Raw genomic sequence first — 57671 nt, 5'->3', positions numbered from 1 at the left:
TACGCCACAATCGCGGAAGGACAATTCGGCAGCATGATCGATACGCGATCCCCAGGCAGGACCCCCAGCTGCTTCAACGTATGCGCAAAGCGGTAAGAGGCATCCAACACCTCCACATAGCTCAGTTTTTTCCCCATGAAATATAAGGCTGGCCGCTTCGGGAACAGACTTGCGGAATCAACCAACAACCGTGCAAGATTGTGCTTTGGATACTCGAAAGTCGGCGCCACTTCTTCCGTGTAATGTTGCAGCCAAGGCTTTGCCCCACTCATACAACAACCATCCCCTTCAGGTTCTTGGCATCGATGACTTTATACGATGAATCTCTCACCCTGAATCACACGTGCGGCGATGTCGCGCTTCAAACCAACCGTATTGACCGTGCTGCGTCTGGACAGTTTCTTCAAGATCGACAGCTGAGTTCGGAGCACATCTCCTTCTTCCATCGTACTAAGCGCTTCCTTCGCATATGCCTCAATTTTGTCGAATGCTTCATGGATGAAAACAGTCGTCATTTGAATTGCATTTTTCGCTTTTTCTTCCCCTGACTTATCTATCCGTTTTTGCGTGCGCAGCAGCCCGCTTTCTGCCGCAAAGATTTGAATCATCATATCCGCTAGATTGCTTAACACTTCTTGATTTTTCTCAAGTGTCATACCGTATTTTTGAACGGCAAGACCTCCAACCATCAAGAAAACCTTTTTGGCCATGGAAAGCAAGTGAACCTCTTCTGCTAGTGTTCCTTCGAACGTTTGACCTGGGACGATAGAAAGGAGCTCCGCTTGCAGCGCTTGCGCTTTTTGCATTAAAGGCAGCTCGCCTTTCATTGCTTTTTTCACCAACGTGCCGGGGATAAGCAGACGGTTAATTTCATTCGTCCCTTCAAAAATCCGATTAATTCTTGAATCACGATAGATGCGCTCCACTTTATATTCTTGAATAAATCCATATCCGCCATGGATCTGAACACCTTCATCTGCTACAAAATCCAATACTTCTGAAGCGAAAACCTTGTTGATTGAACACTCCAGTGCGTACTCAGAAATCCCTTTGGATGAAATCTTGCCAGCATCAAGACTCGTATGATCAATATCTTTGAGAATATTGTCAAATAATCCAGTCGTTCTATATACCATGCTTTCCAGCACATAGGTCTGCACATTCATCTCTGCCAACTTTTTACCAATTAAAGGGAACTTGGAGATCGGCGTTTGGAACTGCTGCCGGGTATTCGCATACTTCACTGCCAATTCGATCGTTTCTTTGGAGGCCCCGACACAGCCTGTTGCCAGCTTATAACGACCGATGTTGAGAATATTAAACGCAATCAGATGCCCTTTGCCGATTTCGCCAAGCAAATTTTCGACCGGCACACGGACATCCTCGAAAAATAAAGGGCGCGTCGACGAGCCTTTGATCCCCATCTTCTTCTCTTCAGGCCCCATTGTGAAGCCAGGGTCACCTTTCTCCACAATGAATGCGGTGAAATCAGTGCCGTTAATTTTCGCGTACACGATGAAGATATCCGCAAAGCCCGCATTCGTAATATACAATTTGGACCCGTTCAAAAGGTAATGTTTCCCGTCTTCCGATAGGCGCGCCGTCGTTTTGGCTCCCAAAGCATCCGAGCCGGACGTTGGTTCTGTTAAACAATAAGCCGCGATTTTCACGCCTGTTGCTAAATCCGGCAAATATTTTTTCTTTTGCTCCGGTGTCCCAAAAAAGACAATCGGCAGCGTACCAATGCCAACATGAGCTCCAATCGACAAAGCAAAGGAAGAGGCGCGCGCCAAATTCTCGCTGATGATCGTTGAACTCACTTTATCGAGCCCTAAACCTCCGTAAATTTCTGGCACATCAGAGCCTAATAACCCAAGCTCACCGGCGCTGCGCATCAGTTTCACCGTTAAGTCATAGTCCAGCTTCTCCAAATGCTCGTCATTTGGCAGCACTTCCCCTGTGACAAAATCACGCGTTGTATCCGCAATCATGCGATGCTCTTCTGTAAAATCCTCTGGAGTTACCACGGAACGAAAATCCGTATCTGAAATCACAAAGCTCCCACCAATAACTTTCTCTGACATCGTTCATCTCTCCTCAGAATGAATTGTACAAGGGTCAATTGGTTAAGCAGGGTATACCTCAAAAACGCCAGCAGCCCCCATTCCTCCGCCGATGCACATTGAAACTACACCGAAGCCGCCGCCTCTGCGCTGCAATTCATAGATCAAGCTGGTAGTCAGCTTCGCTCCCGTGCACCCAAGCGGATGACCGAGGGCAATAGCGCCTCCGTTCACATTCACCAAATCTTCGTTCAGACCTAGCTCACGAATAATATGCACGCATTGCGAAGCGAACGCTTCGTTGATTTCAAACAGCTTCACTTGATCCAGCGTGATGCCCGCCATCTGCAAAGCCTTCGGAATCGCCTTCACAGGGCCAACCCCCATAATTTGCGGCTCCACGCCGGAAAGCGCAAAAGCCTTGAACGCCGCGAGCGGCTTCAGCCCAAGCGCTTCGGCGCGCTCCCGGCTCATCAGCACGGCTGCCGCTGCGCCGTCCGACGTCTGTGACGCGTTGCCCGCCGTCACCGAGCCCCCCAAGCTGAACGCAGGCTTCAGCTTGCTCAGCCCTTCCACGGATGTATCGGGGCGAACGCCCTCATCCGTGGCAAACACGAACTTCCGCTCGAACGCTTTGCCGCGTTCATCGACGCCCTTCACGCTCGTGCCGACGGGCACGATCTCATCCACGAACCTGCCGGCGGATATCGCCGCCGCCGCTTTCTCATGGCTGCGCGTGGCGAAGCCATCCTGCGCTGCGCGCGAAATGCCGAAGCGCTGCGCGACCTCTTCGGCCGTATGCCCCATGCCCATGTACACCTCGGGCATGCTCTCCACGAGCCCCGGATGCGGCGAGAGCTTGAAGCCCGTCATCGGGACGTGGCTCATGCTCTCTACGCCTCCGGCGACAATCACCTCCGCGTGGCCAAGCATAATGCGCTCCGCCGCATATGCGATGGCCTGCAGCCCGGAGGAGCAGAATCGATTGACCGTGATGGCCGGCACGGTCACCGGGAAGCCCGCATACAGCGACATCGTGCGTGCGAAGTTCAGCCCCTGCTCGCCTTCGGGCATCGCGCACCCGATGATGATGTCCTCGACGTCGGCTTTGGCGAGGCCCGGAGCTCTCCGCAGCGCTTCCTCTAGGACCGCTTTTCCCAGATCCTCTGCTCTCGTTTGAGCAAAGCTGCCTTTCTTCGCGCGACCGACAGCAGTGCGCGTAATCGATACAATAACTGCTTCCTTCATCGTTATCACCTCAGTATGAGTAGTAGCAATCTTCATGCTCTCATTACAATGAACAATAACTAGTTCCGCAGCGCTTTCCCTTTGGATAGCATATATTGCATACGCTGCTGCGTCTTGATTTCACCACAGAGACTAAGAAAAGCCTCGCGCTCTAGATCAAGCATATATTGCTCGGTAACCATCGTCCCCGCCGGCACATTGCCGCCTGCCAGCACATGAGCAAGCTTATTTGCAATCAATTGATCGTGCTCACTGATATATCCGCCCTGACGCATCGTATATGCGGCAATTTGCATAACGGCTTTGCCATTCTCGCCAACGACACGAATTTTCTCCTGAACCGGCGGCGTATAGCCCGACGCCTCCAAGCGAAGCACAGCCTGTTTCGCTTCATATATCCGGTGGTCTGGATTCACAACAACACGATCCAGCGCGCGCATATAGCCAAGTCTCTTCGTATCATGACCACTCGTCGACACCTTGGCCATCGCCACCGTTTCAAAAATCGCATTAATCCAAGGCTGAAGATCAACATCAGGATCCCGCACGGCTTGACTCGCGCGGAGTGCCAGCTCCTTGCAGCCCCCTCCTGCCGGAATCAAGCCAACGCCCACTTCAACAAGCCCGTAATACGTTTCTGCGGAGAAAATCGTTTGATCCGCCGGCATGCAAGCTTCCACACCGCCGCCAAGCGTCATCTTGTGGGGAGCAGCTACCACCGGTTTATCCAAGCTTTTGAGTTTCATCATCGAATTCTGGAACAGACGAATGATGCCATCCACCTCATCCCATTCGCCATCCTGCGCTTCCATCAGAAGCAGCATCACATTGGCTCCGACACAGAAGTTTTTGCCCTCGTTGGCCACCACCAGACCGCGATAATTACTGCGCACTTCATCTGCACTTTGTTGAATCATCGTAAGGATATCGGCGCCGATCGCATTGTTCGGCGAATGAAATTCCAGACAAGCGACACCGTCTCCAATATCTATTAAGCTCGCGCCGCTGTTCGAACGAATCACTTTGTTTTGCTGCTTAAGGGATTGCAAGGAGATTACCTCCGGCCTTGTTTCGATCCCTTTGAACTCATTTTTCAAATAGTAAAAATGCTGTCCCCCTCTGTTTTCATAGAAGCTGTCATGCCCTGAATCAATCCAAGCTTTGACCCATGCTGGCACAGTACTGCCTTCCGATTCCATCCGTTCCACAGATCGCTTTAATCCGATGGCATCCCAGGTCTCAAATGGACCTAACTCCCAGTTAAAGCCCCATTTGAGCGCATGATCAATTTCAATAATGGAATCTGCAATCTCATCTAATTTCTCCGCAGAGTAGAGCAGCACCGGCTTCAGAATGTTCCACGCCAGATCCGAGTAGCGGTCTTTGGCGCCCAGCAAAGCCTTTAATTTCCCTACAGTGCCTTTGGCCTGCTTAGCAGCCTCCAATGAGGCCGAACTTATTTTACGACTCACGGCATATTCCATTGTGGCTATATTCAGTGATTGAATTTCTTTGCCCGCGTCGGATGTCACCTTCTTGTAGAACCCTTGCCCTTGCTTCTCCCCGATCCAACCTTTCTCCACCATCGACTTCAAAAGCTCAGGCGATCTGAAAATGTCTTTTTCCTCGGGATCCGTCACCAAATCAAACACATTATTCGCCACGTGGACGAAAGTATCGAGACCTACCAAATCAAGCGTGCGAAACGTTGCACTTTTGGGACGACCCATGGCCGGACCCGTTACGGCATCCACTTCTTCCACCGAATAACCGCCCGCAATCATTTCTCGCAATGTTACCAAAAGCCCATAAGTACCAATCCGGTTCCCGATAAAGTTGGGCGTATCTTTGGCTTGCACAACACCTTTCCCCAGCTTTTTCTCGCAAAAATCTTTCATAAATGCCACAATCGCCGGATCTGTAGCCTCGTTAGGAATAACTTCAACTAATTTCATATAACGGGGCGGATTAAAAAAATGAGTGCCAAGGAAATGTCTTTTAAATTCATCGCTTGCGCTTTCAACCATCGCATGGATGGAAATCCCCGATGTATTGGATGAGACGATGGTTCCTCGCTTCCAAACCTTTTCAATTCGACTTATGAGCTGCTGCTTCGCTTGCAAATTCTCTACGATGACTTCAATAATCCAGTCAACGTCCGCCAGCTTCGATACATCATCCTCCAAATTACCTGCTGTTATCCGCGCTGCGAAATCTTCACTATACAGCGGAGCTGGATTCGTCTTCTTGAGCTTATCAATAGCCTGATCTGCGAAGCGGTTGCGTACTTTCGGGTGATCCAAAGTAAGACCTGCAGCCGATTCTTGCGCTAATAATTGTGAAGGTACAATATCAAGAAGCAACACGGGAATGCCTACATTAGCCAAATGAGCGGCGATACCGGAGCCCATTACCCCAGAGCCGATCACGGCCGCTTTACGAATGATTGTCATATGGACATATCCTCCTATTTGAGATTCGTCGTTCCAAACACAGATAAAGCAAGAATTTCAGCGATATCTCGCGCTTTCACCTGTTCCCAGGCCTCCTTAAGCTTCGTTCCATCCTCCACCATGGTCAAACAATAGGGGCAAGCTGAGCTAATCACCGTTGGGTTCACACTTAAAAGCTGTTCGGTTCGCGCCACATTCACACGAGTTCCCGCCGTCTCTTCCATCCACATCATGCCGCCTCCAGCTCCGCAGCACATACTGTTTTCGCGCGAACGCGGCTGCTCAACAAGCTCGACACCCGGAATAGCTTTTAGAACATTGCGCGGTTCCTCGTACACTTCGTTGTAGCGTCCCAAGTAACAGGAATCATGGTACGTAATTCGCTCTCGCACTTCGTGCTGCGGCTTCAGACGCCCCTCTTTCACCCACACATCCAACAGCTCCGTGTGATGGAAAATTTCGGCCTCAAGGCCAAATTCGGGGTATTCATTTTTGAATGTATGATACGTGTGCGGGCAGGTCGTTACGATTTTCTTCACCTTGTACTTTTGAAAAGTCGCAATATTGTCAGCACACAGCTGTTTGAACAAAAATTCATTGCCCATTCGCCGAGGCGTGTCGCCTGAGTTCTTCTCTTCATTGCCCAGAATGGCAAAAGAAACGCCGGCTTCCTTCATCATTTTGACAAAGGCATAGGTGATTTTACGGCTTCGATTATCATAAGCACCCATGGAGCCCAGGAAGAACAAATACTCAAATTGCGGATTCTCTTTGACCGTCCGTACCATAAGTTCGTCCTCCGGATCTACCTCCTTGACCCATTTTACCCGATCATTCCGGCTGATCCCCCAAGGATTCCCTTGTCTTTCAATGTTCTGCAAAGCACGCTGACCATCATGCGGCATACTACCTTGCGTTAAAACGAGATGCCTGCGCAGATCAATAATTTTGTCCACATGCTCATTGCCAACCGGGCATTGATCTTCACAATTGCGGCACGTTGTGCAAGCCCAAAGTTCATCTTCCGTTATGACACCGCCGATAAGCTCAACTTCCAGCGGGTTCTGACCGCTTTGAGCCGCAAATGCAAAGGCTGGTACCCACGGAGATTTTGATGTGATCGCTGCGCCTTTTTCCGTCAAATGATCCCTCAGCTTCGTAATCAAATGCATGGGCGAGAGCAGCTTGCCTGTCGTGTTCGCAGGACAAACATTCGTACACCGCCCGCACTCTACACAAGAGTAGAAATCGAGCATCTGCTTCTGCGTGAAATCCTCAATTTTGCCAACACCAAATGATTCCGCCTCTTCATCTTCCAAATCTAGAGAGGCAAGCTTCCCTGTCGGCTCAGTCCGGCGCAGCAAAATATTGAGAGGCGCAGTAATAATATGAAAATGCTTCGATTGCGGGACATAGATCAGAAAGGAAAGCAAAATGAACAAATGCATCCACCAGCTGACATAAAAACCAACGGTCGCACCCGTGTGTGTCAATCCTTGGAAAGCTGTGGCAAATAGGGATGAAATAGGTGCAAATCCAGAGGCTTGAAGCCCCTCGCGAACCCGTTCAAAACCTTCACTGACCACGACAGACAGCATCAGGAAAAAAATAAAGAAAATGACGATGCTCGGTTTCCATCCCCGCTTCAAGCGCTTCAGCTTCTCGACATATCTGCGATACGTGGCGTATCCCATCGCCAGCAGAATCAGCGCTACGGTCACTTCCTGCATCAACGTGAAGTAGTCATAGCCAGGAATAGGTAACCCATGGCCAATTAAACCTTTTAAAATGAGATCCAGCGCACCCAGCTGCAAAATAATGAATCCATAGAAGATAACCACATGCATGATTCCGCTCTTCTTATCCTTAAGAAGCTTAGTCTGGCCAAATACCTGAATAGCAAAAGCCTTCAGACGCGCTTTCGCTTCCTTTTTCAAATTCACAGACTTCCCAAGCCTAATGTACAAATAACGATGGTAAATCACCCGGCCAAACAAGTACACGGCACATCCTGTAACCGCTAAAAAGAATAGGAACTGAATGAGTGAACCGGTCATGGAGAACCCTCCTTGAAGTTTACTTTTGCAGATCAGCCGCCTAGAAGGCTTTAGGGACTCTTATTTCTCCCACTCCCTCGCATGATGCCACTTCACAAGTGTAATCGCTTACATTCAGGGATCACAAAAAAGCAAATCCCAATTCCCCTTATGAATAGAGTTGAAAGTTGCTTCGACGAGTGCGGTAAGCCGGTAAACTATCCTGCTTGCTTGTGTAAGCTGAAGAAGTCGTTGACAAGGCGTACTACGTATTTTATGATGACATTACGAAAATGAATGAGTATTCATTCACCAATAAATGTATCTTAACACCGAGGTGATCTCCTTGACAAGTGGCAAAAAACCAGACAAGTATTACGCGATTCTCGAAGGTGCGATGAAAGTATTTGCTGAGAATGGCTTCCACAAATCCCAAGTTTCCCGAATTGCCAAGGAAGCCGGCGTCGCTGATGGGACGATTTATCTATACTTCAAAAAGAAGGAGGATATTCTGACCAGCCTGTTTCAGGAAAAATTAGGCGAGCTTGTAGAAAAGTTTAACGATGGGCTCACAGAACAAATGACAGCCAGAGAAGCTTTAACGAAAATTTGCCAAATTCACTTCAGTGAGCTGGAAGGAAATATTCATCTCGCTTATGTCACGCAAATTGAACTGCGCCAAAGCGACATGGCTCTTCGCCAAGAAATCGGTCTTGCGCTTAAGAGATATATTATCCTCATCGAAAATATATTAGAAAGAGGCAAGCGCGATGGCAGCTTCCGTCCTGATTGCGATGTGAAGCTGGTACGGCTTCTCCTATTTGGCGGCATGGATGAAGTCGTAACTTCTTGGCTTATTTCCGGTCAAAAATATTCCTTAACCGCTCAAGTTGGCCCTACGATTGATTTTTTCATGAAAGGCATCGAGTCTTAAGGGTCCGTATCTCATGTATATTCAGGAAGGAGCTTGACTATGGACATTTTTGTATTCGTAAAGCAAACGTTTGATACAGAGGAGAAAATCGTCCTGCAGAACGGCATCGTTCAAGAGGATGGGGCTAAATTCGTGATCAATCCTTACGATGAATATGCCGTTGAACAAGCGATCCAAATTCGTGATGACGTTGGCGGCAAAGTCACTCTTCTTTCCGTTGGCCCTGAACGTACAGCTGAAGCTTTGCGAACCGCGTTAGCCATGGGGGCCGATGAAGCCGTTCTAATTTCGGATGAGCGCATTCAGGGAGACGAGTTCGAGGTGGCTGAAATTCTTGCCAGCTATTTGCGGGGGCAATCCTATGATCTCCTGCTTGGCGGAAATTTCTCGGTCGATAACGGTGCAGGCCAAGTTGCAATTCGCCTAGCTTCCTTGCTGGGGCTGCCTCATGCCGCTTCCATCACCAAATTGGAAATCACAGGAAGTCAGGCGCTCGCTCATCGAGATGCGGAAGGCGATATTGAAGTGCTCGAATTGCCGCTCCCTGCCCTGTTCACAGCGCAGCAGGGTCTCAACGAGCCGCGTTACCCTTCCCTGCCAGGCATTATGAAGGCTAAGAAAAAACCGTTCCAACATTTAACGTTGGACGATATTGAAGGAGCCGCTTCCGCAGTGGCCAAAACGGTTCGAACGGAGCTCACCCTTCCGCCGGAACGAAAAGCCGGACGCATTCTCAAAGGCGAACTCGCCGCGCAAGTTTCCGAGCTCGTGCATGTGCTGCGCACTGAATCCAAAGTGATTTAAGAAAGGTAGGCTGCCATCATGGCGAAAACATTTCTTGTTGTTGCTGAAGCACGAGGAGGCAAACTGCGTCAAGTATCCTTTGAAGCCTTGCGCGCAGCTCAGCTCTCGGCTGCTGAGGGTGATCACATTAACGCCGTTGTCATCGGCGGTTCGGGCATTAAAGCCCTTGCTGCTGAATTAGCCGCTTATGGCGCAGACAGCATCTATGTTGTTGAAGCTTCTGCGCTTGACAGCTACAGCTCCGAAGCTTACCTTAGTGCGCTGCTCGCTGTAACAGCTGTTGCTCAGCCAGGTGCGATCTACTTCGGCCATACAGCGATTGGCCGAGATCTAGCTCCGCTAGTCGCGGCCAAGCTCGCCGCCGGGCAAATCTCGGACGTCACCGCCATCGAACGCAGCGGCGACGCTGTGCAGTTCACACGACCGCTTTACGCAGGGAAGGCGGTCGAAAAGAAAGCGTTTACCAACCCGAACGACACCTGGGTCGTCACGATAAGACCAAACAACATCGCAGCCTCCGAGCCTGACGCTTCGCGTCAAGCTGCCGTTGCCGATGTGGCTTACCCCGCCCCCTCCCTGCGCAGCATCGTCCGGGAGGTCGTGAAGAAAACGTCCGGCACCATCGACTTGGCAGAAGCCAAGATCGTTGTCTCCGGCGGTCGGGGCGTGCGCAGCGCCGATGGCTTCCAGCCGCTCGAAGAGCTGGCTGCCGTCTTAGGCGGCGCTGTCGGGGCTTCCCGCGGAGCCTGCGACGCGGGTTACTGCGAGTACGCGATGCAAATCGGCCAGACCGGCAAGGTCGTAACGCCGGAGATCTACATCGCGTGCGGCATTAGCGGCGCCATTCAGCACCTTGCGGGGATGAGCTCGTCACGTGTGATCATCGCTATCAACAAGGACGCCGAGGCGCCGATCTTCAAAGTCGCCGACTATGGCATCGTCGGCGATCTGTTCGAGGTCGTGCCGCTGCTGACCGAGGAATTCCGCCAGCTGCTGAAGTAACAGCAACTCCCCCACCTTGATTGCAGGCAGAGCCTGCGGTCAGGGTGGGTTTTTATGTGTTTTAACGCGCATCTGAAACTTGAATTCCCTACTCCCATCCAGTAAACTCAATTTACACGCTAACGGATAGGAGCCGAATATGTCGAAATCACCTACAGCCATCATTCAACAGTTTTTCCAAGACGTTCGTTCCGGCTTGCAGCCAGACGCAGCACATCTTTATATGGCCGAGCAAGTGCTCGCCCATCAAATCACATCCGAAGAAGAAACAACGGTCCATCGCACTCCTGCGAATTATGCCGACCATGTCAGAGAAATGCTAGCTGTCTATGGCGCCTTCAAGCTCGAAATCCAGGAGTTGCTTGCGCAAGAAGACCGCGTTTATGTACGCTGGAAGCAAACGGGGACTCATATCGGCAATGTTGACGGCTTTGCGCCTACAGGCAAAACAATCATTGAAATTGCAAGCGCCGTTTATCGCCTCGAAAACGAACGCATCGTAGAATATTGGATTCAAATTGACCGCGAAGGCATTCGTTTGCAGCTGCAGAGGAATGTGTAGCCTTTCATCGCCATGTCATTGTCCAGAAATGAGATAATGGCTATTCCATAAGCCATGTTTAGTGTTTTAGCGCATGATTATTATCCGGTTGATTAGTGAAAATACCTGCAATTGTGCAGGTATTCTCATCTTTTCCAACCTCTCATCCAGAAATAGCCGCAAAAGCCTGCACAAACGCAGGAATTTCATAATTAAGGCTGTTCCAAGCGTAAAAAAGATGCACAATTGCATCATTCCACTTTACGTCCGAGTGCCGACCTGCTGATTAAGCCATTCAGCAATATCCGCCATAACTTCTTCACGATTCACTTCATTCAGCATTTCATGCCTGCCGCCTGGATACAGTTTACTGCTTACCTGTTGAAGCCCCAATGACTGATACATCGCCAATAGTCTGCGAACCCCTTTGCCTTGATCGCCAACCGGGTCATCATCGCCCGAGAACACATAAATTGGCAAATCTTTTCTAATTTTGCTCATATGATCGAATTGATGAATTGCCCTTAAACCTTTGAAGAAATCCCGGAAGTAACCTGAGGTAAACATCACTCCGCAAAAGGGATCATTCATATACTTATCGACTTCATCCCCGTCTTTACTTAACCAATCAAACTCCGTTCGATTCGGTGCAAATTTTTTATTAAAAGCTCCAAAGGAGAGATTCGTCAACAGCTTGCTCCTGTGATGATCACCCCGCAATGCCGCTTCTACTGTTGCGACAGCTATTCCGGCGTGCAGGACGGCTCCTTCTTTGCCATTTGAGCCCGATAAAATAATGCCTTGAACATTAGCGGGATGCTTCGGGAGATAAGAACCCATATAATACTGTGTCAAAAAAGAACCCATGCTGTGTCCCATTAGAAACAAAGGAACGGACGCTGGGTAACGAAGACGAATTTGATCCGTGATCTGTCCCATATTGGCAGCCATCCGGATGAAGCAGTCTTTGCCAAACTTGCCAACAGCATCAGGCGAACCCGCGGTACGACCATGTCCCAAATGATCATTCGCATAAACCGCATACCCTTGATTCGTTAATATTTCGGCCAATCTCTCATATCTTGCAGCCGTCTCGGACATGCCATGTGCGATTTGCACAATCGCTTTGATCGTTTCTGACTCCTCAGGCAGCCACTCATATACATAGTGATTGCTGTTCAATTCATCTTTCCATATAAAATGCTGCTTGCGCATCAACAACCAACCTCCATTTCAAAAGCTTGGCTCTAAGTTTCCAATACTTCCACTTCAGTATACCGTTTACCTTTTCATGAAAACAGCCCCCTTTCCGAAGAAAGAGAGCTGCTCGAATAATTGTAAATAATTGCTTGGCATTGCCTAGCCTTTGCTCGTTTGTTTAACTGACTTTACAGCTTGCAGCTGTGATTGCGGTTGAGATGAAGCATCAAAACGTTTTCTCTCTGTCTTATCAATTTGAGCGATCTTCCCATCATGAACAACGATTTGAACGGAACCATACTCTAGCCCATTTAACATTTGTTTAATTCTGTCCACCCAAACATCGTCTAACTCTAATGGTTTTGCCATCTCATTTCCTCCGCTTCGTTTAGATCGTCCAATCATTCCAATCATTTTTTTGTTTCTGCAGAAAAGTTAGCCAGTGCCCTGTTTTCTCCAATAATTCTTTCGTCGAACTGCTTGTGGAATACGTATGATCCGCTTGGAAAATCAGCTCAATATCGCATTGTCCTTCATTTCGCAGCCAAAACATCTTCTGATATAAAGGCGCATAATCGACTGGAACCGTCTCGTCCGCCGTTCCATGAACGACAAGAACGTCCCCGTTAAACTTGCGCAGCTGTTCAAACGGCTGATGCTGCGATAAAGAGTCAAAAAAACGACTCGTCAGTAAGTATCCATGATGATCAATCGCTCCGCCCAGCGGCAGCTTCTCGTATTCGCTTTTGCTTACGATTTTCACAATATCATTGTGCGGATGCGCAACCGCGGACCACAGTACAAGGGTTTTGACACGGCTATCTTTGGCAGCTGTCAATAAGGCTGTTGCCCCGCCCAAGCTATGCCCAACCAAGATCACACGGCTTAAATCAACACAATCAATCGTTAGCGCATAATCAATGACACTTCGCGTTTGATCTATCAGAGCATCCAGTCCGCCAGCGCCATAGTCGCCAGTACTCTCGCCACATCCGCCGTAATCGAAACGCAGAACCAGATATCCTTGCGAGCTAAATTCACGAGCTGCTTTCACAAACAGCCGATCCACACCTATCCGACTCCCTATAAAACCATGACAGATGATAATGAGCGGCCAACGTTGACAGTCTACTTTGGAAGTTCCTGTTTGATTCGTCGGGTAGTGCAGGGTTGCGGCTAATTCGACGTCGTCGCTTTTAATTGTGATTGCGTGCTCCATGATGTTAACTCCCTTTCATCTTACATATAATTCCGATAAGTTTAGTATGATTTAATTTATATTCCCATATTAGCACCACCCACTTGAGGTGTCAATCCTATTTTTAACATATTTTCAGCAAATAATTCCTGATGAGAAAAGACTCCCAACTTGCAACTGCACAAGTGAGAGCCTCTCCGTGTTGAACCTGCTGCTTCTTGAGAAATCAAGTTATCTAAGTCTAAACTGTTTGTACTGATAATAGATCGTACATCCAATACAATAGCCAAGAAGCGCTGCTCCGGCAGCTAATAATAAGAAGCCCGTGAAAATATAGCCAACAATCGTCCATCCAATGGCAAATGCTATAAGAGACAAAGAGAGGAACAATACAGCCAGTGCATTATTAAACTTCGTTAATTCTTCTGCCTGTGTCTCTTTCCCGTTCCGTGGCAAAAAGGGTTTAGCGACCGCTACGAACAAGTTCCACTTCCCGCCCCCGATAAGCCCCAGCACCTGAATGAGCCATAATAATACGACAAGCCAAGACCATTGCAACGCAAATGCCAACAGAACAAATACTACAATCCCCGTTTGATTCGCTTTCACATAGGCCATTGGGACTTCTTTCATCCGAATTCCTCCTTATTTCACTAACCACTCCTGGATGGCAAAATCTTTCTTCGCCAAGCCTTGCTCAACGAGAAACTTTTTGGTTTCATCAATCAGCTTCAAGCCTTCTGCCGGCACGGCTTCAATAGGCCATTGCTCGATTTTGAATGAAGCCCTGACCACATCTTCTGGATAACCGGAAGCTTCCGCGTAGAATTTCCAATAAGCATCTGGATTTTCGCGAATTTCTTTCACCGCTTTTGTCCGAAGGTCATTCCATAGTTTAGGGAACTGCGGATTTTTGGCCAAATAGTCCTCGGTCACGACCGTTAGGCTAGAGCCTTGCAGAATCGGATGTTTCGCGGCTTCATCGATAGCTACATATCCTTTTTTCAAAAGCAATGGACCAAACCCTGTCGGGTATGCATAGGCAGCAATATCACCACGGGCTAAAGCCGCTTCTCCATCAGCAGGCAATAGATGCAAGATTTTAACGCTTTTGTCCAATCCCTGCTCTTTGAGTAAGCTGGTTAAATACCGGCTCATGTACGAGCCTTGCGACGTTGCGACTTTTTTGTCCTTCAGATCCGTTAACGTTTTGGGGCCGTCTGCTTTGGCGACTAACCAGGCATTCATATTCACTTGCGATAAATTGATTAAGCGTGTTTTCAGCCCAGCTGCTTTCCCGTTAATCGCTGGCGTATCGCCATAGATGCCTACATCCAAGGTCCCAGCGGTTATCGCCTCATTTAAGTTGGGTCCGTTAGGAAAAGTGAAATATTTGAACTCTTTAACACCATATTTCTTTAGCTCGCTTTCCAAGTATCCTTTGGATTGCGCCCAACCTTCGGGTCCTGTAATCGTTTTGTTGTTATTCGCCGAAATAAAGCCAATCCGCAGTGTTTCAGGCAGTTTAATTTGAGCATCAGCCGAAGCCCCAGCAGCTGTAGGTGCTGTCGTAGCTGTCGCGGAAGTATTCGTCGTTTTAGCGCCGCAAGCGGCTATGAATGCGCTAAATAAAGTTAGTATAAGGGCAATACTGAGTAATTTCAATGATTTCTGTGTCATATGTCTGTGACCCCCTGCATGATGTTTAGATGGAATGAATGATTGTTAATTAATGGGATGCGTGCATCCGTTGGAAAATAATATAGGAGCCGTCCGACGATGCTGTAGATTTCCTGCCCCTGCCCCAGCCAAGATCCTCTTTGTAGCTGCCGAGCAGGCCATCTTCAACTAATTCGTTTTCGCTAACGGCAACCGACTGTTCAGCGACGGGCGAAACGTAAAGGGCATCCGTCGGGCAATAAAGTTCACACATAAAGCAGCTTTGGCAATCGGATTGTCTGGCAATGACGGGGATATCCCCCGCAACGGCTTCGAAAACATTCGTCGGGCACACCGATACGCACTGATTGCAGCTTATGCAGCGGTCTTTGCTTAGTAGTTCAATCATTACACAACAGCCTCCCTTAAGATGTTGGCTTCTTCCGATCGTTCCACCAATGGCTTTGCCCATCTCGTATCCAACCCACCGCTAATAATGCGATACTTCTGATTCAAATCGATTTTCGGAAAATCCTCCCGACGGTGCATGCCGCGGGTTTCTGTTCGTAACAAGCCGCTCGTAAACATCCATCTCGCTGTCGCTGTCATGGCTGCCGCTTCGCGAACACGGACGATATTCCCATCGCTTGCTTGAACCCCTTGCTTCAATTCGTTCCAAAGACGATCCAATCTCCCTAATGAGTCCTCCATGCCTTCCCCAGTGCGGAACCAATTCCGATCATAGGGGAATACTTCAGCCTGAACCGCCTTAATGACCTCATACGTATCCACAGCATCCGAGCTGGTCGTCGCTTGCTTCGGAACACCGGTTGCTTCTGATAATCCTTTGGCATTCCGATTTGCCGCTGCAACGCCTAGCTTCTGCGCATATTTTGCGGCAGCTTCGCCTGAGAAATACCCTGAGGACATGGCCCAAGCCGCATTATGACTGCCGCCTCCAGTGAAGCCTCCACAGATCAATTCCCTCGTCGCAGCATCTCCTGCAGCATAGAGACCCGCAACTTCCGTGGCACAAGTTTCGTCAATGATATGAATGCCGCCAGTCCCTCTTACCGTTCCTTCAAAACGCAAAGTTACCGGGAACTTTTGGGTAAATGGATCAATCCCAAGACGATCGAACGATAAGAAGAAATTAGGCTGCGCTTGACGCATCGCTTTTTTGACAACCTCATCCGCTTTGTCAATCTTTGCATATACAGGCTGTGTAAGCAGTGTCTTGGCAATCACAGAACGCCCTCTTTGCGATCCCGCCCCTTCAATAACGCTGCCATCTTCATAATAGAAAGTTGCCCATGTATAGAAAGCTGATTTCGTCACGGGCGAGAATGCCGGTGCTAAGGAATAAGCCGTAGAGAACTCCATCCCTGATAAATTCGCTCCCGCTTCAGCGGCTAACAAATAGCCGTCACCCGTCAACACATTGGTTCCAAGCGCTTTGCTAAGGAACGCACACCCTCCTGTAGCAATAACTACAGAGGCTGCATCAACTCGCCAAGCTCCTTTGGTTTGGTTGTTTATACCAGTGGCTCCGGCAACACCATGCTCGTCGGCAAGCAGCTCCAGTGCCGGGCTATGATCTAGAATTCGCACGCCCGCTTTTTGCACTTGCTTACGCATCAATTTCATATATTCAGGTCCTTGCAAGCTTTTCCGATGGGAAGTCCCTGTTTCATCCAAAGGGAACGGATAGCCCCAAGCTGCGATTTGATTCGTGTTCGCATACGTCCGATCCAAAACTCTCTTCATCCATCCACGATCTGCCAAATAGCCGCCAAGCGCCTCTCTGCTCTTCATGGCCTCCTCACGTTCATGCTCGGTTGGATTTACATACCATAAGCCGGTTCCCGATGGTGCTGTTGCCCCGCTTGTTCCACAATATCCTTTATCCACCAAAACAACTTTGGCGCCTTCTTTGGCAGCGGTGATTGCTGCCCATGCCCCGGAAGGCCCCCCGCCTATAACGAGTACATCAGCTTGTAATTGAACTTCGAATTGGGTCATCCTAACTTCCTCCTTAGTAACGTTAACGTTTCCTTTAAATAGAAAATGCGTCTACGGCAGAGATTCTAGCTTGTTCATATGGCTTCTTCACAAGCAAGCGGTCTAATATCGTCTTCTCGAAATAGGCAAACCCGCTGTCATGCTCTCTTGGACGAGAGAGTGAAATCTTCAAATCCAGCCCTATTTTCCCATCCTCGATCACGATAACCCGATCCGCTAGTGCAACAGCCTCGCTCACATCATGTGTAACTAACAGTACGGTGAATTGCTGTTCAAGCCACAGCTGCTCAATCAGCTGCTGCATTTCGATGCGGGTCAAAGCATCCAATGCGCCTAACGGTTCATCCAGAAGCAACAGCCTTGGATTGCCGGCCAGCGCTCTTGCTAATGCCACCCGCTGTCTTTGACCGCCGGAGAGCACGGACGGCCAATCATCCTTTTTGTGTTCCAAGCCAACTTGCTGCAGGGCACGGAAGGCAATTTCTTTATCTCCTGATTTAACGCCAATTCTGACGTTGTCAATATTCTTTTTCCACGGCAGCAGTCGATGCTCCTGAAACAATACTCTGGTATCTTCATGAATACCTTGAATCGACTGCGCATCCAACAAAATCGCTCCGCTTGAAGCTTCATCGAGCCCTGCTATCAAACGCAGCAGTGTACTTTTTCCGCAGCCGCTGCGCCCTACAATCGCCACGAACTCTCCTTGCTTAATGGTCAAATCAATACCTGACAATACATTTGTTGCACCAAATGCTTTATTGACGTTGCGTATATTCAGCTGGACGCCTCCCGATTTGTCGCTCATCTCTCATTCCCCCTTATTTCGCTTTCTGAATATAATTGTGATGCCACTTCAACCAACGATTTTCGAAATATTTTGCTGCTAAATCAGATAATTTCCCTAATAAGGCATATAAAATGACACAGAGGACAACGACATCCATTTGCATAAACTCCCTGGCATGTGTTGCCATATAGCCGATGCCTGAATCCGCTGCAATCGTTTCTGCCACAATTAAGCTGAGCCACATAATACCTAGCGAGAATCGGATGCCGAGCAAGATATTGGCTAATGCTCCTGGCAGAATGACTTTCGTAAACAATGAAAACCCTTTGAGTCCGTATACACGGCCCATTTCTACCAAGCCTGGGTCAACAGAACGAATTCCGTGAAACGTATTTAAATAGATCGGAAACGCCACGCCCAAGGAGACAAGAAATAATTTGGACGTCTCTCCGATACCGAACCACATGATCACAAGCGGTATCATCGCCAAGTGCGGAATGGTTCGAACCATTTGGACTGAAGAATCTATGTAACGCTCCGCTATCGGGAAAATTCCATTAAGTAGGCCGATGACAAAAGCAATGCTTCCTCCGATCAGAAAGCCCAGAAACGCACGCTTCGTACTTACCGCTACATATTCAAAAATCGTTCCATCTTGAATCACGCCATACAAGGCTTTCAAAACTTCCAATGGTGTTGGTAAGATTCGCTCCGACAACCAGCCGGATAATCCAAGAATCTGCCAAAGGAGCAGCACTAGAATCGGAATGACCCATGGCTCCCAAAACCTGGCGCTTAATGATGCTGTGCGATTTGCTAACATACAGATCCCTCTTTCTTCTCATAAAGTAAAGTGGCGTTAGAAAACGAAAAGACTCCCAGTTCTTACCCCTTTATAGGCCGTAAGAATGGGAGTCTCCAGTTGTCCGGTCGACTCTTTTATTTAATTTTATAATTCATACCCGTTTACTTGGATATAAGTTAAGTCTTATACTATCACCGCTTTTTCATAACGTCAACGGATAATTTTACCAAAAAGTACTTTCCATCATAAATCTAGGTTTCCGCCTACATCTCCTCGCAAGGATAAATGAATCGCTTCATCTATACATAGCCAATTTCAAAAAAATCAGGGCAGTCATGTATAAAAAACAAGATTACTGTATTGACAAATAAGACCATCGGCTGGTATAGTCAATTTATTATTCCGAGTAAAACGCTATGATTAATACTTTTAGGTGGTGTAATGTGGGAAATAAGGTGTTTAAAGCTACGGTTCGATCTGTGCTTATTGGCTATCTGATTGTACTGCTTCTCATTCCAATAGGTTCCATCTATGTCAAAGGATTTTCATTAGGATGGGATCCGTTTTGGAAAGAAGTTACTGGTCCGCTAGCCTGGAAGTCAATTTTACTAACGATTAAGCTGAGTGTTATCTCTACTGTTATTGAAGCAATTGTTGGTACCATCATCGCTTATGTCCTTGTCAGGTATACCTTTCGCGGCAAAAGCATTTTGAACAGTATGGTCGATCTCCCGTTCTCCTTGCCAACTTCAGTCGCTGGGTTGATGTTTCTTACCCTATTAGGACCATCAAGTCCGTTAGGCGTATGGCTCGATCATGTTGGCATCAAGCTGCTGTACAATCAAACAGCTATCATCATTGGTCTAGTCTTCGTAACATTCCCTTTCGTGATTCGAACCGTTCAGCCCTTGCTGGAACAGCTCGATCCTGCTGAAGAGCAAGCCAGCTTCACTCTTGGCGCAGGGAAGTTCTACACCTTCCTACGCATTGTATTCCCAGCTATTTTCCCCGGCATCATCGCAGGCAGTATGCTCGCATTCTCAAGATCTTTAGCCGAATTCGGCGCCATCTCCTTGATATCCGGGAATTTGCCCGGAAAAACAATGGTTGCATCGGTCTATATATACGGCGAGACACAGAATTTCAATCCTGAAGGCGCAGCAGCCATTTCAATCGTACTCCTTACATTGTCGGTCCTCATTCTATGGATCATTAATGTACTGACTCGCGGAAAGGGGCGCCTGGCATGAGAAAGCTCTTAATTACCATTTCATTTCTAGTCATCTTGCTTCTGATCATACTCCCTTTTCTTGGCATCACCTTTGGCGCGTTTGAGGAAGGCTTTCAACCCTTTTGGGATTCTCTTAAGCGGCCTGAAGCTCTGCATGCTCTGAAAATCTCGCTTATTATCGTTGTCATTGTCACCATTCTAAATACGATCGTTGGTGTCTATGTATCCTTAGCCATCGTTCGTGGAACTTGGATAGCACGCTGGTTAAAACCAATCATCAATGCCATCATCGATTTACCGTTTGCTGTATCTCCAATTATTGTTGGTTTAATGGTGATTTTAATATTTGGTCCCAATACAGCATTAGGCGCTTTCATGGAAGATCATAACATGAAAATCGTGTATGCCATCCCCGGTATGGTGCTGGCGACCATGTTTATCACTTTTCCATTAATGGTCCGAGAAGTCGTTCCTTTGCTGGAAGAGATCGGCACACAATCCGAAGAAGCTTCCGCAACATTAGGCGCTGGCGCATGGCGCACATTCATTCAGATTACATGGCCAGGCATTCGCTGGGGTGTTCTATACGGTCTCATTTTAACTGTCGCTAGATCGCTTGGTGAGTTTGGCTCCATCCTCGTTGTGTCCGGTAATATTATTAATCAAACACAAACGGCGACAACACTCGTCTATCAAGATGCCGAGCAGTTTCAGCTGGTTGCGGCCAATAGTTTAGCTTTCGTCTTGGGACTTATCTCCATCTCTATTTTATTAACCCTGGAATGGCTCAAAAGAAGAAGCGAGCATTTGCGGAATCATTAAGGAGGAGCATACCTATGCACATCGAGGTTAAAAACTTAAATAAACATTTCGGTCAATTCCATGCCATCAAAGATGTTAATTTCAGCATTACCAAAGGTCATCTTGTCGGTCTGATCGGTCCCAGCGGCGGCGGTAAAACGTCTATCCTACGGATGTTGTCCGGACTTGAAGCGCCAACAGCAGGAGATATTTATTTTGATGGCAAATTAGCCACCCATTTGCCCGTTCAAGAGCGCGGAATCGGCTTTGTCTTCCAAAGCTACGCCCTCTTCAAGCATATGACTGTATTTGAGAATGTCGCATACGGCTTGAAGGTTCTAAAAAAACCAAAGGATTTCATTCAAGATCGAGTCACCTTTTTACTGAAATTGATGGGACTTTCCGGCAGCGAACGCAAATATCCGCATCAGCTTTCTGGCGGGCAGCGTCAACGCGTTGCTTTCGCCAGAGCCTTGGCCCCTGAGCCTCAGCTCCTCCTTCTCGACGAGCCGTTCGCGGCTATTGATGCCAAGATTCGCAAAGAACTCCGACTATGGCTGCGCAATCTCATTGATGAGTTTAAAGTAACCACCTTATTCGTAACCCATGACCAAGATGAAGCCATTGAAGTCGCTGACGAAATCATTCTCGTACAAGGCGGGAAAATCGAACAGCAAGGCAGTCCTTGGGAAATCTATACGAAGCCAGCTTCCTCTTTCGTCGCTTCCTTCATTGGCGAATCCAACATCGTCCCAGCCTACACACCGCTGATCGGTTTCCCTTATTTAGAGGAAGTTCAACAAGACGGCCAGTGGTTGCCTGATGTGAATGTCATGATTCGTCCTGAGTCCATCGAAGTGCGTCCGCACGACGTTAGCCATTTGGCTACAGCCGGGGAAAAAGGGAAAGTCACACATGTACATTTCCGCGGAGATTCTTGGTATCTCGAGATTGACACCGGCGCGCTGAAGCTATTCGCCTACCAATCGGTTAAAGAAAAAACTTATAAAACCGGTGATGAAGTGAACATCCTCATCCATCACATTTCCGTATTCACGAAAACCGAAAACAAAGTCATTGAAAATCAGGCCAAACAAGATCCGCTGCCTGTTTTTATATAAAACCTATACAAATTAGAAGGGGAGTTAAAAAACCATGAAAAATTTCAAATCGCTTGGCTTGATCACGGCAACCCTATTCACAGCAAGTATCGCACTCACCGCTTGCGGCTCAGGCACCGGAACCAAAACGGCAAGTTCACCTGCTCCATCAGCAGCCGCTACGACAGCAGCTACAGCAACAGCCGCGGCAAGCACGACGCCTAAAGCAGATGGCGGTAAAGTTACCCTGACGATTGGCGCTTATTCCATCCTTAAAGACTCCTTAGATCAAATCATCCCTAAATTTAAAGAAGATTGGAAAAAGAAAACCGGTCAAACTGTAGAATTCCAAGAATCCTATGTGGCTTCCGGCTCGCAAGCAACGGCTATTATCCAAGGCTTCGAGGCTGATATTGCTCCTCTTTCCTTGGAAGGCGATATCCAAAAGATCGTTGAAAAAGGCTTAATCACACATGACTGGAAAAACAATAAATACAAAGGCTTCATCACAGGATCCATTGCCGCAATTGGCGTTCGCGAAGGAAATCCTAAAGGCATTAAAGACTGGTCTGATTTGACAAAACCAGGCGTAGAAGTACTGATCCCTAACCCTAGCACATCTGGTGGCGCAAAATGGGATATTAACGCCGTGTACGGAGCTGGCTTGAAAACTTCTGAAGCAGCTGGCAAACAAGACCCAGCGGTTGCGAAGGATCTTCTGTCCAAAATTTATAAAAATATTAAAGTCTTGGACAAAAGCGGTGCGGATTCCCTTACAACCTTCGATAAAGGCGTAGGCGATGCCATCATTACTTATGAAAACGAGCTCGTTGCTCGCATTCAATCCGGCAAAAAATATGTGGAAGTCATTCCACAATACACAACTTCGATTGAAAATCCTGTTGCCCTTATTGATAAATACGTAGATAAGCATGGAAATCGTGAAGTAGCGCAAGGCTTCTTGGATTATTTGTACACACCTGATGCACAAAAAGTATTTGCCGATAAAGGCTTCCGCTCCGTTCTTCCAGAAGTCGCTAAACAATACGAGAAGAACTATACGACACCTGCCGGTTTATTCAATATCGAATACCTTGGCGGTTGGGATAAAGTAAACAAAGAGTTGTATGGCAAAGGCGCAATCTGGGAAACTATCCTAGCTGAAGGCGGAGCTAAATAATTAAAAACAAAAAGTCCGGTGCGAATCCTTCGCATCGGACTTTTTTGATGACATAATCAGTTCGATTAATTCTGATTTGAACGACTAGGCCGAAAACGTATCAAAGCAGTCAAGATGATGCCCCCCATTATACAAACTGGAATCCAAATGACTGTAAAGGGGAATTGTTGTTCTACAAATGCAGCTAATACAGCACCTAAGCCGTACAATACAATCGCAGCGGCGCGCAATATGGAATCCATTGCGAGATGTTTCGGATGAATCCCCAAAGTACGCCACTTACGGAGGATATCCGTTACATCCTCCACAACATTAGCCAGATTGTTTGTTAGGACAGTCGTTGAAATACCTGCAATCGCCAGACTTCGAGCTGCTGTCGTTTGCATGCCCATCGCGATGCTCAATAAGGCAATAAGCAAATAAATCGTAGAATCGCTGGCCGTTGGACCAGAAATTATTTTAAAGAGGATGAACAAGAGTAATTCAATGCCAAGAATAATCGTCAAGGTAGGAGGCCACGGAGAATTCACTTTCTTTTTCCGTATTATGGATGCACCGAGCGCATTCCCCATAATAAAACCCAGTAACGCTGTTAGTGTACGAAGAACAGCCAACCCTTGTACGTGACCAATGGCTAATCCGAGCATGACAATATTTCCGGTCATATTCGCAGTGAAGATGTGACCGAGACCTAAATAACCAATTACGTCAACTATCCCTGACGTTAAACAAAGTAAAAGCAGTAATAAATGACGACAAGCGGTAGCAGACAACACCTTTCAATCCTTTCGGCATTTTGGCTATAAGTGTTTGAAATCTCCATTTATAGTATCATATCTTCAGATTACATGACCAATGCACTTAAATTTTGGTTTAAGAGCAAAACCCAAGAAAATGTTTGACTTTTGGAATTCGCCAAAATAATTGCAAAGGATACCTTAGGTGTTAACTCAATTTTGACTTACCTTAATGGTGGTTTTTTTGCGTTAAGAAAAGAATAATGAAGAGAACCGAAAGCGATGTGCTCTCGGTTCTTTTTGATGAGGATATAACGTGGCAATTATATATTTTACATTTGTGAATTCTGTAGCCGCTCATGCTCTCTGAGCGGTTATTTGTGTTGTTAGCGATACAGCGGCGGATAAAAAAACCACAAGCGAGAGTTAGTCGCATTGTGGTCGATATATTAGGTCTATAGTTCAAGAAGTAATTTTTCGTTTTCAAAACTCAATCTCATAAAAATCTTCCGTCTCTTTGGGAGAATGGTCTTTATACAATTCCTAAGTTACTATTAAATTTTTTCAGCCCATCTAGAAAGGCATCAAAATTATCCGCAACTTTATAGACCCCTTCCTCAACTAATGGACTCTCTCTAAACATGTTATTCCAATAAAAAATTCCTTTATTGTTTCCATTACCTAAAAGCAACTTCCCTCCATTGCCTACTTCCCCTATCGCTAGATAATTTGGTGGGAACTCATCGTTAGATCTATTCCAATAATTTAAGCTGTATTTGTTTTCAACATCTATTCCAAACAGCACCTCAAGCGGTATAACTTCATTTATTCCTTCCACCAAAAAAGTTAAGTAATGAACTACTACAGTTCCCCCATTATACTTTCTTAGAAACTGCTTATAGTCTTTCGGTAGTGTAGTATCTAGTCTTTCCTCCAAGCAATCAAGCATCTCATCCGTCGCCTGACCGAACCCTCTAATGTTACTACTCAGAATGCTCTTACTATTAATTTCATTATAGGATTCATACTCTTTTATAAAATCTCTTATATCTTTTTCAGAAGGTTTGTATGGGCTAAACACCCATCTTATATACTCATATTTAGTTTCTTCCTCCATAGTTTCCCAACGAAAGGGGCTGTGTTTTAATAAGTAAGATAAGGATCTTCTCCATATCCACTCTTTCTTTCCTTCTAACCATTTCGACCAACTATCATTTTTTGTTGGATTTTTTTTTGACTGAACTTTGATTAAAGTTTCTAATCCTCGCTCTGCTAAATCTGCTGTAAAAGGACTTGCTCCAAGACGACTATCCTGAGGGTTTGGACTGAATTTGGCTTCCATAATAATGTTATGTAAAGCAATAAGTTCTTCTTCATTTTCAAGAACGAGTTTCCATTCACTCATTTTAATTATTCTCCTTTACTGTAATGTTAGCGTTCTTACCGTTACGAATAGATCCTCTAAAAATTAACTCATTGTCTTGAGTCTCTGTGTCTAACAAATCATAGTAATCATTATAAATTTCAACTTCGATCCGATGAGTTGCTATGAAGCCTGGTCTTTGGCCAGCAAATAAGACATTATTGGCATCATCAGGGGATACCGCTTGATCAGTTAAATACACTTTCCCCCTGTTTGATATAATAACTCCCGATTCCATAATTGCCTTTGCCCCAGCTTCATCGGTGTAATGGTATAGTATTTTTGAGCTACTCATTAAAATATATGCCGAGTTGTCTATTATAGGTTGTTGAATGACAGTAGCATTAAGTTTCTCTTGACCCTTTTGCTGAAAAATAATCATTTCCCGTTCATCAGCTATCCATTGTTTTGTTGATTCACTTGGGGGCAATAAAGTTTTAGGATCAATGTATGGATCATTATCTAAGATGTATGGATCGCTATGACTATAATAATATGCTGCTGGGTCTAGGGTACCTGCCGAACCTGATCCTAAACCAGCCATTCCAGCTGCCCCTGCCGCTCCGCTAAGCGCAGAACCTAGTGATGATGACATGCCGCAAACCCCGCAATGTCCAGTTGGATCAGTATGCGTCAACGGATTATTCATCACATACGTATAAAGATTCAAACTCAGTGGATTATCAATCTGCCCCTCATACGTATCTTCATTAATAAACCGCCCCATACTAGGGTCATACCATCTAGCCCTTAAATATTGCAATCCTGTCGTACTATCCGTCATCTCTCCGCTATAACGGAACGGCTGCGCTACTGTTTCTTGAGTCGTAATTGGATTACCCCACATGTCATAGGTATACGTGTTTAGCGTATTACCGCTGGCATCGGTTAGTCCCACAACATCGCCATGCCCATTAATTTGATAATACGCTTTATTACCATTAGCATCAACACGAGCAACAAGTCCATTACCACGAATGTAACGTGCTTTTAGAGATGCTGTACCATTCGCCGCTACTATACCCTCGGCAATCATATTAGCACCATCGTAATAATAGCGAGTGGTTTGTCCATTCTCTGTACGCTCGTACAGCAATCCATCTCCATTATACTTATACGCGACAACTTTGCCATCATCCATGGTTACTTTCGTCAGACGGTTACGATCATCGTACTCATAACTTACACCTGCTAGATTCGGCACTTGGTTGCTTTGCAACGTTTGACGATTACCTCGGTTATCATATATATACTGCTCATTAAATTGTGTTGATGTGTCAATCCGATTTAGTTTGTCATACGTAAACGAGTAAGGTGTACTATTTTCAGTTTTGCTGGTTTGATTGCTGTTATTGTCGTAACTATATGCGAATACGTTTAAATTAGTCCCACCGTTATTCTTTTGTACAAGGCTGGTCAAGTTCGCTCCATCGAAACCGTAGGTGCTTATAATCCCATTTTTCTGCGCACTAGTGTCGACAAGTCCATTTTTCTTATACGTATAGCTGGTTTCCCAATTGTTGAGCGTATCTCCTACACCCTTCAGACGATTTCGGTTATCGAAGTCGTAAGCCGTATTATAACCAAATGGATCTGTCATCGAAACTCGATTTCCTAACCCTTCACTGCCATAACCATAATTGATGGTTCGACCATCCGCATACGTCGTCGTATCCATTAGACCTGTTAATGGAAAATACTTGTATGACGTTTTTCCAGTTCCATCTTGCATCCACAATCGTCTACCCGCTGTATCATACTCATAGCTGATAGTTTCATTCGGTGAGATGCTATATTTCAGGAAATCACGAGTATTATATTGATATTCTAATGTTTGACCTTTACGATCCACTTGTTTGATTAGATTGCTGTTGTCATCATAATAATACTTGTCAATGAGTCCTGCAGAGTCAATTTTTCTAATCATACGTCCCATCTCATCATATTGCTTCTGTGCTTTATTGCCATCAGCGTATTTCACTTCGGTTATCTTGTTAGCAATACCATATGAATATAGAGTCGCATTCTTGTTGGCATCCTCTACAGAAGTCAGCCTACCGAGTAGATCATAGCCATACTTGGTTACATGTGTATCATCTGCATCTGTTGCTTCCAGTGCATGCCCCTCATTATCATAATTCTTCACACTCGAAAGCTGTGTCCAAGTTCCATTTTTCCAGCGGGCTACCTGTGTCGTTCTTCCCAAAATATCATACGTTTCGCGTAGTCGATTCTTCTCTCCATCTTCAGTGATTTTTGTACGATTAATATCATCGTATTCGATAGATTCCGAACCAGTAGGATGGATTACCTGCTTGACACGATTCCATGGATCATATTGATATTCCGTCACATTACTACGTTCATCTAGAGATTTCCACAAACGGCTGTAAGTATCGTATTGAAAGCTTTGTTTTCCTGTCCCTGCGCCAATAGTTTGGACGGATTCCTTCAATCCCAGAGGATTCCATTGTGTAATCTTCTTAATCCCTGTCTCGTCTTCTGTTGTAATTTTATTATTGGCATCATCATACGTTAGCGTCACCTTGCTGTTATCCATGAATGTTGCTTTTGTAACTCGGTCAAGAAGATCGTACTCATACCTGGTGTAATAACCTTTACCATCCGTGTATTTCGTTTGTTGGCCAGTGGTCGGATTGTACTCTAATTGTTGAATATTAGTTGTAATCTTTTGATCTACATCCGTTACCTGCATATCCTGCTTGGTCAGAAATGCACTACTATAAGGAGCGCTTGGTTCATAGGTTTTATTAATTGTTTTCGTGCTTTGATTATCTGTCGCCGTCATCTTCGTCTGGTTACCATATGAATCGTAATCATAACCAATTTTCAAAGCGAATGCTCCGTTAGGATCATCGTTATTTCTGACAGTCAGCCAGGTAACACTTCCCTGGGGATTCCTGTCGTAAAATATGTATTGACTTAAATTAGTATTTATTTTCTTCGTTACTTTGCTTAGGAAGGAACCAACCGTACTCAAATCCTTATATTCATAATCTGTTTTAGTACCGTAGGTATCTTTTTCCGTTAGTATTTGCCCGTGAGAATTGTAAGTCTTTTCCGCTACAACTGGCATTGAAATTTGGCCAGTTAATACATTGGTGGTGTCACTACTTATCTTTAGTGGGTATGGATTATTGTGATCCGTGTCATAGGTAAGTTCTGTCCTTTTTTTCATATTGTCTGCTGTTCCTGTTACATTTGTTTGGAAGAAAAGAAAATCTGTAGAACTTGGCCAGCAAGTTGACCATTGGATACCTGTTTCACAACCTGGGGTTCCATACACTTTTTTAAAGTTTACATATTTCTTTAAATATGTGTATCTTGTAGTTATTTTATCTGTCGTCACATCAGTTACCGAAGTCGCTGTTTTATTTCTAAACTCATCATCTGAGAAGCTACTTCCAATATCATAAACATAATTATAATTTATTAAATTGTAGACCTTTCCATCACCGATCTGTTCTTGTCTAGATTTCGCTCGAAATTCTTGTGTAGTAGCATATGCTCCTACATATCTTGTTACGGGTGAGCTTTCATAAGTAAATATAGATTGGGCACCAGAAGGATACTGAATAGATCGTAATAACGCGTGTTCTACACTGCCTGAGCTCCCGCCGCTTGAATTACCTGCAAAATTAAAATATGTTTTGTCATTGTCCGTTAAATAGTTATATTGCGTTATGTTCCCTTTAGGATTTTCAACTGACGTTAGAAGGTCCTTAGTTGTATTGTTCCAAGGCTTGTCTAAAAATGTACTCTCTCTTTTAGTTTTATTATAAATCACTTTCTTATCGCCTTGAGTTAAGATAACTTGATTATCGTAATACTTAATATTTATAGAGTTACCTATTGCATCCCTAATCTCACTTAACACTTGGCCATATAGCTGGTCATTTGTGTAAAAAAATTGAATTGTATTTCCATAGGTATCCTCAATCTCGATAAGCTTACCATTGCTCTCAAAATAATAGGAAAGACCATTAGTTTTATAGTGCAGCTCATGTTGTGCTGTTAGCTTATCCACAGTTACGGTTTTCTTAGGATAGCCATAGGAATAATCATCTACAAAATGAGTCTTTAGGGTCCCATCATCTTTATTAAAACCTTGAGTACTTCCATCTGGCAATCGAATATAATCTGGTTCTACATATGGAATATTCCAACTCCATCCCTGTCCTATTGGAAATCTTAGTTCTTCTTTTGTTTTCTGAGTGGCTGTGTTTCTAAAATATGCAATTGGACTAATTTGAAAATAAGTTTGGCGCGCGTTTGGGGTCGAGGAAATGCTAGTTACTGAACGAGTAAAGCTCCCATCGGACGCAGGTCCATCCCAATCTGTAAAATCAAATACTTGACCTGGGTGACTGTTTATCCAAGTGATAGCCTTTCCGCCATCAGAATATGTACTATAATTTCTACTATCCTCCGATGGCGTTTTAACACTGTCAGTTATGATATCCCCTCTTCTAGTTTGAGTATACCGATAACTATTAAATGTAACCTGATAACTTGCCGCCTGTACAGGTTCCGTATCCTGTTTATAGAAGTTTGAATTTTGGCTATTATAAATACGGGATAATGTAAACGAAAGCCCATTTCTTCCCGGTAATGTTAGATCACTTTCATTTACAGTTACAGCCCCCGTTAGCGTCGAAACTTCGGCTGAGCTCCCCAATGTGAAAGGAGCCTTATCTGCCTTTAGATTTACTGTTCCTACAGCTGTAGCATCAACTGCTGTCATAAATGATTCCGCCGCTGCTTTCACTTGAGGTACTGATGAAAATAAGTTCCTAGGTCTTATTACTTCTAGGATCTTACCCAAATCCCAATTGGAATGTTGTTTGAAGATCAGTGCTTGTTCAATATCATTAATTGAGTAACCTTTATTTAGCTGCTCATTGACTAATAATATTGGAATATTAAATTTTTGATTCAACTCATTGATTCTCTTTTCAATATATACAGAATCGTAGACAGATTGTGAAACTGAACCAGTTCCTGCATTATTATCTGTGTGAGGTGCATTTCCAGTAATGTTCAGCACCTCGCTAGCATTAACTAACCCATGACCAAAAAACTGAGGATCTCCAAGTGAAACAGCACTATTATCTAGAAACTGACGAATCTCCTTATTCGTGTATAAATAGTCTTTACTTTTAATTAGCGCAGCAACTCCAGCAACCTGAGGTACTGCAACAGAAGTACCGCTCATCGTGATGTAACTGCCATCCACTAATGATAATCCTTTAACACTTACACCTGGAGCCACCAACTCCACTTCAGCGCCTGTATTAGAAAACGATGCAAGCTGATTATTTTCATCTACAGCACCTACACCAATCACAGAACTGAATTTCGCTGGATAGGAGACTGTGTTTACTCCGTCATTTCCTGTAGCAGCGACCAAAAGAATGCCATTGCTATATGCGAGTTGAGTCGCTTCTTCTAAAGCTGCTGAATAATCACTACCCGTAAAGCTCATTACTACCATATCAACGTGATTGTCAATTGCCCAATCAATCCCTTGAATAACTTGGCTGTATGTGCCTTCCCCGCTTGAATCTAACACTTTTACATTGTACAAGCTAACATTTGGAGCAACGCCAACTAAACCTTGATTATCTTTTAATGCCGCTAGAATTCCTGCTACAAACGTACCGTGACCATTGGTATCGTCTAGTGAGGCATCATTGGGTACAAACGAAGCTCCTCCAGATACACGGAGTTCGGGAGAATGAGTGTTAATACCTGTGTCTAAGACAGCCACTTTTACGCCATCCCCATAAATGCCTTGGTCATGCACTTCTGGAACATGAATTTGATACACATTGCCGTTTACCGTATCGCCAGCCTTCTTAACGACACTGTCTTTTTCAATGTATGTTACGTTGGAGTCAAGTTTTAACTCATCTACTTCAGAAGCAGACAGGTCTGTCGTGACAAGCGAAGTGAGATGTTTATAGTTCTTCGATGTTTTTCCCTCCTCGTCGTTACTAAAGGATGGTACGCTACGTTTCGTTCTTTTGTTTTTCTTTAACGCTTGTTTGCCTTTTTCAGCATCTTTGAATTTGATAATGTAGGAGCCTGCGGTGGTATTGTTGCCGTTAGAGCTTGGCTTGGATGCATCTTGCGCCTCTGCGAATGTTGGCGAAATAAGAGAGAAGAGTATAGTGATGATGAGTAGAAATGATAAGATTCTTTTTTGCATGAGTTCCTCCTATAAATCTTGAATAAAACGGGATATACGTCCTGTGGATGTGGAAAGTCATACTGTCTGCAAAACAGTTTCCACTATGGCGTGCCTTTTGTAACTGTCTTTAGATTACCATTGTTATCGTATGAAAAAGATTTCACGACTTGTCCTGTTGATGTGATGCTGATTGAGGTCAATCTACCTCGAGAATCATAATTATATGTTAATTTTCCATTTAGCAATATACTTATCGAGTTGCTTGCCGCAGATATATTCCCTGCCGCATCCTTCGCTTTAATCGTGAAGCTGTATAAGGTATTTGCTGCAAGACCTTTCGCCGTATAAGTTGTTGTGCTACCGTTTACACTTCCGATTAATGCCGTACCATTGTATATGTCGTAACCGATTAGTTCAACGTTATCTGTCGAGGCAGTCCATCTGAGAGTGACAGTGCTACTCGTTATTCCACTTACCAAGACACTTGGAACTGTGGGAGCTTGTGTATCAATGATCACACTCACCTCATTGCTCGCCGCAGATTCATTACCGATATCATCCATCGCCCTTACCGTGAAACTATATGTAGTATTTGCTTGACCATTCACCGTGTAAGTTGTCGTACTTCCAGACACACTACCAATGTACGTCGATCTAATATAGATATTGTATCTAACTACACCTACATTATCTGTTGATGGCGTCCATGATAGTGTAATGGAGTTATTTTTTATTTCGCTAACTATAAGTTCACTTGGTGCAGTCGGTGGCTGATTATCTGCTAAACTAATTGAAAAATTCACATCAAAATTACGTAGTGAGGCATCATACATTACAATCGTGTATGTTGTGCCAGCTACCAGGGACATCACAAACTGGCTCTTCCCAGAACTACCAGAAATAGAATTAGCATCTTTGTAAATATCAGTCACAGGAGCTGCTATGTTCGTACTAGTAGTCATTTCCGTAAATGTATATTCTCTCGTAACAGATGGGGTAAAACTAAAAAAAGTGGTATTTCTAATATTTAGAACAGATCCAGTTGACAGACTCACTAAATTCGTCTCGATTTGAGATACTGTAAGCCTTGCATGTACTTTTCCACCAGTGAATTCAGCAACCCTAATATAATAGGTTTTACCAGCGATCATATTGAGAGTTGCAGAGGAGAACTTGCGAGAGTTATCATCGTCATTAAAAGCCAATTCATTAGTCTTTTTATCATCGCTGTATACATAAATGGCCGTATCATTAACACCACTCGAAGAAGAGCCTCCGTAGAAGTCCGTAGAAATCTTAAAAGTTCCATAGGTTGATGGTGTAAAACTATAAATGGTGTTGTCACTAGGGAGTTGATCAATATCCAGTGATGTATTTAAATTAATAGTTATTTGTGGCATTTCAACCCTAACGTCTGCTACTAAATTATCTCCACTAACTTTCAAGTAATATGTGCGACCTTGCTCAAGAACAATACGGATCTCCGAAAATACTGTTCCGTTTGCGTTATCATTTTGGGCAATCATATTTGTAGTAGCCGGATCACTGTAAAGTTGAAGCATGGTATCACATACCACACCATTGCCCGCAAAACGTCCTGTATAAAATTTATATTCACCTGTTTTAATAGCAGTAAAACTTAAAACAACAAAATCTTCATCAAATATCCCGACAGGTTTATTTAAAAATAATTCTCTGCTACTAATAAATTTCGGCTCTACTTTTAAAGGAAGTTGAGATTTAAACTCTTTAATGCTTTCTTGATATTTAGCATGTATGCTTTCAAAATGGTTTTTTTCTTGTAACTGATTTATTGAGTCACCATGGACCGATTCTGTAGAAATTCTTGTACTTGGTTGTCCGCTAAAAGACAAAGTATTATGCAGTCTTGCAATTTCGCTCGAAAAGTCGTGATAACGAGAATAAATCTGTTTTGCTAATTCAATCCTATTCGAATCAAGGGCTTGTTGTTTTAACTCTAAAAGCTCATAGTTATTTTGAAGAATCTCCTGAGGCACCACTACAAATGGGTCAGTATTAGGAAGACTTTCATTTGATTCAGGAGAGGGAGTCTTCTCAAGAGTTCCTAATGTTGGATTGCTTTCAGCAGTGGATATGTTGCACAAAGAAGTAACTATAGTTGTAAGAAAGAGGAAAATCGTAAGACATGCAATTATTTTTTTTATCACAAAGAAATACCTCCGTCTGCTTGTTAAATACCTAAAACTAATTAAATGAACTCTCAGTAAGTTTACGCTGTATCTTATTTTCCCTAATTACATGGCTCACGGTATTGATGAAGTATCCGTCCAAACAAAACTCAACGCCCCACAGAGTTCTCTCTACTTCGGGGTGTCAATATAGATTTCTCTCACCGTTTTACCCGAACTATGGTTGAACCCATTCTACACCAGAGAATGCACATGCTCATTATCAGTTCCTATTTCCAAAACCCCATCTCCTACTACTTCGATGTTTCCTAGCAAAGTTCCCACAAATCTTAGTTACTTACGTAGCAAACTGATGGAAATTAGACGTTTCGTGATAATAAATACTTAAATATAATTACCAGTCCCCGACGCTGGTAATCCCCTAACTAAGTAATTTTGTAGTTCTCATGCTATGGCTAATCAACAACAAGGCTCCTTTCGGAAGTAATTAAGTACTTTTCCAATTTTATACTATTGTTATTTCAGTTTCCATGTAGCATTTTGTCGAATTATGTAAATAAGAGTGAAGATTTTGTATTTTTTGCAAACAAAAACCAGCTAATGTTTGTCAAGCATCTCTATCTTGGTACTTAAAATAATTTTTGTTATAATGTTTTTTGAAATGACAAATAAACCTCCATTGGCGTGGAAGTTTATGGAATTTATTGGTTACATGCGATAGGGCTCGCCTCGGGTCAGGATGGCATAGACGTGATGGAGAAGCTTGTTGGCGCAAGCGATCACGGCCACCTTGTAGGGCTTGCCCTCTTTCTTTTTCTTATCATAGTAGGCCTTAATTCGTTCATTTTGCCCTTTGCGCAAACCACATTGCACCGCTATATATAACGCTCGCCTTAAACGCTTGGAACCTCGTTTGGTGATTTTGCTGCTTGAAGCAGTGAACTTGCCTGAACTGAAAACACTAGGGTCGAGTCCTGCATAAGCTACAAGCTGTTTGGCATGTCCAAATTGATTAGCATCTCCGATTTCAGCAACCAACGCGGCAGCTAATTTATCACCAACACCAGGGATTGTTTTAAGAAGCGCCACTTCGGGGATCACGACGACCGTTTCCTCAATCTGCTGCTCCATGTGCCCCAGTTGCTCTTGGAATGCAATCAGCAAGCTCAGCATGCTTTGTAAAGCTATTGTTTGTGCAGGGCTCTGTCCTTTGATTGGAGCAATGCTTTGGAGTTGTGCCAGCTTCCCCTTGATCCAAGTTTGACTATGTGACCTTTGTACGGTTTCCCGAATTGTTTCCTCTGTGATCGTCACACCGCTTAAATATTGATGTAAAACGCGCAACGCTGTTGAGGAATACAAATCATAAAAGACAGCTTCGTATGAAGGAAACACTTGGTCAAGCAACGCCCTCATATTTAGCTTGGCTTGTACATACATCGCTGTTATGAACTCATGCTGTCTTGTGAGGTGCTGGAGCTCTAATAGCTGCTCGTCCCCTTTACGATGAGGCTTAACATCGCCACGGTAGTACATCTCTGCTAAATGCCATGCATCTGCAGCATCTGTTTTTACTTTTCGTAGTTGAGAGCCTTTTGCACGTTTGGATTGTAGAGGATTAATGACCATGTGGCAAAAACCACTTCGTTCCATGTAAACCACCAGCCCTCGATGATAGTGCCCTGTTGCTTCTAAAACAACTACCGGTTCTTTTCCCGTTTTCTGGCGCAGTTCTCCAAGCCATTCACCAAATTCTTCAAAACCATCCTCCGTGTGCAAGATAGTTTTCGATTTCCCCACCGCTACGTTTCGCGAAGTAAATGCTTGAGCAACACTCATTCCTTTCGACACATCCAACCCTACAACTGGTTCCATTTCACCATTCCTTTACAAGTTACACCGGCATTCCCACGATAGCTCCAACGCCATAGCTTCGCTTGTGATACGAGATCTAGGTCTCTACCAGCTCAAACATGGTTATTGAGTGGCAGTGAGAGAACAGTTTTTGTTCCGGGGTTTTCTCCCAAAAAAGCCCTCGTTCTCCCGGCTACCGCCATCTTATACCGAACCTAAAAAAAGGCCAACCAGATTTTTCTGGCTGACCTAATAATACGAAATAGCCCTCTCATAATTTCTAAGGGCTTAACACTTGCCGATTATTTTACTCTTCAAAATATATCCTTACCACGCACTCCACATGTGTGGAGACGGTGAAAGGGATATAATGGTTTTTGATGAAGTAAGCAGTTGGCAAAGACGAATTCCTTCGTCAAAAGTTTGTCAACGCTCTTTTAAATTGTTCATCAATTAAATTTTGGCTTGTAGAACCAACCATCCTTTTCGTTTCTTTCCCATTTTTATCAAAAAAAACAAGGGTAGGGAACCCCGGTGATCCGTATTTTTTATATAAACTACTGTCCTCATCCAGTAGTATGGGATAACCAATATTATATCTTCGGACATATTGATCCACTTTAACACGATCATCTCGATTGATCAGATTAATACCATATAAATTAATTTCATTCTTATACTTTTCATAAATAGATACAATTTTAGGAGCATCTTCATTACAGTACGGACACCATGAAGTGAAGAAAAGAATAGCTGTTGGCTTATCTCTAAAAACAATGCGCTCTTCGTTTCCTCCCAGATCCCTCAGGGGTATAACTACATCCTTTGTATCTCTACTCTGAAAGTTATTATAAATGGTTACTGCAACGAGACCTAAAATCAAAATTAAAATCATACTTGCAGCTTTTTTTCGAAACATTATGTTTTACAGCTCCCTAAAAAGAATATATGTACCATTTTTTCGGTTTTGACGATTTTTCTGAAATCAAAGAATAAAACTTCTCTTTTATTGAACTATTGTTCTCCGTTAGCGTAAAAACTACGTTGTTATTTTTGACATTCTACTTTGCTGTTCTGTCACGATATATAATCAAAGTAATTGCATTTAATATGATGGTTACTATGAGAAGAACTGCTGCGACGGACGCCACAGCACCCGTAGTGTCCATAAGAGCATACCACTCCTCACTCTTTACCAGATGATAGCTATAGAAAATCTGGAAACATAGCGAAATTGCACAAGCACTGATGCTCATAATCGAAAGAGTGACCCAATGCCTATGGTCATGTTTTCCATATCGCATGAGATTAACAACAGGAAGTATCCAAGCGATTAGTCCAAGTACGAGGCTACCAAGATTAAGCAAACCATTCATATCTAATCCCCTTTGTATTTTCCATTTTTTCATTATTCTTCCACTATCCTGCCCGTTAGCTAAATGAAATCCATGTTTTATTGAATGTTACTTTTGAAATAGTCGTAATGAAGTCCATTCTTGTCATGTTCTGGTTCATTTGGTTCGTACCAATCTTTATTCTCTTTATCCGCTTCAAGCCTAGAACAAGTGCCAAAAGTGCAACCACAAGTACCTTTATCTAGCCAAAAAAAGCAATATCTCTCTGGACATTTCAACATACCCTGTTCCTTTCAATGATATTGCTCATTTAATTACATCCAACAATATCGTCAAAGCGACTTGATAATCCAATGTATTCATTGCTCCAGCCACTACTTATGGATATCTCTTGTAATGAACCTGTTGGGGCAAAAAGAAGTTCTAATTCAGTAACGACTGATTTATCATTTTCATTTAGTCTTTCAATGTATGTATCACATGCTGATAGTACTTCTTCTACTGATCTATAATTTGACCAAGTAATATCAGTATTTGGGGAATCTATCAGTTTCCTTACTTCCCATAATAGGTCAACCAGAAGAGTATAACATGCCAAGTTATTCTGCTCCTTTCCTAGTTCCATATTCATTTAAAGTCCGCCTGTCACATAATAAATTCCATATTTATCTAGCCACTGTGTCATCATATCCATAATAGAACGTCATTTCCCAAAGGCAATGGGCGATAAAGCTCTCATTTGACATAGCATCTAATGACTCCTTGTCAATGTAGTAGCCTAGCCATTCATTAAATTTGCTTGATGCTATAGAGTAGCCAGTCCATTCGTCGTCTTTACCACTAACGTCAAAAAAGAGTGAATCATCATCTTCATCAAACTCATTTATACATATCGATTCACCATCAATATCTTCTTGGAACACATTGATATAAATGTACATGTTAGTTTTGTTATCTGCAGGTATAGTCAATTTCAGTTTTTCATATAGCATACTAAACTTTTCAAGCCTGTCCTTTTTATTTGGATATTGGATAATAAACTTTTGCCATACCTTTGAAAAATCTGAAGTGGCAATTAATTCTGAAAATGTCTGCATACTTCCTCCAACCAATAAAATTTCTCTTTTATTTGATATTCAATGTTGTATACAATTCATCAAGCATAGTTGTATATTCTTCAAGCGTCCCTTCTGAATACTCCCCATTGTACTCTCCTACATTGATTATCAATTTACTTTGGAGGGACTCACCAACCCATACTACGCCATCAAATGGGTCTTTCCAATCGGGATTAAGAGAAAGTGCTTTACCTGTAAATGTAAAATTAAGTTGATTGCCTTCTAACTTTCCAACAAAAGGGTGGGAAGTTGAAGATATATTGGGTACATAAGTAATAAACGGCGTTGCCACGGTAACGATTTCCGTAAGAGAGAACATTCCATCTAACTTCCCATTTTCATTAATCGTCAATGTAATATACATGACTTTATCTGCCAAGTACCTTAGATACAACTTTTCAACTGTCATCTTTTTCCTCCAGACTGTCGATAAAATCGTGCTTTCATGTACTTCCTTGCTCTTTCCTAGCTTCCTCAATCACGCTCGTTATGAATGGATGCTTAGCATTTGTATACGAAGTTCTATCATTACGATATTTTTTTGCTAAGTCCATCTTCAATTGATTATATTGTCTAAGCACATCAGGGTGAGTTCTCAAATAGTCCCTAAACAAAATATTATTGTTCCATTCATCACTTCCACATCTATATACATGCAAATGATGCGTCCCAGCTCTCCATTGACCTTTTCTAAAGAATCTTCTGTTAGGAAAATCTTTATGAAAAACATATTCATACCCTATTTTCACTAGGGGTTCAATAAATTCATCAACCTCATTCAATTCATTAACTCCAACCATAAAGTCTATGATGGGTTTAGCACCTAATCCTTGAACAGACGTACTCCCAATATGTTCAATAGCAATTGCTTTATTACCTAATAACTCCTTTATTTTTCCTTCTTCCTGCTCATATTCTAAAGCCCAATCTTTATTGTATTCTTCAATGACTACTGATTTGTCCATACGCCCTCCTAGAACTTACCCAATAAAATCATTCTTTCAAAGCCAATAATCACGACTGCCCTCATCTTAGTATATAATTCAAGCTTTAAATTTTCCATTAAATTCCTACAAAAAAATGTTTACAAAACAACTTGCCATCCCTTCCCATCAGAGTTAACATACACACACTTGAACAATGGGAAGGGGATATCACTATGGAAGAATGGCCTGAATGGGTTTTAAAGGGATCACACGAGAGGTTTGATGATTTATCGCTCACTGTGGAACAACAGGAACATATTGCCCCATTAATCCAGAAATCATCGAAATTGCTGAAGGATTTGAAAAATCAAGTGGATGGTACTGCTCACGGTATTCTGTTGGAGTGGGAAGATGCCGTTCAGTATCTGCATTCGGCTGAAAAGGAATGGTTTTATCTGAAAGGGGTTAAGGATGGCATGGGGATGATCAGGGAAATGAACCTTTATCTGAAAAATAACCATTTGGAGTTCTGACGACTAACAGCATGGAATCGACCCATGCCATCTGTCAAATCATTTCAATTCTACATACAAGGTTGGAGTTTACCCCTCGAACTCTTCGATCTCCAACCTACTCTTCAAGGTAAATAAATAACGTGTTGGTGAGAGAATGATTATCTTCTCTATCAGCGCGTTAAATAGTTCATCGTCAAATTGTTCAAGTAAATCCTGTCGTGCATTCATTACCTGTATAATTTCGTTTACTCGTTGTGTGACTTGGGATTTGTTGTCGTTATCCCTTTCAATTATGACTTTCTTTTGCCGGAGTTGATCCAGTTCCTTAGATATTCTGGCATTCTCCTCTGCGTATACGGACTCCTCGATTTGATCACGTAATTTTAGGTTAACTAATCCCTTGAGGTCTGTTTACAATTGTTCCATTTGCTCGTCAATCTTCAACAATGGCTCGAGCGTATTGATTCTCTTTTTCGAATAGTACGGCTATTCCTAGACTTCTCATTTCCCTCACATATTTCAACAAGTCTAACGTATTCCTTGAAAATCTCGATATCGATTTGACCAGTATCAAGTCGATCTTGCCCTCACGCGCATCCTGTATCATCCGATTAAAATCAGAACGATGCTTGGTTCCAGTACCGAAGATTCCCTCGTCCGCGTAGATATCTACATAATCTCAATCTGGATTACTTATGATGAATCGCGTGTAATGGCGTAGCTGGTTCTCGTAACTCTCTTTTTGCTGCAAGTGCTCTGTGCTCACCCGACAGTAGGCAGCGACTCGTTTCTTATGAATTTGCTGAGTACCATCTAATATTTCAAGCGTCCTTACAGGTACAACTACTACCTTCTTCAATATTTAAAATTAAGAAAGTCTTCTTTTTTCGATAACCAAAAGTACGATGTAGATTACTAAGACACCAGCAAAAAGGTACTCATAATACAATTTAAATGTATCTAAGTCAAAATTATAATGTTTTGAGAGTAGAGTACCCGATGTATAACCCATAAATAATAGAGTAAACGCATAGTTCAGAGGTCTGTATACTATTTGTTTCCATCGTTCATCTTTTCCTTCTCTAACCGATAAAATAAGATTCAAAAACATACCAAACAATATGATTACACTGAGCAAAATATCCATCCGAGCTATTCCTCCTCATCTTCTTCGTAGGGCTTAAAATTAAAAACTTCGTTAATGTTCTTATCAAATACATGTGCTATAGCAAATGCAAGTTCAAGCGAAGGGATAAACTTGTTGTTCTCAATCGCTGCTATCGTCTGTCTAGTTACATCTAATTCTTTTGCGAGATCAGTCTGTGACCATCTTCGCTCAGCACGAAGTAAATAAACTTGATTACTTATAATTCCAAATTGATACATGATGGAATAACCTCCCTTCACAAAGAATGTAACATAGAAAGAACAATATGTAAAGTTTAATTAACATTATGTTTAATTTAACTAACAATACTTTACATAGAAAAAGCGCTGGCAATAAGCCAACGCCTAATTGGGGACAATTAATCCTGTCCCCATGCGTTAAAGTTTGCCACTCCCCACCCACAGGCCTCCAAGTCCCTCCCACCTTATTCCCTTCACTACTCTAAACCACTAAAGTCTGCCACTGAGCCAGAGAAATAGCCGATTGAAAATCAGAGAAAAAACAGAAAAATGAGCAAATAAAGTTTGATGCGGAAAAGCAGGAGAAGAGCGGGGATTTGGGCTTAGATTGGAAGCACTATTGGATGAAAAATAGGGGAAAGTTGGAGAAAGGAAAGAAAAAGAGCCGAGCGAAGATCAGGACAAATGCCTGAAGATCGGTCGGCTCAGTGGAGAACTTTATCTGTTCAGTTGCAGACTTTGTGGGACAGCGGTAGACTAATTTTGTTCTCTACAAATCCTCCCGATATATTACTACCACACACTCCACATGCACCGTAAACGCGAACGGTTGTTACTATATTTAATTATCGCAGTAGCTATCCGGATCTAACCGCCTTCATTTTTCTTCTCCGGAGTGAAGACATTCCTCCATTTTCGCTTGGCGATAAAAACAGCACACAAAATAAGCGGCAGCACCACCCCATTGGTCAGATCCCAAAACATCCATGGCGTAACGAGCGTTTTGAGATAATAGGTCACATCGGGAGCAATGAGGACTGCCAGGCCAAAAATCAGAAATCCACTTGGCAAGATAAGCACATTTTTTTGCTTGAGCCGCAAAAGCTGTGCCATGCCGATGATAAACGCGTAAAAGAATACGGTTGCTTTAAAAAAGGTTGTAATTAGATAAGAGATAGCCATAAGCGCTTCAATTCTCTGAAAAAAATTACCGATGTTAATCTTCTGAGCCAGTATGTACATCGAATAGGTGCTGTAGGCGGTTAAGTCTGAGCCCAACACGCAAAGTGACACTGTTGTAATTATCGTAAATATCAAGCCCACCGCGAACGACATCGCCAGCACCTCCTTGACCATATGAGGCTGCCTGTTGACATACGGAAGGACCATTAGAAACGCACACAGCTCGCCAAATGGAAACAATACCCCAGTTGCACTCGCTTGCAGAATAGGCATTATTCCATGCTCGCCAATAGGTTTCAGATGATGGAACTCTAATTTGGGAAGCAGGCATACAATGAGAATTCCAGCTGCCACTACAAAAAAAGGCAATACAATTTCGCTGCTTCTGCCTATAGACTCTAGACCAGCCTTCATAGCCCAAAGCATGAGCAAAATTATTAATAAATGAACTATCGGGAGTGGTGTGGACATGAAGATTTGCGTTGTCATAAAGTCCCCCATCTCCCGCACCAGATAGGAACAGACAATCAAGTAATAAAAGAGATACCAAATGGATAGGATGACCCCTGGCCCATAACCAAATACGCTCATACATTTTTCGATCAGCGACAAATCCGGGGCAACTCGGCTTGCAGCCAGTAACACCGCAGTCACAGCCACTCCTCCGATGATGCCTAACAAAGCTGATATCCAAGCATCCTGACGGGCTATAGCGGCTACAATGGATGGGTATAGCTGGAACATATCGCCAATGGCGCACAAAAATATAAGCACAACCAGCTGCCTAGCTCCGATTCTTCCTTTTTCCATTAGCCATATTTCTCCTTTATGAAAACCAGTTCTTCAATAACTGATTGATCGGTCCGTAAATGATTTCGATTAGTAGTAATGGGCTAGGTGTTTTCTGCACAGTAACGGCTACTACGCTTAAGAAAGCACCCGCAGCCAGCATAATGAGATAAACGGCAGCTTCCTTCCATTGACGTTGTCGGGATAGTCGAGGCAGCTGCCAAATCACTGCGGCTGCGGCTGCGCAAAGGACTATACTAGCGGCCAGCATCCGCTCACTCCTTCATTTTCTTCTGAAAGGTATCCAATAAAGTACCCACCTTGCCAATTTTCGTCGTGACAGAGTAATGAATGGTTAAATCCATAAAGGTTTGATCCCAGTTTCCCTCGAACTTCTTCCAAGCCTTCGGATCTGATTCATGAAGGAGTTGTCCGAAGCCAAATATATCGAACTTGAACTTGCGCCGAACCGAATCAACCGTGTGTTTCATAAGCTCGATGATCCTCTCATTGCCCGTTTGTTCAATCTGCCTGAGATTTTCTGGGTTGCTTATCTCTTGACTCTTGCCTTGGACTTCTGTCAACATGCCCTCGTTGGTCACCATGACGCGAATTTCCGGGCTGCCCTGAATAACGGAAGCTTGCACCACTGTTTTGCTTCGCAGCAAGTGAACCCCAATTCTATCTCCACTTGGCATATCGATATGACCTATCGTTTGTTTGACCTGATCTTTGATGTAGTTATAAGCTTTGCTCTCATCTTCATCAAGCCACCCGATTAACCGATCTTTCTTAAAAACACCTAATCCCGTGAACTGCAGCTGCCTATCCGGATGTATTTTTTCCTTATTCTTCTCTGAATTTCCTGAACCGTCATGAGGTTTTCCAACGATTTGGATCCCTGTCAGTATTGGACAACCACAATTCAGCAAATTATCCATCAGTTCATCCATGGTTACCTTCGTGGTGGGTGCCCATGTTTCTGAAGATGCGTCCAATGAGGCAAACATTTTGTTGGCAGGAATCGGCTCAAGAGGTGTCGTAACTTGCAAGACTTCGGAAGCTGTTCTCCCTTTCGCAACGGCAATATAATAGTCAGATCGCACTGTTGGTTCGCGAACCATTGTTTCAACCACTTCAGCCACGCCTTTGCGAGCATAGGATTCACCAAAGATGAACATCTTGATATGCCCCATATACACCTTGCGCGGACTAATCTCCGTCATTTTCTGTATGGCCTCCAGCAGCGTTGGCGCCATCACCTCATATACGGTAACGCTCGTTCCGCCTTTCATATTGGACTGACTGGGAGCTATCTCGGAAGGCAATACGACCTGGGCTGTGACCTTCAGTTGATTATTAGGTGCAAAGTCAACGCCAATGGCGACAGCTATACCCAGTTCGTTTAATTCCTTACGGTCCCAACACCCTGCCAGCGGAATAGTCAGCATGACGGAGAGGAGGATCTTGATACATCTGGAGATCATGACTTTCTCCTCCCAGACAACCATCCAACTTTCTGTCGTCTAGCGTTCCGATGCGTCAGCTTGTCCGTTGTCGGATTATAGACAGGCCGCGTCTTCATCCGTTTCCAGGGCATCCGGAAAATGCTGTCTTTAATATCAGGCGCTACGTAAGGCCCAAAAGGAGTCATATAAGACACGCCAAAGGACCTCAGTGTCGTCAAATGAAACACCATGGCCATTAAACCAAGCCAAATACCAAGCAAGCCGAACGAAGCAGCAAGAAACATCATGCAGAATCGCAGCATTCGAACTGTTATCGACAGACCGTTTTCAGGGATAACATAGCTGGAAATCGCAGTGATGGATACAACGATAACCATCGCGGCGGAGACAACACCAGCCGCCACGGCTGCCTGACCAATGACGAGTGTCCCGACGATTGAAACAGCCTGACCGATCGTTCGGGGGATGCGGACACCGGCTTCCCGCAAAATTTCATAAGTCACTTCCATCAGCAGTGCCTCAATGAAAGCTGGAAAAGGCACACCTTCGCGCTGTGCGGCAATGCTGATAATCAAGTTAGTTGGCAGCATTTCAAGATGAAAGGTCGAGATGGCTATATACAAGGCTGGAGCAAGCAAAGCGATAAAAAAGGATAAATAGCGAAGCAGCCGAACGAGTGTCCCGATATCCGCACGTTGGTAATAATCATCCGCAGATTGGAAAAATTGCACGAACAACGCCGGGATTAAGAGGACAAATGGCGTACCCTCCACCACAATAGCTATTCTACCTTCCAATAGGCCCGCTGCGATCGTATCCGGACGCTCTGTATTGTAGACGGTAGGAAAGGGTGTTCTGATTTCATCCTGAATCTCCTCTTCGATGTAGCCGCTCTCAAGAATCCCGTCAATATTTATCCGGTCAAGTCTTTTTCTCAGTTCTTCGATAATCCCTTCATCAGCAATGCCTTTGATATACATAAAAGCTACGCTGGTATGCGTGACCTTTCCGATTTGCCTTGTTTCCATCCATAACCGGGGATCACGAATGCGTCTGCGGATCAAGGCCGTATTGGTCCGAAGATTTTCAGTAAAGCCTTCCATCGGTCCGCGAACTACGGTATGAGATTGGGGCTCCCCTACATTTCGCTCCTTTAATTCTGAGACATCAATCCATAGCCCCTTCTCCTCATTGTCCAAGAGCAAAATAGCATGTCCAGAAAGCAGTCGATCATATAGTTCCTTATAGGTGTTGAAAGTACTGCTATGTGCTGCAATAAGCGCATACTGCTGCACGTATTCCAATCGGTCATCTTCTGCTGATATATCGCGTTCAAACTCCTGCTTGAGCAATAGCGATTGAAGTATAGCATTCTGAAGCAGCTGAGAGTCCACCATTCCGTCTATATAAATCGTTACGGCAGGCCATACCTGCATGCACTGGAACTTTTTGAAAATTAAATCATCACTAGCGCCAAGCTCCCTTTGGATTCTGGCCATATGATCGGTTATAGAGCCTTCAAGACCACTAACGCTTTGCTCCTGTACGTCTTTACCGGGCATGGCATATCCTCCAATACTGAGCGATGTTGATTTAGTATGATACATGGATTAGGAATATATACCCATTCAGATGGCGGAAGTACAACCGGTCACTATTTGCTATGAATGCAAAAAAGAGCAGATTCCGATTAAGGAACTGCCCGTCTCTTTTCCAACACATTCAGTACTATAAATTCAAATTACGCTCTTCCTTGCGAAGCTTGCGAGCTGCAAACCGCGTTTCTGCGGTTTCGAACAGCCGCTTCTCCTCATCCGTTTCAGGGATAATCGCGGGAACCGGGCAAGGCTGCCCATGCTCATCAAGGGCAACAAAAGTGAGATACGAAGTCGCTGTGCGCTTCTTCTCCCCTGTCAGCAGGTTCTCGGATTCGACCTTCACGAACACTTCCATGGAGCTGCGGTGCGTCCAAGTAACAAATGCCTCCAGCTGAATCGCTTCGCCAAGCTTAACAGGCGCAAAGAAGTCCAAGCTATCGCTTGATGCCGTGACAACACCTCTACGCGAATGGCGCATGGAGGCAATCGTCGCGACTTTATCAATATATTGCATGACCCGGCCGCCGAATACCGTGTTGTGGTAATTCGTATCGGCTGGTAAAATAATTTCCGTCAAAATCGTTCGGGAGAGTCTTGCTGGTTTGGCTTCCAAAGTATGTTCCTCCTGACGCTGCATGGGATGATCTTATTCGTACTGCAAGGTTAGCTTGCTTGCAGCTTGCTTCGCAAGATCGCGTGCTTCCTCTACGGTGCTGCCGCTGCTAAGGGCAACCGCCATGCGGCGTCCCACTTTCGTTTCCGGCTTGCCGAACACACGAACCTGCGTATTTGGAACTGACAGAGCATCCGCTAAACCACTAATGGTATAGTTTACTTGTTCACGATCCGCCTTCAGCGTATAACTCGCACCAGGAGTTAAGAGTCGGACACCGGTAATTGGCAGCCCCAGAATCGCTCTTGCATGAAGAGCAAATTCACTCAAATCTTGCGTCGCCATCGTTACCATGCCGGTATCGTGTGGACGCGGGGATACCTCGCTGAAGTAAACGCCTTCCTTCGTCAGGAATAACTCAACGCCGTAGAGTCCAAAGCCGCCAAGCGCATCCGTAATCGTTTTGGCCATATGCTGCGCATCTTGAATTTGTTGCTCTGTCATGGCATGAGGCTGCCAGGACTCGATATAATCGCCGTCTTTCTGGATGTGGCCAATCGGCTCACAGTAAGTAGTACCAGAAATAGAACGAACGGTTAGCAGAGTAATTTCGGATTCAAAATGAATAAACTCCTCGACGATCACGCGAGCATTCTTGGCACGACCGCCTTCCATTGCGATGTTCCACGATTGTTCCACATTCTCCGGTGTGCGGCATACGCTTTGGCCTTTTCCTGAGGAGCTCATGATTGGCTTAATTACGCACGGTGTCCCTATTTCGGCTACAGCTGCATGCAGCTCTTCCAGACTGTTAGCAAAAGCATACTTCGCTGTGCGCAGTTCAAGCGTTTCGGAAGCAAGGCGGCGAATGCCCTCACGGTCCATCGTTAAGCGGGAAGCCGTTGCCGTAGGAATAACGCGGTATCCTTCTTTCTCAAGCTCAACAAGGACCGGCGTCGCGATCGCTTCAATTTCGGGTACGATCAAATCAGGCTGCTCTTGTTCGATTAAAGCTCTTAGCTGCTCGCCATCCAGCATGTTAATCACGTGGCTGCGGTGCGCAACTTGCATAGCCGGCGCATTGGCATAACGATCTACCGCGATGGTTTCAATACCTAGACGCTGTGCTTCGATGACCACTTCTTTGCCCAGCTCTCCTGAACCCAGCAGCATGATTTTCTTGGCTTTGTTCGATAATGGTGCTCCGTACATGACAAACATTTCCCCTTTCAACTTTAGCCCATCCTTGGTAAACGTATAAGCTTGCATATATGTAATGACAACTAAAACTACGTTAGATACAGGGGAATTCTCCCTTTATATTCATAAAATACCCTGATCTATTGTAATGGATTTCGACATTAAAAGATAGATTTCAACAGAAGTTTACGCAAAATTGGCACCAATTGCTCATGCAGCTGATCGACATGCGGAACGACAATGCTGCTGCGCCCATACATATTGCGCATCATGATGCGCTGCGTTTCATGCACAACGCCGCTCGCCAGAAAGATGCTGATCACCTCAATCCCCAGTCTTCTCGCGCTTAGAACCGCTTCATAGGTGTCGAGGATGCCGACATCATTGTAATTGGCTGCCGAAGGCTCGCCATCCGAGAACACAATGAGGATGCGCTGCCGCTCTGTGCGGCGCAGCAGCCGAGCGGTCATCTGACGAATAGCGAAGCCGTCCCGATTGTCCTGCTGCGGCTCCAACTGCATGAGAGCCGCTCCGCTGCCTGATGCGAGCGAGGAGGAGAAGTCAACGGCAACCTGGAACAGGTTCGGCGCCTCCTTCTCGGTAACACGATCCGCGTCCTCCCAGAAGCCCACCATTTCATGAGGGATCCGCAGGGCTTGCAGGGTCTCGTGAAACAACACGAGACCTAGCTTGGTTTCGTCCATTTTGTCATACATGGACGCTGAGCAGTCGACGAGCAGCGAGAATGCCGCGTCGAGCTCAGGCACCGGCGCGCGCTTCTTATAGAAGAGCCGCGGCATCTCTTGCGTGAAGGCTCGCGTCAGCCGCTTGTCGAGCCGGCCAAACAAGCGATCGCCGCGCGGGGCGATCCGCTTCTGCTCCAGCGTGCGCCGGATGGCCCGCTGCAAAGGCTTCGCGAGCGGCGCTGCGCGCTCGCCGAGGCGCCTGTAAGCGTCCTGCTGCGCAGCAGTGGGACGCACAGGCGCAAGCCAGGTCGCCGTCGCATACGCGGCGACAGCGCCCTCCTCGTGCCCCGCGGCAGCGGGCACGGCAAGGCCCTCGCGCCGGCCGGAGGCGGCGCCGGTGCGCTTGGCGCGCTGCGAGCGCCCCTGAACGATGGCGAGCGCCTGATCGGCCGCATCGCCCTCGCGGGGCGCAGACCCTTGCGCGGCTGTGCGGGAGCCGCGCTCCAGCTCGAACCGCAGCAGCCCTGGGCTGCGGTCGCTGCTCTCGCGGTGCCACGTCGGCAGACGCTCCTGCCCCGGTAATTGACGCTCCCCCTCTTGCTCGGGGAGCACATCCTCATTGGCGAGCCGCTTCGCTCGCTTCAGCTCGCCCTTGTACCCCGCTGGCAGCGGCTCATCTACGCCGCCCCCATGCTGCATCCAGAAGTAGGCTGCTTCTGCATCCCGCTTGATCCAAGCTGTCAGCGAATCCATGATGTCTTGACAACAGGCAGCAACTTCCGCCGTATGTTCAGCTTCCTCGATTTGCTCAAGCACGGGGAACAGATTAGATAACCTCTCTACGACCTCACCAGACTCTGTGTTCTTCCAGTCCATCCCCGTAAACCAGCCATAAATCACTAAAATTACAGCATCAGCAAGGTCTTTCTTATTCAAATGAGACCTCAGCTTATGCTGAAAATAAGCGCCTAAAAGGCGGTGCCGATGAGCGAAAACCCGGGCAGTCCCAGGACGCCGCGTTCGGCAAATGCGTTCCAGGCGCATATCTTCGCACAAGGCAAACAGGCTGTTGGCCAGTTTGGGCAATGGCGCATCCCGGCAATACCCCAAATAAGCGCTCACGGCTTCGGCGCCAGTAAACCAAGCGCTGCCAATTCCGCGCAGGTACACATCGCTTTTCATCCCCGCTGCTTTATCAATAGGCGGGTAGTCCCACCAGAATTGGCTCACTTTAATTCGTGCCGCAGCTTCTTCATAATCCGCATGAAAAGCAGCTTCGACCTCCAACTCTTTGCGCTTGGTAAACATGCGGCCCAAATCCACAAGCTGCATCTGCAGCATGGCGTCTATTTTATCGTCCAGCAAGCTTAGCTTTCCAACGAACATAGGCTTAGAACAACGTATCCGCCGCATTCAAGACGGCTGCACGTTCCCTTTCATCCTCCAATTTATCAGCGATAGCTCGCGCTACTGCTCGCAAAGGAGGAATATATGCGGTTAGATCACAAGCATCCAATAGAGCACGAATCGAGCCTGCTTCGTCCGGCAGCTGCCCCATTTCAATAAGCGTCAGCAAATCCGCTGATAACTGCACAAAAGTTCGCAGCAGCTTGTCATCCTGCAAAACCGATTTGCTTTTAAGCAGCTTCAATAACGTCTCGCCTTGCAAATAAGGAACATCAATAGTGACAAAGCGATTTTTCAAAGCTTCGTTCAGTGGAACCGTCCCCATATAACCTTCATTTATCGCCGCTACAACTTTAAAATCAGGATGTGCTGTGACGACTTCTCCCGTGAACGGATTGGTGATCGACCTCCGATAATCCAGGACACCGTTGATTAATGATAAGGTTTCCGGTTTAGCCATATTAATTTCATCAATATACAGAAAGTGCCCTTTCGTCATTGCTTTCATAATCGGGCCTGGAATGAACACAATCTGCGAATTTCCCTGTTCATCATGGGCAAGCGTCTTGAAGCCAAGCAAAGCTTCCGCATCCAAATCTGTCGAACAATTCACCGCATGCATCGGTTGATCGAATAAAGCCGATACGTGCTCAGCCAGCTTCGTTTTTCCAGAGCCTGTTGGTCCTTTCAGCAGTACATTTTTGTTCAAATAGAGCGCAATGATCGTATCCGCAAGGATTTCTTCATGGGGTGACTCAAAAGCAGCTGAGCCAATGAGCTCACGATCCTCGTCATTTCGCCTGGATTGCCTCTCTTGTTTATTTTGTGCCAACTTCATTACAATTTCTTCGGGCAAACCCGCTGTCATCATCATCTAAGCAGTCCTTTCCTGATTCCTTCGTTCTCTTACTATTTATCAGGAAAGCTTTGGTTGTCAAGCTCTTCAAGGCAGCCAAGGCTCGTCAATAACGGAATGTGCCTAGAATGCCATGGATTCTCCACATAATGGACAGATAGCTAAAACCCTCAGCAATAAGCTGAGGGAAATTCTCTTGTTATGATTCAAATCCTTGCGTTTTACGGCAGCACTTGCTTTTGCCCCGTTGAGTAAGTCGGGAAGGTATACTGAATCATAGTATTAAATTCATTCAAGAAAGTATCCATTCTTTTGTTGTTTCGCTGCTGGCCATCATAGTACATCATCCGGTTGACGAAATGCGGGTTGGTTGAGATGAAAATATTCGCATCCGGATAAATGCGCGTGAGCAGATGCCTGATCGCATTCGCGCTTTCCGCAGGAAGCGGCTTGGCAGAGAGCCAATCTAATTGAGCACCAACCCCTGAGCCAAATAAACCTGCTCCATTTTCAGGATCATTGGTCTTGCTAAGCATCTTGATCTCATCATTAGCTCCCATTGCCTGCATTCCGCCCATATCTACCGCAACATAAATATTATGATCCGTAAGCGCTACTGCCGTTGATCCCAAATGCGCTGCTTGAATCACTTGATCTGCCAAATCCCTGTTTAAGGTGAGATGCGTGTTATTATGCGCTTTTATGTTATCAAGGGTAGCTACCATCGCCGTAGGCTGCGGAGACTTGTTGACACTTTTAGCTCCGAGGGACGCATTCTCATTGTTTCTAAGGCTTGTGTCCCAACTCCCCGCATGCGGATTGGATGAGCTTGCACCAGCCTGATTATGCGAACCGGCCGAGCCACAACCCGTCACCATGACAACGAGCATAGCGGATATGACGATTTTGGACATCGTTTTTTTCATGTGAACCCCTCTTTCTAGACAACATTAATCCTTATTCGTTTCAACATCATCTTGGCTATACGCAATCAAAGCCACATCCATACCTAATTCATCCTTCATTCGTGACTCCAGGCTGCGCAGATCTTCTAAAAGATCTTCTCGTGCATCAAGATTAGCAAATTGATAAGAAGCTGCCGGCATGATTCCACATCCCCCCTCTCTCCTTCTTGCAGATGACATTATCGTTAATATGGACATTTATCCTGATTTTTACCAAACAAAAAAAAGCCCGCCGCCGTTAAACGGCAAAGCAGGCTTCTTGCTTATTCATTTGCTTGATCGGAATCGTAATTATTCTTCTTTCTTGCGAGTTTGATCAAGTTCTTCCAGCAGTTTGCGAACGGCTTCCGGATCTGGATTGCCATGTTCTTTGAATGCGCGAAGCTTGCTCAACAAATCTGCTGCGATGGCTTCATCTTCCGATTGTTCCAGCTCATGGGCAGGGTCAAACCATATATAGAACCCTTCCGGGCCATTCCTTAAAAAGGGTTTCTGCCAATGTTCGGGATACGCATACCCCTGTTCGCCAAATATCATGCCAAGCACATCATCGCTGTCAATAGGAAGCAAATAATGAAATGACTCCGGTTCGCCCGTGTTGGAAAAGTCCCGGTGCATGTAAGCATAATGCAGGTAATGCTCACCTGTATCAACGTCCTTGGACACTTCATACAGATCAAGCTCTGTTTGAAGCAGTTCCTTCACAGCTGTAATGCGCGCTTCGATGGTCTCTGCAGATATCTTGTGCAAGGTGGATAATGAGGCTTCCACTTGAACCACTCCTTCCAGCTATGGATAAATCAATGTTAGAACTCCGATCTACGTGTCCCCTCGGGCAATGCACCGCGCAAAGAACGCTTCGGCAGCTTCCATTTGAAAAAGACAGAAAGCATTCTTAGGGTAACAATTAAAACAAAAAGTATGGCTAGCTGCCAAGTTCCCTGCATCCAGCCTAGCCCGACCAATGCGCCAGCCAGCATGCCCCAAACGGCATAAATCTCGTCTTTGAGCACCAATGGTTTACGGCCTGCCAGAACATCACGGACCATCCCGCCGCCAATCCCCGTCAAAACCGCCGCGACGATAATCGCGCTAAGCGGATGTCCCATATTCGTAGCATAAATCGCCCCTTGGATGGAGAAGGCTGCAAGCCCAATCGCATCGAAGAAAGCTTCCCACGTTTTCCACATTTTGATGAATCGAACAGGCATAAAGAAAACAAGTGTCATGGCAAACAGGGCAATTTGGAAATACAACCCTTGCTCCCAGAGAAGGACAATCGGCTTGCCGATCAACAAGTTCCGAATAATCCCTCCGCCGAAAGCCGTAACAAGCCCAAGGACATATACACCTAATATATCGTATTCCTCTTCCATCGCAACTATGGCTCCACTCACAGCGAAAGCAATCGTTCCGATGATACTAAATAACTCCCAATTCACTTTGTGCAGCCCCTGTCTACTCGATGTCCCAGTCCAATTTCACTTCATTGCCGGTTTGCGAAGAACGGTAGATCGCATCCAGGATTAAATTATTCGTATACCCTGTCATGACAGAAGTGATGGGCGGCAAGCCGCTTTCGATACAGGAAAGGAAATGTCTCGCCATCCGTACACGCGGGCCTTCATCGAATTCAGGAACCGTGAGGTCTATGTCAGCTTCACGATCAAACATTTCGGCGAACAGCTTCCCTTTGGTTCCTCGAATCGAAGCCCCGCCTTCGCTTCCCAGAAGCTGCACATAAGGCTGACTGTCCGTTTCGATCAACGCTGCCCAGCTAACATCCAGTGACAATGTAGCGCCGTTATCCAATTTGATCAACGCTGTGGCTAAGTCTTCAACATCATAGTGACCTGCCCAGTTCGGAGCTCCCCAGGAGCCAATCCCTTTTTTGCGTGGACCGAATTCGGCATACGTTGCCCCATAAACCGAAACCGGCTTCGGATTTCCCATCAAGTAGAGGGACAAATCCAACATATGCACGCCAAGATCAATCAACGGCCCGCCACCGGATTTATCCATTTGCGTAAACCAAGTTCCCCAGCCAGGAATCCCTTTGCGTCTTAACCAACCTGCTTTCGCATGATAAATATGGCCTAGCGCACCTTTCTCCGCCTGCTGTTTAACAGCCATGGAGAGAGCGTCCCAGCGCAGCTGATGAGGAATCATCAGGATTTTCCCCGCTTTACGCTCAGCTTCCACAATTTGTTTGGCCGATGCCAAGTTAAGGGCCATCGGTTTCTCCAGCATGACGTGCTTGCCCGCTTCCAAGGCTTGTACAGCGATAGGGGCATGCCACTCATTGGACACCGCAATAACAACGGCATCAATCGACGGGTCTGCCAACAATTTCTCCGTGCTGTCATACACACGCTCGATGTCATGCTCTTTGGCCCGCGCTTCCGCTAATGGCAAATAGGCGTCCGTTACCGCCGTAATTTGTGCTTCAGGCACTTGTTTCAATACTTCCATATGCACATTGCCTATATTCCCAGAACCAATAATACCTATGCGAGTTGGTTTTCCTGTCGTCATTTCGTTACCTCCCGAGCTTGTTTACATACAATCTTACTTATTATAAATGGGGTTAACTTTCCTCGCAACCGTGTAAATCATGTAATTAATATTTATGGAACTAGCCCACTTTGGGCAGTTCTTTACATATAATAAGTTGCTAAAACTTTTTTAATAGTTTGTCACAAACTAATCTAACATTTGAAATGTATCCTAAAAGGGTAATATGAACGTAAGGATGTCATTTACAAGGTCAGTTTTCCTGATGGAAAACGTGAAGGAGGACTCAACATGCAAGCAATTAACATTCGATTCAAAAACAAATCCATCCCTGTTCTTAATTTCACACAACGCCATTCACATATGGAGCTGCTATCAAGTAAACTTAAGGAATTTGAACTTCATTTTGAATTCCGCAAGAAATTAAAAATGATCTCGATGATTGAGATCATTGGGGATGTCGCCATTTTCAAATATAACGATGGTACCAAGTTGTATTTGGAAGTTTCTTAATTCGATTGAGGAAAATACTCCTGCTGCAATTGATCAAGCTCCTGCAGAGAGCGTCTGGCCCATGCTTCCATATCTGACAACTTACTTATTTGCGCCGATAACGCTCTCTTCAGAGAATCTTGATACTCGGGAACGACCCCTGAGTAAAGACGTATCGTTGAAATAGGCATCAAAGCAATCTCTTGATTCGACAACGCCCGGCGTTGATGAAAGAAAGCCACACTAGAATCCATTGGATTATGCAGATCTCCTTGTGTCGGATGTTCCTTCACAGCCAAAATGCGAACTGCTGCTTTCATTGTCGTTGACATTTCCACAACTTCACCGTAATATACCCCTGTTTTATACTCAGCTGTTACACGATCTCCAATTTGAAAACTCATTTCAAACCATTCCTTTCTTTGATCCGTTAGTTATTTATAAGCGGCAAAAGTCTGCGGTACAGCTCATCTACAGATTGCATACGATACATAAATGTATTCTCTTTCCCTGCTTCTAACATGACTATACATGGAACACTTGTAATTTGCCACTCGCGGCTAAGTTGTGGAAGAAAATTGATATTGCTTTTAACGAGAGGCAAATCTGGCTGCATTGTCCTAATAATTTCCAGCATCCGTTCTGTTATTTTGCATGTCCCGCAGAAGGGTGTAAACAGAAATACAGCAAAAGACCCTTCTTCGTTGTGGTTAACCCGGTCTATAAGCTCCTGCTGAGTCAATTCCTGCATCGTTCTATGTCCCTCTTTCATCCAGCCAAGCGAGGCTGTCCGCAGCATATCCAATGAGATCCGGAAAATCATCCAGATGACTTTCATCTACTTTGCGTCCAAAGGATAAAGTAATTTGATTACGATAAATAATCGGACTTGTGCCATACGTATACGAAAGAGACTGTGTAATTTGCGGGCGATGTTCCCAAATCAAGCCCAGCTCTTCGGCAATCCGTTTGCAATCCCGCTCCGGATCCTTTACCTTGGTGAACAACTTAATGGTTAAGGTGCACCCTGGCTTGGCTGTCGGATTCTCCAAAATCTCTGCGGCCAAATCACTCAAATGAACATGCAGGTTAATCTCGGCCTTGCTTGGCTTATCAATCTTCCTTGTAAACTCGATGGCAAACGTGCGCGACATCGAAGATAGATCCACTTGATCTTCCCGTCGCGTAATTAAGATATGACCCTCTAAATCCAGATCATAAACGGCTCCTTCCAACACGACTTTGATATTGTCATAGATTGTTGGATCAAACATCCGGGACACCTTCTTTCATCTTTTCACTGATTCGATTATACTTAGGTCATACCACGTAAAGAAGGTGTTCCTATGTCAGACAAGCCACAAGATCAACAAGAAGAACAAAAAGGCCCCAGAAAAGTCAGTTTAGCTGATGCTATCAAACAAAAACTCGCCCAAAAAAAAGCCGAACAAGCTGAGGCTAAAGCCAACCCGAAAGCTGCTGGAAATGCCAATCAAAGCGCTAAAAGCCAAATGACCAAAAAAGTCAACAATCAACGTCGTCGTACAGGCGGCAGCTAGTTCACGCTTTGCATGCGGCAAAAGCGCCCTGAGAGTCAAACATCAGGGCGCTTTTTTATTGGATGCTTACGCGTAATGCGTTTCGCGTTGTTTCTTCACATCTTCACTTTCCAGATACTCATCATACGTAAGCATTTTGTCGATAAGACCTTTTGGTGTGATTTCCATAACACGGGTAGCAATCGTTTGAATGAACTGATGGTCATGAGATACGAACAGCATCGTTCCATCGAAATCAACAAGTCCGTTATTAAGTGCTGTGATGGACTCCAAGTCCAAGTGGTTCGTAGGCTCATCAAGGATAAGCACATTAGCGCCGCTCAGCATCATTTTAGAGAACATACAACGCACTTTTTCTCCCCCGGAAAGAACATTCGCTTTCTTCAAAGCTTCTTCCCCTGAGAATAACATACGACCTAAGAATCCGCGAAGGAATGATTCGTCTGGATCCTTGGAATATTGACGCAGCCAATCTACCAAGTTCAAATCAGAGTTGAAGTAATCCTGGCTGTCTTTGGGGAAATAGGCTTGGGAAGTCGTAACACCCCATGTGAATGTGCCTTCATCTGCTTCCATTTCACCCATCAGGATTTTGAACAGTGTCGTTTTGGCGATGCCGTCTGGGCCTACAAACGCGACTTTATCCCCTTTATTGAGTGTGAACGTCACATTATTCAATACTTTAACGCCGTCAATTGTTTTGGACAAGCTCTCCACAGCAAGCAGTTGTTTGCCGGCTTCACGCTCACCTTTGAAGTGAATGAACGGATATTTACGGCTGGAAGGACGAATATCTTCAAGCGTAAGCTTCTCGAGTTGCTTTTTACGGGAAGTCGCTTGTTTGGATTTGGAGGCATTGGCACTAAAGCGCGCAATAAACGCTTCCAGCTCCTTACGTTTCTCTTCCGTTTTCTTGTTCGCATCTCTAGTTAGGCGCAGCGCCAATTGGCTGGATTCGTACCACCAGTCATAGTTGCCGACGTACATTTGAATTTTGCCAAAATCAATATCCGCGATATGCGTACATACTTGGTTCAGGAAGTGACGATCATGGGATACGACGATAACGGTGCCTTCGAAGCGGGATAAGAAGTGCTCCAGCCAACGAATCGATTCCAAGTTCAAATGGTTGGTAGGCTCATCGAGCAGCAAAATATTCGGATTGCCGAACAAAGCTTGCGCCAAGAGGACACGCACTTTTTCGTTGCCGTCAACGTCTTTCATTTTCGTATCATGAAGGCTTGTAGGAATGCCAAGACCGATAAGAAGCTCAGCAGCATCGGATTCTGCCTGCCAGCCGTCTAAATCCTGAAATTCGCCTTCAAGTTCAGCGGCTCTCATGCCATCTTCTTCAGAGAAATCCGCTTTCGCGTAAAGCGCATCCTTCTCTTCCATGATTTTAAATAAACGAGAATGACCCATAACGACCGTTTTCAAAACTTCGATTTCATCAAACTCGTAATGATTTTGTTTCAATACCGCCATTCTCTCGCCTGGAGTGATGCTGACTTCCCCTGTGTTAGGCTCGATTTCGCCGGAAAGAATTTTTAGAAATGTGGATTTACCTGCACCGTTGGCACCGATAAGTCCGTAACAGTTGCCTGGGGTGAATTTAATATTGGCGTCTTCGAACAAGGCTCTTTTGCCGTAACGAAGCGTCACGTTATTAACATTAATCATGTGGAATACATACCTGCCTTTATAGTAGTTTGTTCTATCATATCATAGATAGGGTGCAATAATCGAAGATTAAAGTCTCTCCTTAGCAGGAATCTTGCTGCTTTGAGCTTTACACCTTGTCTATTTGCGTTCGATTTCTTCGACTAGCTCGGA

General features: G+C 44.9%; 56 protein-coding genes (2 of these 56 running past the window's edge). 11 read left to right on the top strand and 45 right to left on the bottom strand.

Annotation, left to right across the window (positions count from 1 at the left end; genetic code table 11):
• The 5 genes in view from BC351_RS38710 to BC351_RS38690 are tightly spaced (at most 59 nt apart) and all read right to left on the bottom strand, a layout consistent with a single transcriptional unit that may run on beyond the window.
• Window positions 1-272 carry the 5' portion of a long-chain-fatty-acid--CoA ligase gene (locus tag BC351_RS38710; protein WP_079421008.1) on the bottom strand. 1399 nt of this gene lie to the left of the window's left edge, so 272 of the gene's 1671 nt are visible here — the first part of the coding sequence; its start codon is at window positions 270-272; its stop codon lies off the left edge, out of view.
• 39 nt (window positions 273-311) lie between these two features.
• The gene (locus BC351_RS38705) at window positions 312-2084 is read right to left on the bottom strand and encodes an acyl-CoA dehydrogenase family protein (protein ID WP_079421007.1); all 1773 of its coding nucleotides are present in this window, start codon (window positions 2082-2084) and stop codon (window positions 312-314) included.
• Between the two features lie 42 nt (window positions 2085-2126).
• Entirely contained in the window at window positions 2127-3311 is a 1185-nt protein-coding gene (locus tag BC351_RS38700) for an acetyl-CoA C-acyltransferase (protein ID WP_079421006.1), read from the bottom strand.
• A 59-nt stretch (window positions 3312-3370) separates the two neighbouring features.
• Complete coding sequence (locus BC351_RS38695) at window positions 3371-5764, bottom strand: 3-hydroxyacyl-CoA dehydrogenase/enoyl-CoA hydratase family protein (RefSeq protein WP_079421005.1); 2394 nt, start codon at window positions 5762-5764, stop codon at window positions 3371-3373.
• Window positions 5765-5778: 14 nt separating this feature from the next.
• Window positions 5779-7821 (bottom strand): (Fe-S)-binding protein, encoded by a 2043-nt coding sequence (locus tag BC351_RS38690; RefSeq protein WP_079421004.1) that lies wholly within the window; start codon window positions 7819-7821, stop codon window positions 5779-5781.
• A 325-nt stretch (window positions 7822-8146) separates the two neighbouring features.
• Between BC351_RS38690 and BC351_RS38685 the strand changes: the two genes are divergently transcribed.
• The 4 genes from BC351_RS38685 (at window position 8147) to BC351_RS38670 (ending at window position 11102) form a co-directional block, all read left to right on the top strand.
• Window positions 8147-8734 carry a TetR/AcrR family transcriptional regulator gene (locus BC351_RS38685; protein WP_341866053.1) on the top strand — a complete coding sequence of 196 codons (588 nt, stop codon included), beginning with the start codon at window positions 8147-8149 and terminating at the stop codon, window positions 8732-8734.
• Window positions 8735-8773: 39 nt separating this feature from the next.
• Complete coding sequence (locus tag BC351_RS38680; RefSeq protein ID WP_079421002.1) at window positions 8774-9538, top strand: electron transfer flavoprotein subunit beta/FixA family protein; 765 nt, start codon at window positions 8774-8776, stop codon at window positions 9536-9538.
• 18 nt (window positions 9539-9556) lie between these two features.
• The gene (locus tag BC351_RS38675) at window positions 9557-10540 is read left to right on the top strand and encodes an electron transfer flavoprotein subunit alpha/FixB family protein (protein ID WP_079421001.1); all 984 of its coding nucleotides are present in this window, start codon (window positions 9557-9559) and stop codon (window positions 10538-10540) included.
• Between the two features lie 139 nt (window positions 10541-10679).
• A complete protein-coding gene (locus BC351_RS38670) occupies window positions 10680-11102 on the top strand; it encodes an ester cyclase (protein ID WP_079421000.1) in 423 nt (140 codons plus the stop codon).
• A gap of 240 nt (window positions 11103-11342) precedes the next feature.
• Here BC351_RS38670 and BC351_RS38665 read toward each other — a convergent pair whose 3' ends face one another.
• The 9 genes from BC351_RS38665 to BC351_RS38625 form a co-directional block, all read right to left on the bottom strand.
• Window positions 11343-12296: an alpha/beta fold hydrolase gene (locus BC351_RS38665; RefSeq protein ID WP_079420999.1), complete on the bottom strand. Its 954-nt coding sequence runs from the start codon at window positions 12294-12296 to the stop codon at window positions 11343-11345.
• Between the two features lie 144 nt (window positions 12297-12440).
• Window positions 12441-12650 carry a YezD family protein gene (locus BC351_RS38660; RefSeq protein ID WP_057302418.1) on the bottom strand — a complete coding sequence of 70 codons (210 nt, stop codon included), beginning with the start codon at window positions 12648-12650 and terminating at the stop codon, window positions 12441-12443.
• Between the two features lie 19 nt (window positions 12651-12669).
• Window positions 12670-13500, bottom strand: a complete 831-nt coding sequence (locus BC351_RS38655; protein WP_079420998.1) for an alpha/beta hydrolase family protein — start codon at window positions 13498-13500, stop codon at window positions 12670-12672.
• Between the two features lie 210 nt (window positions 13501-13710).
• Window positions 13711-14112 (bottom strand): DUF4395 domain-containing protein, encoded by a 402-nt coding sequence (locus tag BC351_RS38650; protein WP_079420997.1) that lies wholly within the window; start codon window positions 14110-14112, stop codon window positions 13711-13713.
• A gap of 12 nt (window positions 14113-14124) precedes the next feature.
• Entirely contained in the window at window positions 14125-15159 is a 1035-nt protein-coding gene (locus tag BC351_RS38645) for an ABC transporter substrate-binding protein (RefSeq protein ID WP_079420996.1), read from the bottom strand.
• Between the two features lie 49 nt (window positions 15160-15208).
• Window positions 15209-15547, bottom strand: a complete 339-nt coding sequence (locus BC351_RS38640; RefSeq protein WP_079420995.1) for a 4Fe-4S binding protein — start codon at window positions 15545-15547, stop codon at window positions 15209-15211.
• Window positions 15547-17160 (bottom strand): FAD-dependent oxidoreductase, encoded by a 1614-nt coding sequence (locus tag BC351_RS38635; protein ID WP_079420994.1) that lies wholly within the window; start codon window positions 17158-17160, stop codon window positions 15547-15549. Before BC351_RS38635 ends, BC351_RS38640 begins: the two co-directional genes overlap by 1 nt.
• 34 nt (window positions 17161-17194) lie before the next feature.
• Complete coding sequence (locus BC351_RS38630; RefSeq protein WP_079420993.1) at window positions 17195-17968, bottom strand: ATP-binding cassette domain-containing protein; 774 nt, start codon at window positions 17966-17968, stop codon at window positions 17195-17197.
• A 13-nt stretch (window positions 17969-17981) separates the two neighbouring features.
• Entirely contained in the window at window positions 17982-18773 is a 792-nt protein-coding gene (locus BC351_RS38625) for an ABC transporter permease subunit (RefSeq protein ID WP_079420992.1), read from the bottom strand.
• 398 nt (window positions 18774-19171) lie between these two features.
• Between BC351_RS38625 and cysT the strand changes: the two genes are divergently transcribed.
• From cysT to BC351_RS38605, 4 genes are read left to right on the top strand one after another with little or no spacing between them, the layout of a single operon-like run.
• Window positions 19172-20005 carry a sulfate ABC transporter permease subunit CysT gene (gene cysT / locus BC351_RS38620; RefSeq protein ID WP_079420991.1) on the top strand — a complete coding sequence of 278 codons (834 nt, stop codon included), beginning with the start codon at window positions 19172-19174 and terminating at the stop codon, window positions 20003-20005.
• Window positions 20002-20808, top strand: coding sequence for a sulfate ABC transporter permease subunit (locus BC351_RS38615; protein WP_079420990.1), 807 nt, complete (start codon window positions 20002-20004; stop codon window positions 20806-20808). The genes cysT and BC351_RS38615 overlap by 4 nt, the downstream gene beginning before the upstream one ends.
• Before the next feature lie 14 nt (window positions 20809-20822).
• Window positions 20823-21908: an ABC transporter ATP-binding protein gene (locus BC351_RS38610; RefSeq protein WP_079420989.1), complete on the top strand. Its 1086-nt coding sequence runs from the start codon at window positions 20823-20825 to the stop codon at window positions 21906-21908.
• Between the two features lie 34 nt (window positions 21909-21942).
• Window positions 21943-23067 (top strand): sulfate ABC transporter substrate-binding protein, encoded by a 1125-nt coding sequence (locus BC351_RS38605; RefSeq protein WP_079420988.1) that lies wholly within the window; start codon window positions 21943-21945, stop codon window positions 23065-23067.
• A gap of 65 nt (window positions 23068-23132) precedes the next feature.
• On the opposite strand, the gene BC351_RS38600 is transcribed toward BC351_RS38605, so the two are convergent.
• From BC351_RS38600 to BC351_RS38550, 10 genes are all read right to left on the bottom strand, one after another.
• Window positions 23133-23840 (bottom strand): YoaK family protein, encoded by a 708-nt coding sequence (locus BC351_RS38600; RefSeq protein ID WP_079420987.1) that lies wholly within the window; start codon window positions 23838-23840, stop codon window positions 23133-23135.
• Between the two features lie 496 nt (window positions 23841-24336).
• On the bottom strand, window positions 24337-25209 hold the full coding sequence (locus BC351_RS38595; RefSeq protein WP_079420986.1) for an SMI1/KNR4 family protein: 873 nt from the start codon (window positions 25207-25209) through the stop codon (window positions 24337-24339).
• 1 nt (window position 25210) lies between these two features.
• Window positions 25211-31459 (bottom strand): S8 family serine peptidase, encoded by a 6249-nt coding sequence (locus BC351_RS38590; protein WP_079420985.1) that lies wholly within the window; start codon window positions 31457-31459, stop codon window positions 25211-25213.
• Between the two features lie 83 nt (window positions 31460-31542).
• Window positions 31543-33630 carry a fibronectin type III domain-containing protein gene (locus BC351_RS38585; RefSeq protein ID WP_079420984.1) on the bottom strand — a complete coding sequence of 696 codons (2088 nt, stop codon included), beginning with the start codon at window positions 33628-33630 and terminating at the stop codon, window positions 31543-31545.
• A 690-nt stretch (window positions 33631-34320) separates the two neighbouring features.
• A complete protein-coding gene (locus tag BC351_RS38580) occupies window positions 34321-35487 on the bottom strand; it encodes an IS110 family RNA-guided transposase (protein ID WP_079420983.1) in 1167 nt (388 codons plus the stop codon).
• Window positions 35488-35881: 394 nt separating this feature from the next.
• Entirely contained in the window at window positions 35882-36385 is a 504-nt protein-coding gene (locus BC351_RS38575) for a TlpA family protein disulfide reductase (protein ID WP_079420982.1), read from the bottom strand.
• A 746-nt stretch (window positions 36386-37131) separates the two neighbouring features.
• Window positions 37132-37452 (bottom strand): hypothetical protein, encoded by a 321-nt coding sequence (locus tag BC351_RS38565; protein WP_079420981.1) that lies wholly within the window; start codon window positions 37450-37452, stop codon window positions 37132-37134.
• A gap of 34 nt (window positions 37453-37486) precedes the next feature.
• Window positions 37487-37918: a DUF6557 family protein gene (locus tag BC351_RS38560; protein WP_079420980.1), complete on the bottom strand. Its 432-nt coding sequence runs from the start codon at window positions 37916-37918 to the stop codon at window positions 37487-37489.
• Window positions 37919-37946: 28 nt separating this feature from the next.
• Window positions 37947-38348, bottom strand: a complete 402-nt coding sequence (locus BC351_RS38555) for a hypothetical protein (protein ID WP_079420979.1) — start codon at window positions 38346-38348, stop codon at window positions 37947-37949.
• A 34-nt stretch (window positions 38349-38382) separates the two neighbouring features.
• Window positions 38383-38904, bottom strand: coding sequence for a GrpB family protein (locus tag BC351_RS38550; protein ID WP_079420978.1), 522 nt, complete (start codon window positions 38902-38904; stop codon window positions 38383-38385).
• A 194-nt stretch (window positions 38905-39098) separates the two neighbouring features.
• Between BC351_RS38550 and BC351_RS38545 the strand changes: the two genes are divergently transcribed.
• Window positions 39099-39398 carry a hypothetical protein gene (locus BC351_RS38545; RefSeq protein ID WP_079420977.1) on the top strand — a complete coding sequence of 100 codons (300 nt, stop codon included), beginning with the start codon at window positions 39099-39101 and terminating at the stop codon, window positions 39396-39398.
• A gap of 415 nt (window positions 39399-39813) precedes the next feature.
• Here the strand turns inward: BC351_RS38545 and BC351_RS43715 are convergent, their stop codons facing one another.
• From BC351_RS43715 to BC351_RS38465, 16 genes are all read right to left on the bottom strand, one after another.
• The gene (locus BC351_RS43715; RefSeq protein WP_244209325.1) at window positions 39814-40029 is read right to left on the bottom strand and encodes a recombinase family protein; all 216 of its coding nucleotides are present in this window, start codon (window positions 40027-40029) and stop codon (window positions 39814-39816) included.
• Window positions 40030-40248: 219 nt separating this feature from the next.
• A complete protein-coding gene (locus tag BC351_RS38530) occupies window positions 40249-40527 on the bottom strand; it encodes a hypothetical protein (protein WP_079420976.1) in 279 nt (92 codons plus the stop codon).
• A 5-nt stretch (window positions 40528-40532) separates the two neighbouring features.
• Entirely contained in the window at window positions 40533-40766 is a 234-nt protein-coding gene (locus BC351_RS38525) for a helix-turn-helix transcriptional regulator (protein ID WP_079420975.1), read from the bottom strand.
• A 609-nt stretch (window positions 40767-41375) separates the two neighbouring features.
• On the bottom strand, window positions 41376-42500 hold the full coding sequence (locus BC351_RS38520) for a GerAB/ArcD/ProY family transporter (protein WP_079420974.1): 1125 nt from the start codon (window positions 42498-42500) through the stop codon (window positions 41376-41378).
• Window positions 42501-42516: 16 nt separating this feature from the next.
• Window positions 42517-42750: a hypothetical protein gene (locus BC351_RS38515; RefSeq protein ID WP_079420973.1), complete on the bottom strand. Its 234-nt coding sequence runs from the start codon at window positions 42748-42750 to the stop codon at window positions 42517-42519.
• Window positions 42751-42754: 4 nt separating this feature from the next.
• The gene (locus BC351_RS38510; protein ID WP_079420972.1) at window positions 42755-43966 is read right to left on the bottom strand and encodes a Ger(x)C family spore germination protein; all 1212 of its coding nucleotides are present in this window, start codon (window positions 43964-43966) and stop codon (window positions 42755-42757) included.
• Entirely contained in the window at window positions 43963-45510 is a 1548-nt protein-coding gene (locus BC351_RS38505) for a spore germination protein (protein ID WP_079420971.1), read from the bottom strand. Before BC351_RS38505 ends, BC351_RS38510 begins: the two co-directional genes overlap by 4 nt.
• A gap of 166 nt (window positions 45511-45676) precedes the next feature.
• Window positions 45677-46159, bottom strand: coding sequence for an acyl-CoA thioesterase (locus tag BC351_RS38500; RefSeq protein ID WP_079420970.1), 483 nt, complete (start codon window positions 46157-46159; stop codon window positions 45677-45679).
• A gap of 33 nt (window positions 46160-46192) precedes the next feature.
• A complete protein-coding gene (purT, locus tag BC351_RS38495; RefSeq protein ID WP_079421038.1) occupies window positions 46193-47371 on the bottom strand; it encodes a formate-dependent phosphoribosylglycinamide formyltransferase in 1179 nt (392 codons plus the stop codon).
• Window positions 47372-47520: 149 nt separating this feature from the next.
• A complete protein-coding gene (locus tag BC351_RS38490) occupies window positions 47521-49410 on the bottom strand; it encodes a nitric oxide reductase activation protein NorD (RefSeq protein WP_244209321.1) in 1890 nt (629 codons plus the stop codon).
• A gap of 25 nt (window positions 49411-49435) precedes the next feature.
• Window positions 49436-50326 carry an ATP-binding protein gene (locus BC351_RS38485; RefSeq protein ID WP_079420969.1) on the bottom strand — a complete coding sequence of 297 codons (891 nt, stop codon included), beginning with the start codon at window positions 50324-50326 and terminating at the stop codon, window positions 49436-49438.
• A 203-nt stretch (window positions 50327-50529) separates the two neighbouring features.
• Window positions 50530-51234 (bottom strand): hypothetical protein, encoded by a 705-nt coding sequence (locus BC351_RS38480; RefSeq protein ID WP_079420968.1) that lies wholly within the window; start codon window positions 51232-51234, stop codon window positions 50530-50532.
• A 24-nt stretch (window positions 51235-51258) separates the two neighbouring features.
• Window positions 51259-51414 (bottom strand): hypothetical protein, encoded by a 156-nt coding sequence (locus tag BC351_RS42635; RefSeq protein WP_158082381.1) that lies wholly within the window; start codon window positions 51412-51414, stop codon window positions 51259-51261.
• A 150-nt stretch (window positions 51415-51564) separates the two neighbouring features.
• Complete coding sequence (locus BC351_RS38475) at window positions 51565-52044, bottom strand: hypothetical protein (protein WP_144028665.1); 480 nt, start codon at window positions 52042-52044, stop codon at window positions 51565-51567.
• Window positions 52045-52079: 35 nt separating this feature from the next.
• Entirely contained in the window at window positions 52080-52715 is a 636-nt protein-coding gene (locus BC351_RS38470; RefSeq protein WP_079420966.1) for a trimeric intracellular cation channel family protein, read from the bottom strand.
• A gap of 16 nt (window positions 52716-52731) precedes the next feature.
• Window positions 52732-53808 (bottom strand): Gfo/Idh/MocA family protein, encoded by a 1077-nt coding sequence (locus BC351_RS38465; RefSeq protein ID WP_079420965.1) that lies wholly within the window; start codon window positions 53806-53808, stop codon window positions 52732-52734.
• A gap of 270 nt (window positions 53809-54078) precedes the next feature.
• On the opposite strand from BC351_RS38465, the gene BC351_RS38460 reads away from it, so the two are divergent.
• Complete coding sequence (locus tag BC351_RS38460; protein ID WP_079420964.1) at window positions 54079-54300, top strand: hypothetical protein; 222 nt, start codon at window positions 54079-54081, stop codon at window positions 54298-54300.
• On the opposite strand, the gene kapB is transcribed toward BC351_RS38460, so the two are convergent.
• From kapB to BC351_RS38445, 3 genes are read right to left on the bottom strand one after another with little or no spacing between them, the layout of a single operon-like run.
• Window positions 54297-54683: a kinase-associated lipoprotein KapB gene (gene kapB, locus BC351_RS38455; protein WP_079420963.1), complete on the bottom strand. Its 387-nt coding sequence runs from the start codon at window positions 54681-54683 to the stop codon at window positions 54297-54299. The genes BC351_RS38460 and kapB overlap by 4 nt on opposite strands.
• 26 nt (window positions 54684-54709) lie before the next feature.
• The gene (locus BC351_RS38450) at window positions 54710-55030 is read right to left on the bottom strand and encodes a thioredoxin family protein (protein ID WP_158082380.1); all 321 of its coding nucleotides are present in this window, start codon (window positions 55028-55030) and stop codon (window positions 54710-54712) included.
• 4 nt (window positions 55031-55034) lie between these two features.
• On the bottom strand, window positions 55035-55553 hold the full coding sequence (locus tag BC351_RS38445; RefSeq protein ID WP_079420961.1) for a hypothetical protein: 519 nt from the start codon (window positions 55551-55553) through the stop codon (window positions 55035-55037).
• A gap of 72 nt (window positions 55554-55625) precedes the next feature.
• Here BC351_RS38445 and BC351_RS38440 point away from each other — a divergent pair, with 72 nt between their 5' ends.
• Window positions 55626-55838, top strand: coding sequence for a hypothetical protein (locus BC351_RS38440; protein WP_079420960.1), 213 nt, complete (start codon window positions 55626-55628; stop codon window positions 55836-55838).
• A gap of 66 nt (window positions 55839-55904) precedes the next feature.
• Here the strand turns inward: BC351_RS38440 and BC351_RS38435 are convergent, their stop codons facing one another.
• Both BC351_RS38435 and BC351_RS38430 read right to left on the bottom strand, forming a co-directional pair.
• A complete protein-coding gene (locus BC351_RS38435; protein WP_079420959.1) occupies window positions 55905-57518 on the bottom strand; it encodes an ABC-F family ATP-binding cassette domain-containing protein in 1614 nt (537 codons plus the stop codon).
• A gap of 120 nt (window positions 57519-57638) precedes the next feature.
• On the bottom strand, window positions 57639-57671 hold the final stretch of the coding sequence (locus tag BC351_RS38430; RefSeq protein WP_079420958.1) for an ABC-F family ATP-binding cassette domain-containing protein. The gene runs 1917 nt beyond the window's last position; 33 of the gene's 1950 nt are visible here — the last part of the coding sequence; its start codon lies off the right edge, out of view; the stop codon is at window positions 57639-57641.

This window comes from Paenibacillus ferrarius, assembly GCF_002027705.1.
GTDB classification, from domain to species: Bacteria; Bacillota; Bacilli; order Paenibacillales; family NBRC-103111; genus Paenibacillus_E; species Paenibacillus_E ferrarius.
The sequence above is the reverse complement of the archived record's forward strand: the minus strand, read 5'-3'. Positions and strand labels throughout refer to the sequence as shown.

Bases quoted from the DNA above. Each gene is read 5' to 3' on its own strand.
- BC351_RS38705 (WP_079421007.1), bottom strand. From the start codon at position 2,084: ATGTCAGAGAAAGTTATTGGTGGGAGCTTTGTGATTTCAGATACGGAT.
- BC351_RS38700 (WP_079421006.1), bottom strand. From the start codon at position 3,311: ATGAAGGAAGCAGTTATTGTATCGATTACGCGCACTGCTGTCGGTCGC.
- BC351_RS38695 (WP_079421005.1), bottom strand. From the start codon at position 5,764: ATGACAATCATTCGTAAAGCGGCCGTGATCGGCTCTGGGGTAATGGGC.
- BC351_RS38690 (WP_079421004.1), bottom strand. From the start codon at position 7,821: ATGACCGGTTCACTCATTCAGTTCCTATTCTTTTTAGCGGTTACAGGA.
- BC351_RS38680 (WP_079421002.1), top strand. From the start codon at position 8,774: ATGGACATTTTTGTATTCGTAAAGCAAACGTTTGATACAGAGGAGAAA.
- BC351_RS38675 (WP_079421001.1), top strand. From the start codon at position 9,557: ATGGCGAAAACATTTCTTGTTGTTGCTGAAGCACGAGGAGGCAAACTG.
- BC351_RS38670 (WP_079421000.1), top strand. From the start codon at position 10,680: ATGTCGAAATCACCTACAGCCATCATTCAACAGTTTTTCCAAGACGTT.
- BC351_RS38665 (WP_079420999.1), bottom strand. From the start codon at position 12,296: ATGCGCAAGCAGCATTTTATATGGAAAGATGAATTGAACAGCAATCAC.
- BC351_RS38660 (WP_057302418.1), bottom strand. From the start codon at position 12,650: ATGGCAAAACCATTAGAGTTAGACGATGTTTGGGTGGACAGAATTAAA.
- BC351_RS38655 (WP_079420998.1), bottom strand. From the start codon at position 13,500: ATGGAGCACGCAATCACAATTAAAAGCGACGACGTCGAATTAGCCGCA.
- BC351_RS38650 (WP_079420997.1), bottom strand. From the start codon at position 14,112: ATGAAAGAAGTCCCAATGGCCTATGTGAAAGCGAATCAAACGGGGATT.
- BC351_RS38645 (WP_079420996.1), bottom strand. From the start codon at position 15,159: ATGACACAGAAATCATTGAAATTACTCAGTATTGCCCTTATACTAACT.
- BC351_RS38640 (WP_079420995.1), bottom strand. From the start codon at position 15,547: ATGATTGAACTACTAAGCAAAGACCGCTGCATAAGCTGCAATCAGTGC.
- BC351_RS38635 (WP_079420994.1), bottom strand. From the start codon at position 17,160: ATGACCCAATTCGAAGTTCAATTACAAGCTGATGTACTCGTTATAGGC.
- BC351_RS38630 (WP_079420993.1), bottom strand. From the start codon at position 17,968: ATGAGCGACAAATCGGGAGGCGTCCAGCTGAATATACGCAACGTCAAT.
- BC351_RS38625 (WP_079420992.1), bottom strand. From the start codon at position 18,773: ATGTTAGCAAATCGCACAGCATCATTAAGCGCCAGGTTTTGGGAGCCA.
- cysT (WP_079420991.1), top strand. From the start codon at position 19,172: ATGATTAATACTTTTAGGTGGTGTAATGTGGGAAATAAGGTGTTTAAA.
- BC351_RS38615 (WP_079420990.1), top strand. From the start codon at position 20,002: ATGAGAAAGCTCTTAATTACCATTTCATTTCTAGTCATCTTGCTTCTG.
- BC351_RS38610 (WP_079420989.1), top strand. From the start codon at position 20,823: ATGCACATCGAGGTTAAAAACTTAAATAAACATTTCGGTCAATTCCAT.
- BC351_RS38605 (WP_079420988.1), top strand. From the start codon at position 21,943: ATGAAAAATTTCAAATCGCTTGGCTTGATCACGGCAACCCTATTCACA.
- BC351_RS38595 (WP_079420986.1), bottom strand. From the start codon at position 25,209: ATGAGTGAATGGAAACTCGTTCTTGAAAATGAAGAAGAACTTATTGCT.
- BC351_RS38590 (WP_079420985.1), bottom strand. From the start codon at position 31,459: ATGCAAAAAAGAATCTTATCATTTCTACTCATCATCACTATACTCTTC.
- BC351_RS38580 (WP_079420983.1), bottom strand. From the start codon at position 35,487: ATGGAACCAGTTGTAGGGTTGGATGTGTCGAAAGGAATGAGTGTTGCT.
- BC351_RS38575 (WP_079420982.1), bottom strand. From the start codon at position 36,385: ATGTTTCGAAAAAAAGCTGCAAGTATGATTTTAATTTTGATTTTAGGT.
- BC351_RS38565 (WP_079420981.1), bottom strand. From the start codon at position 37,452: ATGAATATGGAACTAGGAAAGGAGCAGAATAACTTGGCATGTTATACT.
- BC351_RS38560 (WP_079420980.1), bottom strand. From the start codon at position 37,918: ATGCAGACATTTTCAGAATTAATTGCCACTTCAGATTTTTCAAAGGTA.
- BC351_RS38555 (WP_079420979.1), bottom strand. From the start codon at position 38,348: ATGACAGTTGAAAAGTTGTATCTAAGGTACTTGGCAGATAAAGTCATG.
- BC351_RS38550 (WP_079420978.1), bottom strand. From the start codon at position 38,904: ATGGACAAATCAGTAGTCATTGAAGAATACAATAAAGATTGGGCTTTA.
- BC351_RS38545 (WP_079420977.1), top strand. From the start codon at position 39,099: ATGGAAGAATGGCCTGAATGGGTTTTAAAGGGATCACACGAGAGGTTT.
- BC351_RS38530 (WP_079420976.1), bottom strand. From the start codon at position 40,527: ATGGATATTTTGCTCAGTGTAATCATATTGTTTGGTATGTTTTTGAAT.
- BC351_RS38525 (WP_079420975.1), bottom strand. From the start codon at position 40,766: ATGTATCAATTTGGAATTATAAGTAATCAAGTTTATTTACTTCGTGCT.
- BC351_RS38520 (WP_079420974.1), bottom strand. From the start codon at position 42,500: ATGGAAAAAGGAAGAATCGGAGCTAGGCAGCTGGTTGTGCTTATATTT.
- BC351_RS38515 (WP_079420973.1), bottom strand. From the start codon at position 42,750: ATGCTGGCCGCTAGTATAGTCCTTTGCGCAGCCGCAGCCGCAGTGATT.
- BC351_RS38510 (WP_079420972.1), bottom strand. From the start codon at position 43,966: ATGATCTCCAGATGTATCAAGATCCTCCTCTCCGTCATGCTGACTATT.
- BC351_RS38505 (WP_079420971.1), bottom strand. From the start codon at position 45,510: ATGCCCGGTAAAGACGTACAGGAGCAAAGCGTTAGTGGTCTTGAAGGC.
- purT (WP_079421038.1), bottom strand. From the start codon at position 47,371: ATGTACGGAGCACCATTATCGAACAAAGCCAAGAAAATCATGCTGCTG.
- BC351_RS38485 (WP_079420969.1), bottom strand. From the start codon at position 50,326: ATGATGATGACAGCGGGTTTGCCCGAAGAAATTGTAATGAAGTTGGCA.
- BC351_RS38480 (WP_079420968.1), bottom strand. From the start codon at position 51,234: ATGAAAAAAACGATGTCCAAAATCGTCATATCCGCTATGCTCGTTGTC.
- BC351_RS42635 (WP_158082381.1), bottom strand. From the start codon at position 51,414: ATGCCGGCAGCTTCTTATCAATTTGCTAATCTTGATGCACGAGAAGAT.
- BC351_RS38465 (WP_079420965.1), bottom strand. From the start codon at position 53,808: ATGACGACAGGAAAACCAACTCGCATAGGTATTATTGGTTCTGGGAAT.
- BC351_RS38460 (WP_079420964.1), top strand. From the start codon at position 54,079: ATGCAAGCAATTAACATTCGATTCAAAAACAAATCCATCCCTGTTCTT.
- kapB (WP_079420963.1), bottom strand. From the start codon at position 54,683: ATGAGTTTTCAAATTGGAGATCGTGTAACAGCTGAGTATAAAACAGGG.
- BC351_RS38450 (WP_158082380.1), bottom strand. From the start codon at position 55,030: ATGCAGGAATTGACTCAGCAGGAGCTTATAGACCGGGTTAACCACAAC.
- BC351_RS38445 (WP_079420961.1), bottom strand. From the start codon at position 55,553: ATGTTTGATCCAACAATCTATGACAATATCAAAGTCGTGTTGGAAGGA.
- BC351_RS38440 (WP_079420960.1), top strand. From the start codon at position 55,626: ATGTCAGACAAGCCACAAGATCAACAAGAAGAACAAAAAGGCCCCAGA.
- BC351_RS38435 (WP_079420959.1), bottom strand. From the start codon at position 57,518: ATGATTAATGTTAATAACGTGACGCTTCGTTACGGCAAAAGAGCCTTG.